We start from the raw sequence: 57671 nt of genomic DNA on the forward strand, positions 1-57671 counted from the left end.
CCAGATGCACGTGTCCCGCCTGATCAACCGCACCTGCGCCCGGCTGCACGACCAGATCGAGGCCCCGGCGGCATGACGCCCGCACACCGGCTCCGGGGCCCTACCCGCACACCGCGATGCCCCGCTCCAGCAGACTGCCCAGCACCAGGCGGGGGCCGTGTTCGCACACGCTCGTGGCCATCCGGTACGGGGAGCGGCGGCGCAGCAGATGGCGGGCCACGCTTCCGTCGGGGCGGATCGCCAGCACACGCACGGTGGGGCGCGGGTGGGGGCGGACCCTGCTGACGGCGGTCGATGCCACCCTTCTGAGGGCGGGGGAGGCGTGGTGCACGGCGTCCACGATCGGTTCCCGCGGCCCGGCCAGGGCCACCCAGAACACCCCGTCGGTGCCCCGGGAGAGGTTGTCGGGGTAGCCCGGCAGGTCGGCCACGAGGGTGTCGTCCGACCCCGTACGCGGACCGGTCAGCCAATGGCGCCCGATCCGGCGGGCGCCGCTCTCCGCCACGGCGACGAACGACTCGTCAGGGGCCAGCGCGACTCCGTTGGCGAACCGCAGCCCGTCCCGCAGCACCTCCGGCTCGCCACCCGGCCGCAGCCGCAGCAGCCGCCCGGTACCGGTGTCCTCCAGGATGTCGCTCAGCCAGTCCTCCAGGGCGTAACGGCGGCTGGAGACGGTGAAGTAGAGGGTGCCGTCCGCCGATGTGGCGACGTTGCTACAGAACCGCAGCGGGACGCCCTCCACCTCGTCGGCGAGTACACCCACCGTCCCGCCCCGCGGGTCGACCCGCAGCAGACCGCGCCGGGCGTCGCACACCAGGAGTCCGCCGTCGGGGGACGGGACCAGCCCCAGTGGTCTGCCGCCGGTTTCGGCGATGACCTCGGCGCGGGCGAGGCCCGCCGTCTCCGACAGGGTCAGCCGCCAGATCGCCCCGTCCGCGGACCCGGTGAGGATCCGGCCCGCGCCGTCGAGGGCCACGTGTTCGGGCCCTCGCACGTCGCGGGCGACGATGCGCGGGCGGGGCAGCGGCTCGACCGTGCCGTCGGCCACGGCGGTCGAGGAGCGGTGTCGTCGCGGCATGGCTCACGTCGCCTTGCGGCCCCGGGCCGCCTTGACGCACCGTGTCATCTCCTCGGCGTACGGCAGGGCGACGAAGGCCCCGATGGCCGCTCCTATCGCCGCCAGGTAGCGGGCGGGCAGCGGGTTCTCCTTGGGCAGCAGCTTCCAGTCCTCCGCCGTGTCGCCCCCGCGCAGCGTGGCGCGCACCTGCTCCCAGTGCAGGCACGAGGTGAACGCCAGCGCCGAAAGCGGCAGCACCTCAAGGAAGCTGTGGATGTGCTGTTCCACGGGGCGTACCTCACGCTTGCCGGTGGCCAGGGTGACGTCCCACAGGGCCGTCGCGCCGTGGACCACGGACGCACCGCCCATGACCGACAGCACCAGCGGATTGACCCGGGCGAGCAGCCCCATCGCGACCGGGACACCCGCCTCGGTCATCATGAGCGCGTGCAGCGCCGATTCGCGGGTGCCGGAGGTCTCCTCGATCCGGGTCCTGCGGTGCATGGCCCAGTCCGCCACGGCCGGTACGCACCACAGGGGCAGCACCCCGTACATCAGAAAGCGCCGGTTGGCGTCCTCGACGTCCATGGGTTCCCGTGGCACGTGCAGGTCGCGTGGCCGTCGCCAGCGCCGCCATGCGCGGACCACCGGACTGTGGGACAGAGCCATACCGCCTCCAAAGGAAGATCGGGCAGGCCGGGTCCCCCGTCGGCGTCCGGGGCAAACTGCGCCCTCGCCCGTTCGGTGGCTCCCGCCCGGGAGCCACCTCTCCCGGGCCCGCTTGACCTTGCCCGAAGGGGAGGGCCGACGGTGTTCCCGACCCGGAGGACCGGAGGAGAGGAACCCCCATGGACGACGACGCGCTCCTGGCGGAGCAGATGGCCTACTACAGGGCGGGCGCGGCGCAATACGACCGGCCCTACGCGGAGCGCGAGGAGCTGCGGGAGCTGCTCGCCGCCGTCGACGGCCTCCCGGTCGCCGGGGACGTGCTGGAGCTGGCCTGCGGAACGGGCCAGTGGACGCCGCGGCTCGCGGCCCGGGCGCGGTCGGTGACGGCCGTCGACGCGGCGGCGGAGGTGCTGGACCTCGCCCGGGCGCGTACCGCGTCCGTACCCTGCGCGGTCCGGTTCGTCCAGGCCGACCTGTTCGCGTGGCAGCCGCCACGGCGCTACGACACGGTGTTCTTCGCCTTCTGGCTCTCCCACGTTCCGCCGGAGCGGCTGCCCGGCTTCTGGAACACCGTCGCCGCGGCGCTCGCGCCCGGCGGCAAGGCGATCTTCATCGACGACGGCCCCGCCGCTGCCGCGGAGGAGGAGGTCCTCGCGGACCAGCCCGCCCCGGCGGCGCTGCGGCGGCTCGACGACGGCAGCCGGTACCGCATCGTGAAGGTGTTCCACGACGCCCGGACGCTCGCCGACGACCTCACGGCGCGGGGATGGTCGGCCCGCATCCGGGCCGTCGCCGCCGGGAACTACATCGGCATCGCGGAACCGCCGACTGCCGACAGCGCCTGATACTGCTGAGGTAGATGGGGTGACTGGGAGTCAAGTGGTAGATATATGCCAAGTTTATTGGCCGGAATGGGTACTTCCGCCCTTGATCCGTGCCACACTGAACGCAGGCCCTCACCGCATCCCCCGTCGGTGAGGGCCATTCTCTTTGCGGTCGGGCCCGCAGGCCAGGCTCGCAGGTCTCTTCGTGGTCAGGCCCGCATGTCTCCCCGTGGTCAGGCCCGCAGCGCCGCCAAGTGGGCCGTGCGGACCTCGGGGGTCTGGCCCTGGACGACGAGGAACAGGCCCTCCCGGGCCAGGCGCTGGGCCGGGTGGGAGAGGCCCAAGGACCGGCCGCCGCCCGCCGCGATCGCGGCCGTGGTGGCGGCGCGCATCAGGTCGTACGCCCGGGTCTTGGCCACGAGCCGGTCGTCCAGCCGTTCGGCGGGCGGCACCTCGTCCACCAGGGCGTAGGCGTCGCGGCGTACCCCGTCCAGGCGGTCGCGCAGGACGCCCGCGGTGTCCTGCGCCTCGGCGTCGCCGGACGCGTCGAGGAGGTCGAGTGCGGCGCGGGCCACGCCGAAGACGGCGGGGTTGGTGTTGGTGTTCTTGGGGCGGTCCTCCGTCGCCCAGCGCTCGTGCGGCAGCCGCACCGCCACCGCCTCGTCGGGCACCACCAGCCCGTCGAGCAGCAGTCCGACCGTGTGCGAACCGGTGAGCGCGGCGAGCTGGAGCGGGCCGGTCGCGGTGAGGCCCGGCTGCCCGTGGGCGCCGGTGACGCCGAAGACCACCTCGCCGTCCTCGGTCGCGCCGCCCAGCAGGAACAGGTCGTTCAGCCCCCAGCCGGTGTACCAGGGCACGCGCCCGTCGAAGCGCCAGCCGCCCGCCACCCGGGTGGCCCGCACCGGCAGCTTCGGGTGGGCGCGCAGATGCGAGAAGGCGATTCCGGCGAGCAGGGTGCCCTCGCTCAGCGGGCGCAGCCAGCGCTCGCGCGCCGCCTCCTCACCCGTGGCCAGGGTCCGCACCGGCGTGTGGTGCTGGGCCTGGATGAAGAACGTCGAACAGCAGGCGCCCGCCAGGATCTCGGCGATCTCCCGGCCGACGGCCGCCGGCGCCTCCGCGCCGCCGTACGCCGCCGGGGCGTTCACCCCCAGCACGCCCGACGCCTTGACGGCGTCGATGGCCTGCCGGGTGACGCCCTCCCGGTCGTGCGCCTCGGCGGCGGGGGACAGGACGTCGTCGGCCAGCCGGCGGGCCGCGGCGACGAGGGGGTGGTCGGGCGTGGCGGTCATGCGGGGTGCTCCTCTGTGGTGGAACGAGGGGAACGGGGCTCGCCCAGGGTGAGCATCAGACGGTTGGCCCAGGCGAACACGGCGACGACGTGGACGAGGTCCAGGATCTCCGTATCGTCCAGGCCCGCGTCCGTCCGCAAGCCCGCGAGGTCGAGCGGCTGGTTCGGCTCGCGGGTGAGGCGCACCGCGAAGTCGGCCACGGCGCGCCGCCGCGCCGTGCCCAGGTCCGCGCCGGGGCCCGCGTCGAGGAGCGCCCGCGCCGGTCCGGCGTCCTTGGCGAGCTGAGCGAAGCGCCGCGCGTGGACGGACGCGCAGTACACGCAGCCGTTGACGTGCGAGACGGCGAGCGCGGCGATCTCCCGGTCGCGGCGGTCGAGCCCGCGCGTCGCGTACATGATGGCGTTGTAGAGCCGCGACCGCTCGCGCAGCGCCGTCACATCGTGGACGAGGGCCAGGTAGTACGGCGAGGTCTTCGCCGTCGGCAGCGACTCCTCCAGCACGGCGAGCTGCTCGGGCGTGGCGCGGTCGACGTCCACCGTCTCCACCCAGGCGTCCCACTTCAGCGCGTCGAGCGTGAACGGGCGCCCCTCGCCCGCCACGCCGTACGCCGGGACCTCGCCGCCCTCCGCCGGGAGCCCGCCGAGCGCCCGCAGCCCGGCCGCGAGCCGCGCCTGGTACGTGACGAACGCGACGAGCTGCGAGGCCGCCACGACATCGGCGGCGCCCCAGCCCGCCTCCGTCAGGGCCGCGATGTCCTCCGGGCCCGCCGTGGACGGGGCGAGGACGAGGAGTTCGGCGTGGCGCAGCAGCGCCGTGAGGCGCGCGGTGGGGGCGGGCGCCGGGGCGAGGCCCCGGTAGTGCGCGGCGAGCGCCCGCGCGCCGTTCAGCTCGGCGGTGTGGGCGGCGAGTGCGGCGCGCTCGGCGCGGGGGAGGCTGTCGGTGCCGGTCAGCAGCGCGTCATGGGCGCCCTGGGTGTGGACGTACGCCTTCTCGCGGTACGTCCGCAACGCGGCGGGCGTACCGGCGACGGCGTCGATCACGTCGGCCGTTTCGGACATGGGGGTGCCTTTCGGGGGTTCCTGGCCTGTCGAGGTTCCTGGCCTTCGAGGGTTCCTGGGGGAGTGCTCAGCCCGTCGCGTCCTCGCTCGCCCGGTACGCGCGCAGGTACAGGCGCGCGCCCGCGACCAGGAGGATCGCCACGCACACCGCGAGCGCGGAGGCGAGGCCGAGGTCCTGGTCGGCGAAGGCCAGCTTCCTGATCTCCAGCGGGATGGTCGTCGAGGTGTCCATCGGGCCGCCGCCGGAGAGCAGATAGGGCAGGTCGAAGTCGTACGCCGTCCAGATCGTGCGCATCAGCATGGCGACGATGAGCGCGGGCGCGATCCACGGCAGCGTCACGTACCGGAAGACCCCGAACCGCCCGGCGCCGTCCAGCGCCGCCGCCTCGCGCAGCTCGCCCGGCAGGGTCTGGAGGCGGGCGAGGACGACGATGACGATGAACGGCACGTACTTCCAGCAGTTCACCGCGACCAGCGCGAACATCACGGTGGCCGGGTCGGCGAAGGGGTTCACCAGGGTGTCGCTCAGCCCGAGCGTCCGCAGCAGATAACCGGCCATGCCCGAGGTGTCGTTGAACGCGAAGCGGAACACCATCGCGGCGACCACGGCGGGCACCACGTACGGGAAGAGCACGAGCCCGCGGGCCAGGGTCTGGCCGCGCAGCCCGGCGTTGAGGAGCAGCGCGACGGCCACCCCGGCGGCGGCCTGGACCACCATGTTCCCCGCGACCCACAGCACGCTGCGCCCGAACGCGCCGCGCACCGCCGGGTCCTCCCAGAGGCGGCGGTAGTTGTCGAGGCCGAGGAAGGTGTGATCGCGGGTGAGGAAGTCGACGTGGAAGAAGCTGTCGAAGACCGAGGCGAGGAAGGGGTAGACGGCGAAGACGAGCAGCAGCAGAAGCGCGGGCACCAGCATGAGGGTGCCGAGCGCCCGGTCGGACAGGCCCCGGCGGCGCTTGGGTGACCGGGCAGCAGCACGGGTCGGTTGGGATATGGCAGTCACTTCACGGCCCCCTGTCCGATGCCGCCGACGAGGAACTTCTGCACGATCACGAACAGCACCAGCACGGGTGCCACCACGATCAGCGCGGCGGCCATCAGCACGCCCCACGAGTAGACGCTCGTCTGGTCCATGAGCAGCGAGAGCCCGGGACTCAGCGTCAGCTTGTCCGGCTCCGCCATGAGCGTGGAGGCGAAGAGGTATTCGCTCCAGGCCGCGTTGAAGGCGAACACGGCGGTCGCGATGAGCCCCGGCACCGACTGCGGCAGCACCACCCGGACGAACGCGCCGAAGCGGGTGCAGCCGTCGACCATCGCCGCGTCCTCCAGCTCGACGGTGAGCCCGTGGAAGTACGAGCGCAGGGTCCACAGCGCGAACGGCAGCAGCGTGGCCGTGTAGATCACGACCAGCGCGGCGAGGTTGTTGGCGAGCCCGAACCGCGCCACCAGCTGCGAGACCGGCACCAGCACCAGGATCGGCGGCACCAGATACGCGAACAGCGACAGCTCCCCGACCCACCGCAGCCCCGGGATCCGGAACCGGACGAGCGCGTACGCGGCGCAGGTGCCCAGGACGACGACCAGCAGCGTCGAAACGGCCGCCACGATCAGCGAGTTGGTGAGGTACGTCCCGAAGGACGAGATCTCGAAGAGGGTGCGGAAGTTGTCGAGCGTGAGCGTGTGCGGGAGGAACGTCGGGGGATAGGAGATGATCTCCTCGTCCGGTTTGACGGCCGTGAACAGGATCCACAGCAGCGGCAGATCGGCGATGAGCACGACGGCGGCCAGCGCCGCGTACTGGAGGACACGCCCGAGGCGGAGCGGTCGTCCGTGGCGGAGCGTCTTCATACCGCGGGCCTCCACTCCGGGTTGGCCGACTTCCAGTCGCGGGCCGCGAAGGCGAACTGGTCCACGGCCCGGCGCCACGCCTGCTCGGGGTCGTCGCCGCGCAGCAGGATCGACTGCACCATCGAGGCGTCGGCCGGGGGCGGCGCCCACGCCTTGCCCGCCCAGGGGCAGGGATTGGAGAGCTTTCCGTCGTACCGCCCGTTCACGACCGAGCCCATGGCCATGTCGGGGCTCAGCGCGTGCGGCACGAGGTCGAGGATGGTGCGCACCCAGTCGCCGTGCTTCTTCAGATACGGGTCGTCCGAGACGTCGATCTCCTGACGGAGCCGGGCGCCCACGGACTTCAGCGGCGGCACGAGGTGGCCGGGGACGGTGAGGGAGAACTTCAGCGCGTTCTCGCCGGTGGTCAGCTCCTTGAGGAAGGCCCTGGCCGCGCGTCTGTGCCGGGTGTGCGCGAAGACGCTGTACTGGTTCTTGCCGCCGTACGCCAGCCGCCCGGTGCGGAACGGGCCCGCGGGGACCGGGAGGACGCCGGTGACCTCGGCGATCCGCGGGTTCTGCTCGGCGAGGTTGACGCCGAGCCGGCCCGCCATGGTGGCGAAGGCGGCCTTCCCGGAGATGTAGGTGTTCATCAGGTCCGGGTAGTTGGTGTTGTACGCGCCCTTTCGCGCGTACCGCATGATGGCCACGTGCCGCTTCACGGCGTCGAGCACCTCGTCCTTGCCGAACAGCACCTCGCCGTCGGGGCCGTAGTAGTCCCAGCCCGCCTGGTAGACGTACGGGGAGAGGAACTGGGTCGTCATCCCGGGGGTGTTGCCCGCGCCGGAGGAGATGCCGTCGACGCCGTCCCTGCCGTGCAGCTCGCGCACCGCGCCGAGGAACTGGCCGTAGGTGCGCGGCGGGTCGATGCCCGCGGCGTCGAGCAGGTCCTTGCGGTAGTAGAGGACGGAGGCGTTGGCCTGGAACGGCATCGCGTAGTCCTCGCCGCGGTGCACGATGCGGGTGCCGGGCAGGAAGTCGTCCTCGCCGATGTCCTCGATCATGTCGCTGAGGGGCAGCAGATAGCCCTTGACGGCCCAGTCGAGGATGTTCGCGGCCGGAGGCGCGAAGACACCGATGTCGGTGCCGGTCTGCATGGCCGTCTGGAGGTACTGGAGCTGGTTCTCGTCCGAGTACAGCGTCATCTTCACGGTGACACCGGGGTGCTCGCGCTCGAACTTTTTGATCACGGAGCGGTAGAAGGCGAGCGATGTGGGGTCCGACTCGGTCGTGTAGAAGGGCACGACCGTGCCGCCGGACTCGGCGTCGGAGCACGCCGACAGCAGGGCGGCACCGGAGGAGGCAGCGGCCAGCGACAGCAGGCCGCGCCGCGACACGCGGGCGGAGGGCATGGTGGTCCAGGGGAGGGAGGCGCGGCGGAAGAGGGGAGGGCGGAAAGGGGCCGCTCAACATCCCGTGGTGGTGGACCTGCGAAGATCGAGATACCGGCGCCTGGTGAGAAGCAGGGTCCGCACGGCCGCTCCCCCTCGGATACTTGTGCGCTACAGGTGTGCTTGAAGCTATGCGGTGACTCGTCCGCTGTCAAAGGAAAGGTAAAAGTCATGCCGATGAACGCCGCCCCGGCGCCGTGTCGCCTGGTCGTGTGCCGGGACTGCTGCTGCGGCAGCCCCAAGATCACCCGCGTCGATCACACGGCCCAGACCGAGCGGCTGCGCGAGGCGGCACCGGTGCGGATCTCCGACTGCCTCGACGTGTGCGACCAGGCGAACGTGGTCGTCGTGCAGCCCTCCGCCGAGGGCCGGGCCGCCGGTGCGCGGCCGGTCTGGCTGGGGCTGGTCAACGACCCGGACGCGACCGAGGACATCGTCGCGTGGGTCCGCGCGGGAGGCCCCGGCGTCGCGCCCCGGCCGGAGATCCTGGACCTGTACGCCTTCGTCCCCCGTACGCGGCGTACGGAACCCTGAGGGCGCGGGCCCCCGCCGGGGACTCCCCAGCGCAGGGCGTGCTTCTGGACGTCGCCGAGTTCGGCCTTGACGAGGCCCAGCAGGACCCACAGCGGGGTCGAGGTCGGGTCCATCGGCCATGGCCTTGATCATTCCGGCGTCGGTCATGATGCCGGTGAAGATCCCGGCGGCGAGGACGAGCATCATGACGGGCACCGCGTTGGCGGCCTGCCGCTTGATCAGCTCCTGCTGTTCGTCGATCGGTCTGCGCGAACGCCACCGCATCGACCCGGAGAAGCTTAACGCCTACCGGCTGGAGGTCGCCTCCGGGGAGGCCATCCCCACCGTCCCGGCCACCTGACGCATGTGGGTCAACGCGGTGCTCGCCGTCGCCCTGATGGTCCGGGCGACGGTGTCCAGACCGCTCACGATCATGTCGCCGAGCTTGGCGCCCTGATGTCCGGCGCGGTGCAGCCCGGCGACCGCATTCCCTCGGAGTGCCGGCTCACCGAGATGCTCGGGGTCAACCGGCCCACCGTGCGCGAGGCCCTCAAGTCCCTGGGACTCCTGGGCCTGTTGGAGATCCGGCAGTCCAACGGAACGTGTTTCCGCGGCCCCGACTCCGATGTGCTCTACCGCCTGTTCGAACTCGGCCTCGTGCTGGGCGAGCGGGGTGCGAAGGACATGCTCCAGGCCCGCGCCGAGCTGGAGGTCGTCGTCGTGGGGCTCGCCGCCGAGGCCCGCGACGAGGCCGGGGTGGAGCTGCTGCGGGCCCGGCTGGCCGCGATGCGCGAGTGCCCCGACGCGGAGTTCGCCGAGGCCGACACCGCGTTCCACGCCACGCTCGCCGAACTGGCCGACAACTCGGTCCTGCGGGACGGGCACCACATCGACGGACCGCGCCCCACCAAGGAGGCATTCCTGCACGCGGCGTTCTACCGGGCCCGGCCGGGCGCCCACGCCGTCGTCCATCTGCACTCCACGCACGCGGTGGCCGTCTCCTGCCTCGCCGGTACCAACCCCGGCAACGCCCTGCCACCGCTGACCGCGTACGACGCGATGCGCATCGGCACCCTCCCGCTGCTGCCGTTCCACGCACCCGGCGACAGAGGCCTCGAACCGCTCGCGGAGGAGACTGCGCGCACCCATCACGCGATCCTGCTCGCCAACCACGGCCCGGTCGCCGCCGACACCCCCCCACCGCTTCCGCAACGCCTCCGCCACCGCGCCCATGCGGATCCTGTGGATCTACGCCTCGGTGGACGCCACCCGCACCCTCGTCGACACGGGCGTCACCGCACGCGTCGACGCCGAGCACCGCGGCCGCGTTGACGGGTCATGAGCCGGGTTCTACCGTCACTGAAAGCCCTTGCGGTCCGCTTCTGTCACAGCGTCATGCCCTGCCACATCCATCGCGCGTCACCTCGACCGACGATCGGAGTCCGAGCATGTCCCAGACCCCCTCCCGCCGCCACGCGCTGCGGCTCGCGGCCGGAGCCGCGGCCGCCGCCCCGCTCGCGTCCGCGCTTCCGCAGGCCCACGCCGCCCCGGCCGCCACCGCCCCCGCTGACCCCACGAGTTGGCCCGTACGCCCCTTCCCGCTGGGCCAAGTGGCCCTCCGCGACGGTGTCTTCCGCCGCAAGCGCGATCTGATGCTCGACTACGCCCGGTCCTACCCGGCCGACCGCATCCTGGCCGTCTTCCGCGCCAACGCCGGGCTCGACACCCGCGGCGCCCGGCCGCCCGGCGGCTGGGAGACCTCCGACGGCAATCTGCGCGGCCACTACGGCGGCCACTTCCTCACCCTCATCGCCCAGGCGTGTGCCGACACGGGGGAGCCCGCGCTCAAGGCCAAGCTCGACTACCTGGTCGGCGCGCTCGGGGAGTGTCAGCGGGCGCTGGCGGAGCACGGTTCGCCGAGACCCAGCCACCCCGGCTATCTGGCGGCGTACCCGGAGACCCAGTTCATCCTGCTGGAGAGCTACACCACGTACCCCACCATCTGGGCGCCGTACTACACCTGCCACAAGATCATGCGCGGTCTGCTCGACGCGCACACCCTGGCCGGGAACGAGCAGGCCCTCCAGATCGCCTCGCGCATGGGCGACTGGGTGCACAGTCGGCTCGGCCACCTGCCGAAGGCCCAGCTGGAGCGGATGTGGTCCATCTACATCGCGGGTGAGTACGGCGGGATGAACGAGGTGATGGCGGACCTGTACGCCCTCACCGGCCGCCCGGAACACCTCGCCGCCGCCCGCTGCTTCGACAACACCGCGCTGCTGGGCGCCTGCGCCGAGGACCGCGACACCCTGGACGGCAAACACGCCAACCAGCACATCCCCCAGTTCACCGGCTATCTGCGGCTGTTCGACCACACGGGGGAGACCGCGTACGCCGCCGCGGCCCGCAACTTCTGGGGCATGGTCGCGGGTCCCCGGATGTACAGCCTGGGCGGTACGGGGCAGGGGGAGATGTTCCGGGCCCGGAACGCCATCGCGGCCACCCTGGACGGCAAGAACGCCGAGACCTGCGCGACGTACAACATGCTCAAGCTGAGCAGGCAGCTGTTCTTCCGCGAGCCGGACGCCGCGTACATGGACTACTACGAGCGCGGCCTGACCAATCACATCCTCGCCTCCCGCCGGGACGCCCCCGGTGCGGACAGCCCGGAGGTCACCTACTTCGTCGGGATGGGCCCGGGGGTGCGGCGCGAGTACGACAACACCGGCACCTGCTGCGGCGGCACGGGCATGGAGAACCACACCAAGTACCAGGACTCGGTGTACTTCCGCTCCGCCGACAGCACCGCGCTGTACGTCAACCTCGCCCTCGCCTCGACGCTGCGGTGGCCGGAGCGGGGCTTCGTCATCGAGCAGACGGGCGACTACCCGGCCGAGGGCGTCCGTACCCTGACGTTCCGCGAGGGCAGCGGGCGGCTCGAGGTGAAACTCCGGGTTCCGGCCTGGGCCACGGGAGGCTTCACCGTCACGGTCAACGGGGTCCGGCAGCGCAGCAAGGCGGTGCCCGGCAGCTACCTCACCCTGAGCCGGGACTGGCGGCGCGGCGACCGCATCCGGATCTCCGCCCCCTACCGCCTGCGCATCGAGCGGGCCCTGGACGATCCGGCCGTCCAGTCGGTGTTCTACGGGCCGGTCCTGCTGGTCGCCCGGAGTCAGGAGACGGAGTTCCGCGCGTTCTCCTTCTACAAGGACTTCACGCTCCGCGGCGACCTCGCCGACGCGATCAAACCCGGCGACCGGCCGATGCACTTCACCACGCACGGCCTGACCCTCGCGCCGTTCCACCTCGCCGACGACGCCCCGTACCACGCCTACTTCAGGCGCGCGGAACCCGTCGTCGTGTTCGGCGCGGCCGATTCCGGCGTACCGAACCGCGCCCGCGGCGACGGCCTCACCTTCCTCGATGTGCTCTGGGAGCAGGCTCCCTTCGCGACCTCCGGCCGCTTCGTCCGGGCGGTGCGCACCCTGGCCGACGCCTGGCTGTCCGAGGGGCTGTTCAGCCGCGCGGAGCGGGACAAGGTCGTCGCGGCCGCGGTCGGGGCGGACCTCAGAGGCGGGGAATAGATCCGATGATGTGAGGTGACGGGTCTCGAAACTTTCGTAATGCGGCGCCCTCTCTCGACAGGCAGGTCGGAATGCGTATCAATTCATCCGATCACTCAACTGTCGAGAGAGGGAACGCCCCATCATGCAGAGACCTGGCTTACCCGTCCGCGCCCTGGGCATCCTGGTCGCGACCGCCGCCGCCCTCGGCGTCGTCCTGGCCACCGGAACCGAATCCTCCGCCGCCCAGTCCTCCGCCCGGTCCGCCGCCGCGCCCGCAACGCCTCCCGCCCCGCGCTCCTCCGTCGTCACCTGGGGCTCCAGCGCCTACCCGGCCGGAACCGCGACCCAGGACCTGACCTACCGGTTCGTCATCCACACCAGCGTCGGCGGCCGGGACCTGCGCATCCGCCTCTCCAACGCCTACGGCGACCAGCCGGTGACCTTCGGGCACGCCTACGCGGGCACCCGCGCGTCCGGCGCGGCGGTCGTGCCCGGCAGCAACGGGCGGCTGACCTTCCGCGGCGCCTCGTCAGTGACCGTACCGGCGGGCGGCGTCGTGTACAGCGATCCGCTGCCCGGCCGGGTCCAGCCGCAGTCGGACCTCGCGATCAGCCTCTACGTACGCAGTACGGGCACCCTGGCGACCGGCCACAAGGGGGCCCGCGCGACCCAGTACGTCGCACCGGCCGGTGACCACGCCGCGGAGGAGGGCGCCGCCGCGTACACCCAGCAGATCACCTCCTGGTACTACCTGGACGCGGCCGTCGTGCGGCCACGCCCGGGCACCGGTGCCGTCGTCGCCTTCGGCGACTCGATCACCGACGGCTCCGCCTCCTCCGCGGACACCAACCGCCGCTGGCCGGACTTCCTCGCCCGCCGCCTGCTCGCCGACCCCCGCTCCCGGCTCAAGGGCGTGGCCAACGAGGGAATCTCCGGCAACAAGATCCTCGCCGACGGCTCAGCCGAGAGCGCGCTGAAGCGGCTCGACCGGGATGTGCTCTCCCAGGCCGGAGTGCGCACGACGATCCTGCTGGAGGGCATCAACGACATCAAGGCCACGCCGGGCCCCACGGCCGGTGAACTGATCGCGGGCTACCGGCAGATCATCGCCAGGTCCCATGCGCGCGGCGTCTGCGTGGTCGGGGCGACCGTCATGCCGTACGAGGGCTGGCGGGAGTACGAGGCCGTGGACGAGACGGTCCGACAGCAGGTCAACGCCTTCATCCGCACCAGCGGCGCGTTCGACGCGGTCGTGGACTTCGACCAGGCCGTACGGGACCCCGCGGCGCCCTCCAAGATGCTCCCCGCCTACGACAGCGGCGACCACCTCCACCCCAATGACACCGGTATGCGGGTGATGGGCGACGCCATCCCGCTCCGCGCCCTGCGCTGCGGCCGCTGACCCCCGCGCCACCCCCACGGCCCCCGGCCCGCGCCGGGGGCTCCAACTCGCTTCGACACCGGGCATCTTGGCAACTCCCCGCCCGCCCCTTACCGTCACGAGCATCAGTGCAATGTCACACAGCGCCCTGTCGGTGGCCCAGCTCTCAGGCCCAGCCCCGAAAGAAGGCACAGTGAAAAGATCGCACTCTCTCCGGATCGCCACGCTGACGTCATCGCTGGCCCTGGCACTCACCGCCTGCTCCGGCGGCGGCCCGCAGGGCGCCTCCTCCGCGGCCGGTCCCGGCGGCAAGGCGGCCAAGGGCGGCACCGTGCGCGTCCTGACCAGCGTGGCGTTCTCCCACCTCGACCCGGCCCGCGGCTTCGACGGCGGCGTGAACAACTTCTACCGCCTCATCTACCGCACCCTGACGACCCAGGGAGCGGCGCCCGGCAAGGGCGGTACGACGATCCGGCCCGACCTCGCCACCGACACCGGCACCCCCTCCGACGGCGGCAAGACGTGGACGTTCACCCTGAAGAAGGGGCTCCGCTTCCAGAACGGCGACCTCATCACCAGCGCCGACGTGAAGTTCGGCGTCTCGCGGGCCTGGGACCCCGAGATCGGCATCGGCTCCCCGTACGCCAAGCAGCTCATCGACGCCCCGGACGGCTACCAGGGCCCGTACGCCTCCGGCGACCTGCCCACGATCAAGACCCCGGACGCGCGGACGATCGTCTTCCGGCTGAAGAAGCCCTACGCGGACTTCGGCAGCGTCGTGGCCCAACCCTCCTTCGTTCCCTTCCCCAAGGGCACCGGCAGCAAGGGGGAGTTCGACCGTGCGCCCATCGCCTCCGGCCCGTACCAGGTCGCCTCCTACAAGCGCGGCGCCTCGCTCAGGCTGGACCGCAACAAGCACTGGGACCCCGGCACGGACACCGTCCGCAAGGCCCTGCCCGACCACTTCGCCTGGACCTTCGGCCTGGACGGCGCCACGATCGACGAGCGCATGATCGCGGGGCAGGGCGACGACGCGAGCGCCATCGCGGGCGGGTCCGGCATCCAGCCCGCCACCGTCGCCCGGATCCAGACCCCCGCGCTGCGCAAGCGCACCCTGACCGGACTCACCGGCTGCACCACCTATCTGGGCCTGAACACCACCAAGAAGCCCCTCGACCGGGTCGCGGTGCGCCGGGCCATCGCGTACGCGGTCAACAAGGCGACCCAGGTCGACGCGGTCGGCGGCACGGCGAAGGCGCAGCAGGCCACGTCCATCCAGCCGCCGACCGTCGCCGGCCGGAAGGCTTACGACCCGTACCCCAGCGAGGGAGGCAAGGGTGACCTCGCGGCCGCGCGGCGGCTGCTGGGCGAGGCGGGGGCCAGGGGCGGCTTCACCCTCACCCTCGACATCCGCTCCCAGCCGTACATGCAGGCCCAGGGCGTGGCGATCCAGCAGGCGCTGGCCCCGCTGAAGATCAAGGTCAAGCTCAACACCATCGATACCGCCACCTATTACGAGGCCATCGGCACCCCCTCCCAGCAGCACGACGCGGCGATCACCGGCTGGTGCCCGGACTGGCCGTCCGGCGCCACCTTCCTGCCGCCGCTGTTCGACGGCCGGAACATCACCGCCAAGGGCAACTCCAACCTGGCGCAGCTGGACGACAAGGAGGTCAACGAACGGATCGACGAGATCGCCGCCATGAAGGACGTGGACGAGCAGAACGCCGCCTACGGCGAGCTGGACGAGCAGATCATGAAGCTCGCCCCCGTCGTGCCCCTGATGTACGAGAAGTACGTCGGCGTCGTCGGCAGCAACATCGCTGGGGCGTACCTCCACGCGGGCTTCTCCGGCGGCATCGACCTCGTCTCCGTCGGCCTCGCGGACCCGGGCCGTTCCTGATGAGCGTCGTCGGCACACCGCTCCCGGACGCCGAGGCCCAGGGCCTGGCCACGAGCCCGGCGGCACCGCTGACCTCGGGCCGTCGCATCGTCGGCGCGCTGCGGCGCGACCGCGCCGCGGTCGCCGCAGCCGTGTTCCTCGGGCTGCTCTGCCTGATGGCGCTGGGCGCGCCGCTGATCACCGCGCTCACCGGCTGGGGCCCGTACGCCTTCGACTCCTCCGCCGTCGACACCGGCCTCGGCGGGGTGCCCCGGGGCTCGTTCGGGGGCATCGGCTCCGAGCACCTCTTCGGCGTGGAACCGCAGAACGGCCGGGACATCCTCGCGCGCATCGTCCACGGCGCCCGCGTGTCCCTCCTGATCGCGCTGTCCTGCACCCTGCTCACCGGGGTGCTCGGCGTCGTCCTCGGCATGCTCGCCGGGTTCTACCGGGGGTGGGTGGATCAGGTGATCTCCCGGCTCATGGACTTCCTCATGGCGTTCCCCGCGCTGATCTTCATGATCGCGATCCTGTCCTCGCTTCCGGCGGGGAACCGGCCGGTGCTGCTGGTGGTCGTCATCAGCGGCTTCGGCTGGCCGTATCTCGCCCGCGTCATCCGGGGGCAGACCATGGCGCTGGCGAGCCGGGAGTTCGTGGAGGCGGCCAAGGCGTCGGGGGCCCGCGACCGCGACCTGGTGTTCCGCGAGATCCTGCCCAATCTGCGCGGCCCGATCACCGTCATGGCCACGCTCGCCGTGCCCGGCAACATCGGCACCGAGGCCGGTCTGTCCTTCCTCGGCGTCGGCATCACCCCGCCCACCCCGTCATGGGGCCAGATGATCGCGAACTCGGTGAGCTGGTACCAGGTCGACCCGATGTACTTCGTGATCCCGGGTGCGTTCCTCTTCCTCACCGTGCTGTCGCTGACCGTGCTCGGGGACCGGCTGCGGCACGCCATCGACGAGGGGGAGGCAGCCGCCTGATGATCCGCTACCTCCTCGGACGGCTCGCCGGTGTCGTCCTCATCCTCTTCGCCGTCTGCCTGTTCACCTACCTCATCTTCTTCCAGCTCTCGCCCGACCCCGCGGTGATGATCTGCGGCAAGACCTGCACCGAGGAGCGGATCGGCGCCATCCGCGAGGCGCTGGGCCTCGACCGGCCCTTCCTCAGCCAGTTCGGGGCGTTCCTCGGCGGGATCTTCGCCGGGCGCGACTACGGCTCGGGCGCCACGCTCGTCCACTGCCCGGCGCCGTGCCTCGGCTACAGCTTCCAGACCGACGAGTCCGTCTGGTCCATGATCACCGCACGGCTGCCGGTCAGCGCCACCCTGGCCGTCGGCGCCGCGGTGCTGTGGCTGCTCGTCGGGGTGGCCGCCGGGCTGCTCAGTGCCGTCCGGCAGGGGACCTGGTGGGACCGCGGGGCGATGGCCCTGGCCCTCGGCGGCATCAGCGTCCCCAACTACGTGCTGGCCCTGGTCCTTCAGTACGTGCTCGTCGTCAAGCTGGAATGGCTGCCGTTCCCCTCGGACGTCGCCTTCTCGGAGGATCCGGCGCGCTGGTTCCAGGCGTATCTGATGCCGTGGATGGTGCTCGCGGCCGGATACGCCTGTCTGTACGCGAGGCTGACGCGGACGCAGGTGATCGAGACGCTGTCGGAGAACTTCCTGCGCACCGCCCGGGCCAAGGGGCTCGGTCGACCCCTCGTCCTGTGCCGCCACGCGCTGCGGCCCGCGCTCACCCCCGTCACCACCCTCTTCGGGATGGACTTCGCGGGGCTGCTCGGCGGGGCCCTCATCACCGAGACCGTGTTCGGCCTCGGCGGCATCGGGAAGCTGGCCGCCGACTCCATCGCGAAGAACGACCAGCCGGTGATCATGGCGGTCACGCTGCTGGCGGCCTTCTTCGTGGTGGTCGGCAACGTGGTCGTGGACCTCGTCTACACCGCCCTGGACCCGAGAGTGAGGATCCGATGAGCGATCCGATGAGAGCGCGGCCGGGGCTCCTTGTCGTGGAAGACCTCACCGTCACCCTGCCCACCACCCGCGGTCCCGTCGACGTCGTCAAGGGCCTGTCCTTCACCGTCGACAGGGATGACACCCTCGGCATCGTCGGGGAGTCGGGTTCCGGCAAGTCCATGACCAGCCTCGCCATCATGGGGCTGCTGCCGCGCGGCGCCACGGCCACCGGCAGCGTCCGCCTCGACGGCGAGGAACTGCTCGGCCGCCCCGACCGCGAACTGCGCCGGATCCGGGGCGACGGGATCTCCATGGTGTTCCAGGACCCGCTGTCCTCGCTCAACCCCTATTACACGGTGGGCCTCCAGATCGAGGAGGCCTACCGGGCCCACCGCGGCGGCTCGCGGAAGGCCGCCCGGGCCGTGGCCGTCGAGGCGCTGACGCAGGTGGGCATCGCCGACGCCGAGCGGCGCGCGAGCCACTACCCGCACCAGTTCTCCGGCGGACAGCGCCAGCGCGTCATGATCGCCATGGCGCTGGTCTGCTCCCCGTCCCTGCTGATCGCGGACGAGCCGACGACCGCGCTCGACGTCACCGTTCAGGCGCAGATCCTGCGGCTGCTCGCCGGGCTCCAGGAGCGGACCGGCACCGGGATGGTCCTCATCACCCACGATCTGGCCGTCGTCAGCTCCCTCGCGCGGCGGATCCTGGTGATGCGCGAGGGCGACCCGGTCGAGTACGGGGAGGCCGAGCGGATCTTCTCCGATCCGCACCATCCGTATACGCGGGCGCTGCTGGAGAGCGTGCCGCGCATCGACGACGACACGGAGGTGCGCCTGTGAGTGCCTCGTCCGGCGAACTGCTGCTGCGCGCCCGGGAGTTGACCAAGACGTTCACCGGCCGCGGCCCCGGCGGAGTGCTCGGCCGGAGGGTCGCGTTCACCGCCGTCGACCGGGTCAGCTTCGACATCCGCGCGGGGGAGACCCTCGCCGTCGTCGGCGAGTCCGGCAGCGGGAAGTCCACCACCGCCCGGATGACCGCGAAGCTGATGGAACCGACGGGCGGCAGCCTGGAGTTCGCGGGTGAGGACGTCACCCGGGTCAAGGGGCCCGCGCTCGCCCGGTTCCGGAAGGACGTCCAGGTCGTCTTCCAGGACCCGTACTCCTCCCTCAACCCGCGGCACACCGTGGAACGCATCCTCATGGCGCCGCTGGACTACCAGGGCATCACCCCCCAGGGCGGCAGGCGCGCCCTCACCAAGGAGCTGATGGAGCGGGTCGGACTGGACCCCGACCACTCCCAGCGCTACCCCGCGCAGTTCTCCGGCGGGCAGGCCCAGCGCATCGGCATCGCCCGGGCGCTCGCCGTGGGCCCGCGGCTCGTCATCTGCGACGAGGCCGTCTCCGCCCTCGACGTGTCGGTCCGGGCGCAGGTGCTCGACCTGCTGCGGCGGCTCCAGCGCGAGAGCGGCTACGCGTACCTCTTCATCGCCCACGACCTCGCCGTGGTACGCCGCATCGCCCACCGGGTCGCGGTCATGAGCGAGGGTCGCATCGTGGAGGCGGGCCCGTGCGAGCGGGTCTTCGCCGACCCCCGGGCCCCGTACACCCGCACCCTGCTGGCCGCGATCCCGCGCATCAACCCCGCCTGGGACCGCGCCCGCCGCGCCCGGGCCACCGCGGGGCGGCCCGGCAACCAGCGCGCGAGCGACCACTCCTCAGGAGGTGCCACCCATGGCTGACCGGACCACCCCCGGCCGTTCCGGGCCCGTTCCCACCGAACCGGACCCCCGCCTGCCCCGGCTCGCCGACATCCCCGGCTTCGCCGCGTACATGGGCCAGGGCTGGGCCACTCCCGACCGCACCCCGCCCACCACCCCCGGCGCGCCCGAGGCCGCCGCCGCACACCGCGCCAGGCTGGGTGCGCTGCTCCCCGGCCGAACCGTCGTCGTGGCCGGTGGCGGCGCCCCCGTACGCAGCAACGACACCCGCTACGACTTCCGCCCGGACAGCAACTTCTCCTGGCTCACCGGCTGTACGGCCGAGGACGCCGTCCTCGTCCTGCGGCCCTCCGGCACCGGACACGACGCGACCCTGTACCTGCCGCCTCCGGCCCACCCCGGCGAGCCGGGCTTCTTCTCCGACGCCGCGTACGGCGAGCTGTGGGTCGGCGCCGCCCCCGGCCCCGGCGACTGGGCGGACGCGCTCCAGGTGGAGGTCCGCCCGTCCGGTGAGCTGGAGACCGCGCTGACGGGACTCGCCGATCCCCTCACCACCGGCCCCCTCACCACCGGCCACCACAAGCCCTCGGCCGAACTGGAACGCACCCTCGCCGAACTGCGCATGATCAAGGACGACTGGGAGATCGCCCGCCTCCGCGAGGCCGTCGACCGGACCGTGTCCGGATTCGCCGCCGTGGTCGCGGAGTTCCCCACCGCCCTCGAAGGCCCCGGCGAGCGCTGGCTGCAAGGCACCTTCGAACGCCACGCCCGCACCTACGGCAACGCCCCCGGCTACGCCACCATCGTCGGCAGCGGCGCCCACGCCCCCACCCTGCACTGGGTCCGGTGCGACGGCCCGGTGCGCCCGGACGACGTGGTCCTGCTCGACATGGGCGTCGAGACCCGCGATCTCTACACCGCCGACATCACCCGCACCTTCCCCGCCTCCGGCCGCTTCTCCGCCGCGCAGACCCAGGTCCACGACCTGGTCGAACGGGCCCACCGCGCGGCCCTCGCCCAGGTGCGCCCCGGGAAGCGCTTCACCGACTTCCACCACGCCGCCATGGAGGTCATCGCCCACGGCCTCCACGACTGGGGACTCCTCCCGGTCTCCGTCGACGAGGCCCTCTCCGACGGCGGCCAGCACCACCGCCGCTGGCTGGTCTGCGGCATCGGCCACCACCTCGGCCTCGACGTCCACGACTGCGCCCAGTCCTCGTACGACGCCTACCAGGGCGCCGAGATGGCCCCCGGCATGGTGCTCACCGTGGAACCCGGCCTGTACTTCCACGCCCACGACCTGACGGTCCCGCCGGAGTTGCGCGGCATCGGGATACGCATCGAGGACGACATCCTGGTGACCCCCGGCGGCTCCGAGGTGCTCTCGGCCGACCTGCCGCTGGACGCCGCGGGCCTGGAGCGCTGGATGAAGAAGTCCGCTCCGGACACTGGACAGGACTGAACAGGTATGGCTAGCTTCTGGACATGACTGAACAGGTCCTGAAGCACCAGCGCATCGCCGGTGTCCTGGCGCGTGAGATCCACAGCGGCGCCCTGGAGCCGGGCAGCAGGCTGCCCGGTGAGCATGCGCTGACCAGGCGCTTCGCGGTGAGCCGGAACACCGTCCGGCAGGCGCTGGACGAGCTGAGCAAGCGGGGGCTGATCTCCACGCATGCGGGCGTCGGCTCGTTCGTCACCTTCGACGGCGGCCTGCTGGACAACCGGCTGGGCTGGACCAGGGCCCTGGCCGATCAGGGGGCCCGGGTCAGCACCGAGGTGCTGCGGCTGGAGGCGGTGCGCGATGAGCGGCTGGCCGGGGAGCTGGGGATCGAGGGCGCCGAGTTCCTGGCGCTGGACCGGCTGCGGATCCTGTCCGAGGGCACGCCCGTCTCGCTGGAGCGCAGCCGGGTCCCGCTGCTTCCGGCGCTCGCCGATGTGCCGCTGCGCGGACTGGTCGACGGCTCGCTGACCAAGACCCTGGCCGCGGCGGGGGTCCGTGCCACCCACGGCGACGAGTGGGCGTCCGTGTCCGGGCTGGACGCCGATCAGGCGGCCCTGCTGCGGCGTGCCGAGGGAGACCTGTTCCTGCGGACCCGCAGGGTCAGCCGCGGGGCCGACGGCCGCGTCGTCGAGCACGTCACCAGCCTGCTGGATCCCGCCCGCTTCCAGCTGCACCTGGGCTTCGGCGAACCGCCCGGCTGACCCCCGCCGTCCGCACCCGCCACCATCCCGCACCGACAGCCCGTACCGACAGCCCGTACCGACAACAGGAAGTCTTGATGAACCACCAGCACGACCGCGCACTCGGAGCCCTGTACGGCCTGGCCATGGGCGACGCCCTCGGCATGCCGACCCAGATCATGCCCCGGCGGTCGATCGTCGCCCGGTTCGGCGCCGTGACCGGGTTCGAGCCGGGCCCGGCGGAGAACCCGGTGAGCGCGGGACTGCCCGCCGGGTCGGTCACCGACGACACCGATCAGGCCGTCATCGTGGGACGGCTGCTGGTCGACGGCAACGGACACATCGACCCGCTCCGGCTCGCCCAGGAGTTGCTGGAGTGGGAGCGCGCCATGAAGGCCAAGGGCTCGTACGATCTGCTCGGCCCCTCCACCAAGGCCGCCCTGGAGGCCGTCTCGCGCGGCGTGCCGCCGGAGGAGGCGGGCCGGTCGGGGTCCACCAACGGCGCCGCCATGCGGATCACTCCGGTCGGCGTCGCCTTCCCCGACAAGCCGCTCGAATCCTTCGTCGACCACGTAGCGGCGGCCTGCCGGGTCACCCACGACACCACCCTCGGCATCGCCTCCGCCGCGGCCGTGGGCGCGGCGGTGAGCCGTGGCGTCGGCGGCGGCGGGCTCGAGGACGCGATCGCCGCGGGCATCACCGCCGCGGCGGCCGGTGCCGAGCGCGGCCACTGGGTGTACGGCGCCGCCATCGCGGCCCGTATCGAGTGGGCCGTGGACCTGATCCGCGGCCTGCCCGAGGAGCGGGCCCTGGACCGCATCAGCGACCTCGTGGGCACCAGTGTGGCCAGCCAGGAGTCGGTGCCCGCCGCCTTCGCCGTACTCGCCCTGGCCGACGGCGAACCGTGGCGCGCCTGCCTCCTGGCGGCGAACCTCGGCGGCGACTGCGACACCATCGGTGCCATCGCCGGTGCGATCGCCGGATCCCTCAGCGGCGCCTCGGCCCTCCCCGCCGACGCGCTCACCACCCTCCGTTCCGTCAACGGCCTCGACCTGGAGCCGCTGGCCACCTCCCTCCTCGCGCTGCGGGCCGCCGCAGCCGGGTGAACCACCTGCCGCATCCGTGCCATACGCCCGGTCCCCGGGGCGGCGCGGACGGCTCGCAGTCCCCGCACAGAAAGACAGGTACGACCATGGCCGCTTCGCAGGACGACCGCGTCGGCGCGGTGGAGACACGCGGCATCGAGCCGGTGCCCGACACCGAGCGCCACGGCCACCCCGGGCAGATGTTCTGGACGTGGTTCGCGGCGAACATCAGCATTCTGGGGCTGCCGCTCGGCGCCGCCCTCGTCAGCTTCCGCGGCCTGAACATCTGGCAGGCGGTCATCGTGGCCGTCATCGGCTCGTTCGGCTCGTTCGCCCTGGTGGGCGCGTTGAGCATCGCGGGCAAACGAGGCGGCGCGCCCGCCCTCACCCTCTCCCGCGCGGTGTTCGGGGTGCGCGGCAACGCGGGCCCCACCCTCATCACCTGGCTGAGCCGTCTCGGCTGGGAGACCATCAACACCACCACGGCGGCCTTCGCCCTGCTGGCCCTGCTCAACGTGGCCTTCGGCGTGCGCCAGAACGCCGTCCTCACCGTGGTCTGCCTGCTCGTCTTCATCGGCTGCACCCTGCTGATCAGCGGTCTCGGCCATGCCACCATCATGTGGATCAACAAGTGGGCCACGTACGCCTTCGGTGTGCTCAACCTCGTCGTCATCGCCTTCCTCGCGGCCACCGTGGCGTGGGACAAGGTCTTCCAGGCCCCGGCGGGCCCGGTGAGCGCGATGGTCGTGGGCACCGGGATGATCGCCGCGGGCACCGGGATCGGCTGGGCCAACGCGGGCGCGGACTACGCCCGTTACCTGCCCCGACAGATCCCCGGCCGCAGGCTGGTGGCCGCCTCCGCGTTCGGCGCGGGCATCCCGCTGGTCGTGCTCATCTCGCTCGGCTCGCTGCTCGCGGCGGGGCAGCCGGACCTGGCCTCGGCCGCCGACCCGGTCTCGGCCATCAACGCGATGCTGCCGTCGTGGATGTCGATCCCGTATCTGATCGCGGCCTTCGGCGGTCTGCTGCTCTCCAACCACCTGTCGGTGTACTCCGCCGGGCTCACCATGATCACCCTGGGGATACGGGTCCGGCGCACCGTGGCCGTCGGGCTGGACGTGGTCGTCACCTTCGCGGGCGGCATCTACTTCATCCTCATCGCCAAGGACTTCTACGGGCCGTTCATCACCTTCCTCACCCTCCTGGCCGTGCCGATCACCGCCTGGGTCGGGGTGTTCGCGGTCGACCTGATGCTCCGTCGGTCCTACGACCGCGTGGCGCTGATGGACGTGAGCCGCACCAGCCGCTACTGGTTCCGGGGCGGTGTCCGCTGGTCCGCGCTGACCGCGTGGGTGGTGGCCATCGTGGTGGGGCTGCTCTTCACCGAGGCCGCCACCAGCTCGACCGACGTCTGGTTCGCCGGACCGCTCTCCGACACCTGGATCGGCACCAAAGGGCTGGGGTGGGTCGTGACCCTCGCCCTCGCCGCGGGCGTCTACGCGCTGCTGCGGCGGCTGGGCGGCGCCACGGCAGGTGCCGACGAGACGTCCGAGCCGCCCCTGTCCCCGCACACGCTGCCCGAGCCGACCGCACAGGAGACGGCGTGAGCGGCGCGGACAGCCGGTTGGTGCTGCTCGGCAACGCCATCGTCGACCTGGTGATGCGGGTCCCCGCGCTGCCCGAACGCGGTGGCGACGTGGTCGCCACGGACACCACCTTCGTCACCGGCGGCGGCTTCAACGTCCTCGCCGCCGCGCGCCGCCTCGGCATGCCCGCCGTCTACGCCGGAGGCCATGGCTCGGGGCCGTTCGCGGACCGGGTGCGCGCCGACCTCGCGCGGGAAGGCATCGAGGTGCTGCTGCCCCCGCTGCCGGACACCGACACCGGCTTCTGCGTCGCCCTCGTCGACGACGACGGCGAGCGGACCTTCGCCACCAGCCTCGGGGCGGAGGCCCGGCTGACCGGGGCCGACGCGGCGGCGGTGCTCGCCGCGCTGCGGCCCGGCGATCTGGTGCAGATCTCCGGGTACGGGCTCGCCCACCCGGCGGGCGGCCCGGTCCTGGCCGGGCTCATCGCGCAACTGCCCCCGGACGTACGGGCGTTCCTCGACCCGGGGCCGCTGGTCTCCGACATCCCCGAAGACCTGCTGCGCACGGCCCTGGCGCGCTGCGACTGGATCAGCTGCAACCAGCGCGAGGGGCGGCTGATGACCGGTCTGGACGACGCCCGGCGGACCGCCGCCGCGCTCGCCGCCCGGCTGGGCCCGGAGACCGGGGTGCTCGTCCGGGCCGACGCGGCCGGGTGCTGGCTCGTACCGCCCGGCGGCGAGGCCGTGCACGTCCCCGGCCGTCAGGTGACCGCGGTCGACAGCAACGGCGCGGGCGACGCCCACACCGGCGCGTTCCTGGCCCTCCTCGGTGGCGGGCTGGATCCGCTCGACGCCGTACGCGGCGCCAACGCCGCGGCCGCCTTCGCGGTCACCCGCCGCGGGCCCGCCACCGGGCCGACCCGCCGCGAGCTTCTCGGCTTCCTGGACGGCGACGCCTCCGCCGCCCCGGCGCTCCGGTCAGTCCTCGGTGCGGGGCTCGGCTCGCCCGGCCCGCTCGGCTGAGGGCAGGTGCGTGAGCACCAGGACGATCCCGGAGAGCAGGAAGACGCGCGTGGCGGCGTCCAGCCCGTTCCAGCTCTTCGACTGCCACATGGAGAACCACTCGCCGCCGATGGCGATGAACCCGGCACCGAACAGCAGCATCAGCATCAACAGGCCCACGGTGCCCGCCCGGCGGGCCCGGCGGATGCCACTTCCGTTCTCGCTCTCGCGCAGGCTCATACCCCACAGGGCCGTCGCGGCCAGGAGGACGAGGGCGGCGAGGGTTTCCCAGACGATGATGGCGACGTAGGCGGCGTCCTGGAGGGCGGTCGACTCGATCGCCCGCCACATCAGGTCCTCGTCCTTGAACGTCGTGTCCATCGCCAGGACATGCCGCACGAACTGCTGGTTGGTGCCGAAGTCGGTGATGTTGCCGAACGCGACGAGCGCGATGTACAGCGCCATCGTTCCGGTGAGCACCGCCGATACGGCGGCCAGGGTGCGGGGCGAACGCAATCCGTCTGGTCGCTCGCTCGCCACGTCTTCTCTCACCACGGCCACTTTTCCTCCCCCTGGATCCCCCTGGACCCTGCGTGATCCCGCTGATCGTGCTGGATCATCCACCATGCACGGGAGAACAGTCCAGCGGCGGTACGTGTTCCGCCGCCGCTACCACACCACCGGAACCCGCTCGAAGCCTCCCGTGAGCTGCCCCTCGCGCCGCACCAGCTCGGCCGATGGAACCGCCAGGTCGAGCCCGGGCAGCCGCTCCAGCAGGATGTCCAGGGCGGCCTGGAGTTCGGCGCGGGCCAGCGCCTGACCGACGCAGGAGTGCGCACCGGCGCCGAAGGAGATGTGCCGGTTGGGGGAGCGGCCCAGGTCCAGTGCGTCCGGCTCGGGAAACATCCGCTCGTCGCGGTTGGCCGCGTCGATGACCGAGAGCGTGGTGCTGCCCTTCGGGATCACCTCACCGCCCAGTTCGAGGTCCTCCGTGAGGTAACGCGGCATCCCCGGCCCCCGGTTGACGTCGAAACGCAGCAACTCCTCGACCGCGGTCCGCACCAGCGACCGGTCCTCCACCAACCGCCGCCACCGGGACCGGTCGTCCAGCAGGACCGGCACGAGCTTCCCGATCGCGCTGGACGTCGTCTCGTGGCCGGAGACCGTCAGCCCCCGCGCGATCTGCACCAGGACCGCATCCGGCAGAGGCCGGCCGGCGGCGTCGGTGATCCCGATGACCTGGCTGATCAGGTCGTCCCCCGGCGCGCGCCGCTTCCGGGCCACGTGGTCGCCCAGATACGCCATCAGGTCCTCGCGCGCGGCGGCGATCTCCCGCTCGCCGTAGCGGTCCGCGCCGTACAGGGTGCCCGACCAGTACGCGAACCGGTCCCAGTCCCGCTCCGGCACGCCCAGCAGGACGCCGATGACCCGCACCGGCAGCGGATCCGCGAACCCCGCCATGAGATCCGCGGGCCTCGGACCGGCCTCCATCGCGTCCACCAGGGCATGCCCGATGTCCGCGATCCGCGGCCGCAGCGCGGCCGCCTGCTTACCGGTGAGCACCCGGCCCAGCAACCGCCGCCACAGCTCGTGCTGTTCGCCGGTGCCGCCCGGATCCCGCGCGAAGCGCGGATCGGACAGCATCGCGTGCACATCCGCGTACCGCGTCAACACCCGCACCGGCGCCCTGCCCGACCGCAGCGCCACCTCCGGCACCGGACACCCCTCCGCCCGCAGCGCCGCCCACTCCTCCGGGGGCTCCAGGGGATGCTTCGACACATACGGGAAGGCCCCCACGGGACACCCTGCTCCCGCCACTTCCGCGTCCCCCACCGAACCCCTCCTGAGCTGCACGACAGTCGGCGAACACTTACGGTCGTAGCAGCGTACGCCCGCGTGCGGTCCCCGTCGCACCGGGGAACCGGGCGGTCACGGAAACATCAACAAGTCTCTCCACACACCGACTTGTTGTCGTATGTTGAGCGAATGAGCCCACGAGACCTGAAACCCGGACCCCCGTTCACCTCAGTCGGCAAGGTGGACAGCGCGCTGGCGATTCTGATCATCATCGGTATCGCCTTCGGGATGTTCTGGCTGGTCTCAAGCCTCGCCTCGTCCTACATAGGATTCTTCACCTGATGCGGACACCGCCGCCCGACCGGTGCGGTGGGCGCGGCCCCGGCAGGGCGAGGAACGCCACGGTGGCTCCGGACAGGGCGGCCACCACCCCGAGGGTCATGGTGAGGGACTGGGCGTCGACGAAGGCCGTACGGGCCGACTCGGCCAGGGCGCTCCCGCCCGCGCGGTCCTTCGCGTACGACAGCGTCGCCCCGAGCGAGGACGCCGCGTGGTCGGGCAGGCCGTCCGGCAGGGCGCCCCGGTAGGCGGTGGCGAGCAGACTGCCCAGACCGGCCACCCCCAGCGCGATGCCGAGTTGCTGGTGGGTGTCGTTGAGCGCGGAGCCCATCCCGGCCCGCTCCGGGGGCACCGCACCGAGCACGGTGCTGGTGGCCGAGGGCCCCGCGACACCGGATCCCACACCGGCCAGCGCCAGCCCGGCGCACACCGCCCCGTAGCCTTCGCTTTCCGGCAACAAGGCCAGCACCGCGAAACCGGCCGCGGTGACGGCGAATCCGGCCACGATGCAGGCCCGCGCCCCGAACCTGGCCGGTGCCCGGCCACCCACCGCCGAGCCCGCGACCACTCCCGCCGCGAGCGGCACGGCCGCGAGCCCGGTCTCGAACGCGCCGTAGTCCAGCACCAGCTGGAGATACTGGCTCAGGATGAAGAGCGTGCTGCCCGTCGCGACCGTCATCACCGCCACCGCGAAGCTGGCCCCCGAGAACCTCCGGTCCCGGTACAGCCGCAGGTCGACCATCGGCACCGGCGAGCGGGGCTGCCGTACGCCGAAGGCGACGAGCGCCGCCACCGCCACCAGCGCCCCGGTCAGCACAGCGGGGGAGGCGTACCCCTGCGCCGGGGCCTCGATCAGGGCCCACACCAGGCCGGTCATCCCCACGGTGACCAGCACGGTGCCGGGCAGGTCCAGCCCCCGCCCGTGGCGTGCCCGCGTCTCGGGCACCAGCCGTACGACCCCCACCAGGGCCAGCGCCACCACGGGGACGTTGATCAGGAAGACCCCGGCCCAGCTCCACGCGTCGACCAGCGCACCACCCAGCAGCGGCCCGGCGGCCATGCCCACGGACGCGACCGCGCTCCACACCGCGAAGGCCCGCGGGCGCTCCCGCTCGGGGAACACCGCGACGAGCACCGCGAGCGTCGCGGGCATCACCAGCGCCGCGCCCACGCCCATCAGGGCCCGCATCGCGATCAGCCACCCCACCGAGGGGGCCGCCGCGGCGAGCGCCGACGCCCCGCCGAAGACCAGCAGCCCCACGACGACGGTGCGCCGCCTGCCGTACCGGTCGGAGAGCACCCCCGCGGTGATGAGGAGCCCGGCGAAGACCACCACATAGGCGTCGATCACCGCTTGTAACTGCCCTGTTGAGGCCGCGAAGGCGTCGCCGATGGCGGGCACCGCGACATGCAGGACCGTGTTGTCGATGACGATCACGAGCAGGGCGGCGCACAGTGCCACCAGGATCGCCCACCGCCGCGCATGACCTTCTTCGTCGCTCATGGTTCTCCCTCATCCCTTTCCCCTACAGTGTTGGAGTGCCTCCAACACTGTAGGGGAAAGGGAAGGGTGGCGGCGGCGAGATAGGCTGCGGCCTCGTGAGCGGGAACCAGGGAAAGAAGACGCGCGAGGACGCACCGGGATCGGTGTGGTTCCGCGCGGAGAAGTCCTCCCGCACAGGACCCCAGCTGTCGCACGAACGGATCATCGCCACCGCCGTCGAGCTGCTGGACCGCGACGGGGTGCAGAAACTGAGCATGCGTCGGCTCGCGGAGCGGCTCGGTGCCCACGCGACCAGCCTCTACTGGCACGTGGCCACCAAGGACGACCTGCTCGATCTGGCCCTCGACGCGGTCTTCGGCGAACTCGACCTCCCCGACGAGCACAGCGCCGTCTGGCAGGACGACATCGAGGCGTTCATGACCGGGCTGCGGTCCGTGCTGCTGCGGCACCCGTGGGCCGCTGCCCTGGCGGGCTCCCGCCCCCTCATGGGCCCGAACGCCCTGCGGTCCTCGGAGTTCGCGTACACCGCGCTCACCACCGGCGGTTTCGAAGGGGTGCACCTGTCGTCCGCCGCCGCCACCCTCACCCACTATGTGCTCGGCTCCGCCTCCTCCGAAGCGGTGTGGCGCGAGCGCTCCGACGAGGCGGCCACCCGCTCGGCCGTGGACGCCCACCTCCGCGCCCACATCGACGCATACCCCACCCTCGCGGGCCACTTCCCGCTCCTCGACGAGGACGACTGGGACGCCCACTTCCACCGCGGGATGCGGCTGTTGCTGATCGGCCTCACCTCGCCCGAGGCCCGCGGCTGACGGGCTGGGCCCCGCTTCCGGATCAGCCGCCCGGCGACACGAAGCCGGACTCGTACGCGGCGATGACCGCCTGGGTGCGGTCCCGCGCCCCGAGCTTCGCCAGTACGGAACTCACATGCGACTTGACGGTCTCGGTGCCCACCACCAGGCGCGCCGCGATCTCCGCGTTCGACAGTCCGCGGGCCACCAGCCGCAGCACGTCCCCCTCCCGCTCGGTCAGCGCGGCACGCTCCAGGGCCGCCCGGCCCTCGGCGCTGCCGTCGGCCTCACCGTACGCGGCGGCCAACTGGCGTACCGCCGCCGGGAACAGCAGCGAGTCGCCCTCGGCCACCAGCCGCACGGCGTGCACGATCTCCGCCGGGCGCGCCCGCTTCAGCAGGAACCCATCGGCGCCCGCGCGCAGCGCCCCGTACACGTACTCGTCGTTCTCGAAGGTCGTCACCACGATGATCTTCGGCGGGTCCGGCACCGTGCGCAGGACGGTGCGGGTGGCCTCGATGCCGTCCATCAGCGGCATCCGTACGTCCATGGCGACGACATCGGGCCGCAGTTGCCGCACCAGGGGGATCACGGCGGCACCGTCGGCCGCCTCGCCCACCACCTCGATGTCCGGTTGCGCCTCCAGCACGGCGCGCAGGCCCGCCCTCACCAGAGGCTCGTCGTCGACCAGGAGAACGGTGAGCATCCGCCCAGCATAGGCGGTGCCTTGATCACCGCAGCGGCAGATCGACGTGGACCAGCCACTGACCGCCGTCCGGCTCGGTCCGGGCCTTCCCGCCGAGCAGCGCCGCGCGCTCACGGATCCCGCGCAGCCCGCTGCCACCGCCCGTGACGGCCAACGCCGCCGCCGCGGACAGGGGGTTGCGCACCTCCAGCCGCAGCCGCGCCTCGTCCACGGCGATGCGGACGCGGACGGGGACGGGACCCGCGTGCCGCAGCACATTGGTCAGCGCCTCCTGGAGGATCCGGTAGCCCTCGCGGGACACCGGGCCCGGCACCCGCTCCAGCGGACCGGTCACCTCGGCGTCGATCCGCGCCCCCGAGGACCGGGCGGAGTCCAGCAGGCGGCCCGCGTCGCCGAGCGCCGGGCGGGCGCCGGGCGGCCGCGCCGTCTCGCGCAAAACCATCAGAACCCGTTCCAGATCCTCCAGCGCGGCCCGCCCCGACTCCTCGATGGTCTCCAGCGCCCGATCGGTGAAGTCCGGGTCACCGGCCGCCCGGGCGGCCCCCGCCTGCACCACGGCCAGGGTGAGCGCGTGGCCGAGGGAGTCGTGCAACTCCCGTGCGATGCGGTTGCGTTCCAGCAGCCGTTCGGTACGTTCCTCCAACTCCGCCAGCCGTTCCCTGGGCGACGGGCCGAGCAGGCGCCGGGCGGCCTCCGCCATGAGGGCGCCCGCCCCGGCGGCCAGGGTGATCAGCACCAGCAGGGGAACCGGTATCAGCAGGACGTACGCCCAGCCCGTGCCGGACACCCGCAACGGCGTGTCGCCCACGGCGGGCTCCCCGGCGGCCGCCCCGGCCAACGACAGGGACAGGGCCATCAACTGTCCCGTCACCAGCGCGACGGCGAGCCCCGCCTCCAGGCGCAGCACGAGCCAGGCGCCCGTCCTGGCCCGGTCGCTCCACGAAGCGGACGGAGCGGCCGAGACCCCCGGATCCTCCTCACCGGGCACGCGCGCGTGCGGCCCGGGAAACAGCATCAGCCGCGCCTGGAGCCCCTCCGCCCGGCGCGTCTCGGGCACCACGGCCGCCGCCAGGACCAGGGGGACCGGCAGGACCGCGATCACCGCCCAGTCGGCCGCCGACGGACGGGTCAGCCCCGGATAGATCATGGCGCAGACGAACGGCACGATCGACCCCACCAGCAGATGGAGCCAGCGGGTGTAGGTGACCGCACGCGTCAGCGGCAACAGGAGGCGCGGCATGCGGTCATCGTGGCAGAGCGGGCGGGGCGGCGGCTCCCCCGCGCGGGGGAGACGGTCTGCTCCGGCGGGGGATGCCCGCCCCCGGCCGCCCGGCCAGGCTTGACGCCATGACCACCATCGACGTGCACGACCTGACGAAGGAATACGGCAGCACCCGGGCCGTCGACCGGCTCACGCTGAGCGTCGAACCGGGCCGGGTCACCGGGTTCCTCGGCCCCAACGGCGCCGGAAAGTCCAGCACCATGCGCCTCATCCTCGGCCTCGACCGCCCCACCTCCGGAACGGCCACCATCGGCGGCCGCCCGTACGCGACACTGCGCGAACCCCTGCGCACGGCCGGGGCGCTGCTCGACGCCCAGGCGGCCCACGGCTCCCGGACCGCCCGCGACCATCTGCGCTGCCTCGCCGTCAGCAACCGCCTTCCGGACCGCCGCGCGGACGAGGTGCTGGAGGAGACCGGTCTCGCCACCGTGGCGGGCCGCCGCATCAAGACCTTCTCGCTGGGCATGCGCCAGCGCCTCGGCATCGCCACCGCACTCCTCGGCGACCCGCCCGTGATCCTGCTGGACGAGCCCGCCAACGGCCTCGACCCGGAAGGCATCGTCTGGATCCGCCAGTTGCTGCGCAGACTCGCCGAGGAGGGACGCACCATCCTGGTCTCCAGCCACCTGATGAACGAGACCGCCACCTACGCCGACCACCTCGTCGTCCTCGCCCGGGGCCGGCTCCTCGCCGACGTCTCCATGTCCGACTTCATCGAGCAGCACAGCCAGGCGCGGGTACGGGTGCGCGCGGGCGACCCCGCCCGGCTGCGGGCCACGCTGCTGGGCGACGGCTACACGGTCCTGGGCGACGAGGACGGCGGCTGGGTGGTCGAGGGCGCGAGGGCCGAGCAGGTCGGGGCCGTCGCCGCCCGCGAGGGCATCCCGGTCCTCGAACTGGCCGATGAGCGCGCCTCGCTGGAGCAGGCCTACCTCGCCCTCACCGCGGACGAGGCGGAGTTCGCCGCCTCGTTCCCGACCACGTGACGTCCCTGATTTCTCCGACCACCTGAACAGGAGGCCCGACCATGTCCGTCACAGCGGTGCTGCACTCCGAGTGGCTCAAGATCAGATCCATTCGGGCGAGCTTCGGCTCCCTCATCGCGGTCTTCGCCGCCACGCTCGCCATCACCGTGCTGGTCTACGCCACCGTCGGCAAGGCAGAGCTGGACGACAGCGAGGACCACGTCTTCGACGCCTTCTACGGGATCAACTTCGCGCAGATCGCCGCCATCTCCTTCGGCGCCACCGCCGTCTCCTCCGAGTACGCGAACGGCGCCCTGCGGATCTCCCTGTCGGCCGTCCCGATCCGGGGCCTGTTCTACGCGGCCAAGACGGCGGCCGTGGCCGGTGCCGGTCTCGCCGTGGGCCTCGCCACCGCCTTCGCCACCTTCTTCGCGGGCCAGGCGTTCCTGGGCGAGGACGCCATCGGCCTCGGCGAACCGGGGGCGCTGCGGGCCTGCGTCGGCGCGGGGATCTACCTCGCCCTGATGGCCCTGTTCGCCGCGGGACTCACCTTCCTGCTGCGCAGCGCCACCGGGGTGCTGAGCCTGCTCATCCCGTTCATCCTGATCGTGGGCTTCGTGGTCGGAGACATCGCCGGGAGCGCCGCCGACTATCTGCCGGACCGCGCCGGACAGCAAGTGCTGCACCAGGTCCCGGAGGGGAGCGTCGGCCCCTGGACGGGCCTCGCGGTGACGGCGCTGTGGGCGGCGGCCGCGCTCCTGGCCGGGTGGCAGGCCGTGCGCCGACGCGATGCCTGAACGTCACGTATGAGGCGCGTTTTTCACTCCAAAGAGAATCCATGACGGGTGAATTCTCCCGGCGCCTCTCGGTAATCTTTCATGCGCTTCGGAAAATATTCGAGGCGCGGCGGACTGTCGGCACTGGAGGGTGGGGACCGCATGGGCGCACTACTGGACCAGAAGTATGAAAAGCTGTTCGCCTTGCTGGACGCTAATGGCGACGGTGTGATCGCCGAAGACGACTTCGAACTGATGGGCGGCCGTGTTCTGGCCGCCGTCGGCGAGGAGCGCACGGCGGCCAAGGGCAAGGAATACGCCGACGCGTTGATGACGTACTGGCGGGCCCTGCGCGAGACCGCCGACGCCGACGGCGACGGCCGGATCGACAAGGGCGAGTTCCGTCAGGCCCTGCACCAGGTCAGCGACCACTTCGAGTTGCTGATCGGCCCGCTCTACAGGGCGGGCTTCCACCTCGCCGACCGGGATGACGACGGCCTGGTCGGCAGGGAGGACTTCGTCGCGGTGATCTCCGCCGTCGGGGTCCCCGAGGCGGAGGCCGGGGCGGCCTTCGACCGGCTGGCCGAGCAGGGCGGTCAGCTGACGAAGGACCAGCTGATGACCGCCGCAGCGCAGTTCTACCGCGACGAGGACCCGGCCAACTCGGCCAGCCATCTGCTCTTCGGCACACTGTGAGCTGAGTCCGCGGCGGGCGGGGGAGAGGGCGGAGATGGGCACTGCCGTCATGGCGGGCCGGGCACAGGTGTCGCTGCTGACCGAGGTGCTCTTCGACGGGCGATTCGACGATGTGCACAGACCCTGGACGGAGCATTTGCGTCGGGACATTTTCCGATACCGCGACGGATTGTCGCCGTCGGAGCGTTCCGCGCTCGCTTATGAGCGTTTGCGGGTCGTCAATGAAGGAATCGCATCCGTCGAGGAGTTCGTCACGGCGACGGACCGGCTGGTGTCCCTGCACGAGTGGCTGGGAATGGTCGACGGCTCGCTGACCACTCTGGCGACCATTCACTACAACCTGTTTCTCGGCAGCCTCCTCCGCCTCGACCCCCACCGCACCGTGGACCTCGCCCCCTTCACCCGGCTGCTGCGGTACGGCACCGTCCTGATCACCGAGCTCGGCTACGGAAACAACGCCGCCGAGCTGGAGACCACGGCTGTCCACCAGCCCGAGGCCGACACCTTCGTGCTGCACACCCCGTCGGCCGGGGCCCAGAAGTTCATGCCCAACACCGGCCCCGCCGGGGGCAGCAAGAGCGGACTGGTCGCGGCCCGGCTGATCGTCCGCGGCCAGGACTGCGGGGTGTTCCTGTTCCTGGTGCCGCTGCGCGACGAGCGGGGGCCGCTGCCCGGCATCCGGATACGGCCCCTCTCGGAGACCCCCGGTTCGTCGGTCGACCACGCCATCACCTCGTTCGACCACGTCGTGCTGGAGCGTACGGCGCTGCTGGCCGGTGACCACGCGGACCTGACCGCCGAGGGTGCCTTCCGCAGTGCCATCGGCAGTCGGCGCCGCCGGTTCCTGCGGTCCATCCAGCGCGTCACCACGGGCAAGCTCTGCCTGGCCGCGGCGGCCCTGGGCGGAGCCCGGGCGGCACTCGTCATCGCCGTGCGCTACGCCCATCGGCGGCACACCTTCGCCCCGGCGAGCCGGACCGGTGTCCCGCTCTTCGCCTACCGCTGCAACCAGACCCGACTGCTCGGCGCGGCGGCCCACGCCTACGCGGCGTCCTTCCTGCTGCGCGAGGCCACCCGCCACTGCACCGGGCGGGACGACCCCGAATCGGCCGAGGCGGAGGTGCTCGTCGCGGCGGCCAAGGGCTGGATCACCTGGCAGGCCAGGGACATCGCGATCGAGTGCCGCGAACGCTGCGGTGCCCAGGGGCTGTTGTCGGCCAACCGCATCGTCGACCTGCTCACGCCGATCGAGTCCACCATCACCGCCGAAGGGGACAACCTCGTCATCTGGACGAAGGCCGCCGCCGACATGCTGACCGGGCGCGGCTACAGCCCGCCCCCGACCCCCGCCGCGCGGACCGGCCCGCCGACCGACCGCGCCCACCTGCTCGACCTGCTCGTGCGGCACGAGCTGTCCTGCCTCCAGCAGGCCCGCAACCGGCTCACCCGGTCCAGCGACGGCGCGCTGGACCGCTGGAACCAGGCGGTGAACCCGGCCCTGGACCTCGTCGACGCGTACGCCACCCGGCGCGCCGCCGAGGCGTTCCTGACCGCTGTCGACGGCGTCGCCGACGACGCCACGCACGGCCTGCTGGAGCAGGTCTTCCGGCTGTTCGCCCTGCAACGCCTCGCGCCCCACGCGGGCCTGCTGCTGGCGGACGGGCACCTCGGCGCCGACACGGTCCGCGACCTCGCCCCCGCCGTCGACCGCGTCGCCGCCGCGTTGGCCCCCCACGCTCCGGCCCTCGTGGAGGCGTTCGCCATCCCGGACGACCTCCTCCAAGCGCCCATCGCCACCGACGGTTACGCCGCCGCCTACGACGACCCGGCCGGGCCGTGGCAGCCATGAGCGACGCGTTCACCCGGGAGCCGCCCTGGGACCCCCGGCGCTTCCCACCGGCCTCCCGGGCGCCGCGGCCCGTGCAGACGGCGCGGATGCTCCGGGACCCCCAGGGCTACGCGCGCTCCCTGCGCCGCCGGTTCGGTCCGGTCTTCTCGCTCCGCACCTACCCCTACCGCGGTGCCCTCGTCTGCGCGGCCGACGCCGCGGCCAACCGGGCGGTGCTGACCGACCACGAGCGGTTCGCCGGCGGTGACGGCGCCGCCCTGCTGGCGCCCGCGGTCGGCGCCGGATCGCTGATCTGCACGCCACCGCCCCTGCATCTGACCCACCGCAAGCTCCTGCTGCCGCCCTTCCACGGGGAGCGGATCACCCGCTGGGGGCAGTGGGTGCGGGAGCTCGTGCACAGTGGCCTGCCCGAACTGCTGGGCGGCGACGGCGTTCCCGTGCGGCCGTGGGCGCAGCGGCTGACGCTCGACGTCATCCTGAGAGTCGTCTTCGGCCTGACGGACCCGGCCCGCGTCGCCACCTTCCGCCGCGCGCTGAACGCGTTCGTCGACACGGGCAACCTCGCCGTCCTGTTCCTTCCGGGGCCGCTGCGGCGCGATCTCGGGCCGCTCTCGCCGGGCGGCCGCTTCCTCCGGCTCCGCGCGGCCGTGCGGGACCTGACCCGCGAGGAGATCGCCGCGCGCCGCGCCGCGCCCGACCGCGCCCACCGCGACGACGTGCTGTCCATGCTGCTGGACGCCCGTGACGAGCACGGCGCCGGGCTGGACGACGCACAGCTGCTCGACGAGCTGACCGGCCTCGTCCTGGCCGGTTACGAGACCACGGCGACCACGATCGCCTGGACCCTGCACCTGCTCGCCCACCATCCCGCCGCCCGCGACGACCTGGTCGCCGACCTCGACGCGGGCTCGGACCGGCTGCTCAAGGCGACCGTCAAGGAGTCCTCCCGGCTGCGCCCCGCCGTCTACAACGCCATGCGCACCGCGGCACACGACACGGAGCTGGGCGGCCACCCGGTGCCCCGGCACGCGTTCGTCGCGGCGCTGTTCCCGGTCACCCACCTCGACCCCGGGCTATGGCCGCAACCCGACGCCTTCCGGCCCGGGCGCCATCTGGGCCCGGACCCGGCGCCTTACGCGCTGACCCCGTTCGGCGGCGGCCTGCGGCGCTGCATCGGGGTGTCGCTGGCGCAGCTGGAGATCGAGACCGTCCTGACGGAGATCCTCGCGACCGCCCTTCCCGAACCGTCCGGACCGCTGGAGCCTGCGCGGCTCCTCGCGGTGACGATCGTGCCCGCCCGGGGCGGACGGATCCGGCTCCGCGCGCGCCGGGCGCACCGCCCCGCCTCACGCATCTGGAACTTATAGACTTTTCACGGAAGCCGTTCCGAACCCCATCGGGGTGAGCACGGATGACCAGCAGCAAGGGACCGGCCGTCTCCCGCGAGGAGTTCGACGCGCTCTTCGAGACGGTCCGGACGTGGGGGCGCTGGACCCCGGCCGACCGCGGCGCGTGGAACCGGGTGACCCCGGAGCAGGTGCGGCGGGCCGTCACCCGCGTACGGTCCGGGGCGGTCGTCCCGCTGGCGCGGCCCTGGGACACGCGGTCCGCGCCGGACAACCCCCGGCCCGCGCTGCACCACATGACGGACCTCGGCGACGTGGAACCGCCGGAGCCCTCCGTGCACAAGGACTTCCTCGCCGCCGACTACCACGGCAAGGCCATGACCCATCTCGACGCGCTGTGCCACGCCGCCTACCGGGGGCGGCTCTACGACGGCCGGGCGGCACATGAGGTGATCGACGCCGCGGGCGCCCGCTACGGGGCGGTCGGCGCGCTCGGGCCGCTCGTCACGACGGGCGTCCTGCTCGACCTTCCCGCCGTCCTGGGGGCCGCCTGGCTGGAGCCGGGGCAGGCGGTGCACGCCGAGGACATCGTCGCCGCCGAACGGGCACTGGGGGTGACGATCGGGGAGGGGGACGCGGTGCTGCTGCGCTCCGGGAGCCTGCGCCGTCGAGCGGAGCGCGGCGCCTGGGATCCGGGCGCGGCGAGCGCGGGGCTGCACGTGGATGCCGTCCCGTTGCTGGCCGAGCGCGGTATCGCCCTGCTCGGCGGGGACGGCGACAACGACGTACGGCCCTCGCCGGTCGAGGGTGTGCACTCGCCGGTCCATGCGCTCGCCCTGGCCGCGATGGGGGTGCCGCTGCTGGACAACCTCGACCTCGAAGCGCTCTCCGCCGCCACGGCCGAGGCGGGCCGCTCCGCGTTCCTGCTGGTCGTGGCGCCATTGAACGTACCGGGCGGAACGNGCCGAGGCGGGCCGCTCCGCGTTCCTGCTGGTCGTGGCGCCATTGAACGTACCGGGCGGAACGGGTTCACCCGTCACCCCGGTCGCGGTGCTGTGAGGGGCGAGCCCCGCCCGGTCACCGTAGGTGATGCATCGAATACACCTATTTCTGCCCTCCGGGCTATTGCCCGTACCCGTTATTGTCGAAGAGTGGGCTTTTGGGGCTAATCACAGCGAATTGCTAGGAGAGGCGTGATTCAGTCCGGTGAGGAAGCGATCCTGGCGGGGCTCGTGGCAGGCGGCATCGGGCCCGCACGTTCGCGTGAGCGCTTCCTCGAGGGGGAGGCGGTTCAGGCAGGCGTACGAGGCCTGATCCTGAACTCGTGGCAGCGCTGCCGGGTCCTGGGCCTGCCGCTGGGCGGCTTCGAGCTTCCGTACCGGGATTTCGACCCCGAGGACCGGCTGGTCCGCGCCGCCACCCCGGTGCTCGACCGGCTGCGGGCCAGGTACCAGGGCAGCCCGATGAACATCGCGCTCGCCGACGGAGACGGGACCGTGCTCCAGCGCCGTTTCGGCGACGACGCGTGGGCCAGAACCCTCCCGCCGATCCAGCAGACACCGGGCTTCGTCTTCGCCGAGCAGTTCGCCGGTACCAACGGCATCGGCCTCGCCCTGGCGGAACGGCGGCTCATCCAGGTCTACGGCGCCGAGCACTTCTCCGAGCGCGGCCTGACGAACGGGTGCAGCGCGATACCCGTCCGCGACCCGCTGAGCGGGCGCATCGAGGGCATCCTGTGCCTGGCCTATCCGCGCACCTCCGGGCATCCGGTGCTGGACGGCGTGCTGCGCAGAGCGGCCCAGGCCATCGAACGGCGGCTGCTGGCGCAGAGTTCGGCGCGGGAGCGCGGGCTGCTGCGTGCGTACCTGGACGCGTCCGGTGCGGCGGGTACCGGCGAGGGCGGCGGGCACACCATGGGGGTGGACGCCTTCGTCCAGGGGCTGCCCCGCGGCGACCAGATGATGATCAAGGAGTGGGCCGCCGAGCTGCTGTCGCACGGACAGCGGGCCGCCGTCGACGTGACCCTGTCCGACGGGCGGCGGGTCACCCTCGTGAGCCGCCCGATGACGAGCACGGCCGGGGTGGAGGGCATGGCGATCGAGGCCATGTTCCCCGACCACTCACCGAGGCCGCCCCTCACCCTCCCCTCGCACCTCACCGTCCCGCCCCCCTCCGGCCGGGGCGCACCGGCCGACAGGAAGCCCGCGCCCAAGGCCCCGGCCGCCGAGGCGCGCCGCGCGGAGCGGGGCCACGTCACCGACGGGCTGGCCGGGCTGGTGCTGGTCGGCGAGCCGGAGGTGGGGAAGTACGCCCTGGCGGCGCGGCGCCGCATGGAGCTGCTGTCCGAGGCCAGCGCGAGCATCGGCACCACCCTGGACGTGCGCCGCACCGCCCAGGAACTCGCCGAGACGGCCGTCCCGGGGCTGGCCGACTTCGTCACCATCGACCTGCCCGACGCCGTGCTGCGCGGCGACGAACCCCTCGACCCCCGGCACGACCTGCGCCGCGCAGTGATCCACGGCATCCGCGACGACTGCCCCTTCTACCCGGTCGGCAAGCGGATCACGTACCACCCCACCACGCCCCAGCTGCGCTGTGTGAACACCGGGCACGCGGTCCTCGAACCGGACCTGAAGACCGCCGCGGGCTGGCTCATCCAGGACCCCGAGCACACCACGCGGCTGCTGTCCCACGTCCGCTCCCTCATCGCCGTCCCCCTGGTCGCCCGCGGCACGGTCCTGGGCATCGTCACCTTCTACCGCTCGCTCGAGCCCGAGCCGTTCGGGGACGACGACCGTTCGCTGGCCCAGGAGCTGGCGACTCGCGCCGCGCTGTCCATGGACAACGCCCGGCGCTACACCCGCGAACACACCATGGTCCTGGCCCTCCAGCGCAGCCTGCTCCCGCACGGCGTGCCCACCCAGGACGCGGTCGACGTCGCCCACCGCTATCTGCCCGCCGAGTCCCGGGTGGGCGGCGACTGGTACGACATCATCCCGTTGCCCGGCACCCGCGTCGGCCTCGTCGTCGGCGACGTCGTCGGCCACGGCATGCACTCCGCCGCCACCATGGGACGGCTGCGCACCGCCGCGCGCAGCTTCGCCGAACTCGACTTCCCCCCGGACGAGGTGCTGACCCACCTCGACAACCTGGTGCTGCGCCTGGACCGGGAGGAGAGCAGCGAAGGCTCCGGCGACGGATTCGGCATCATCGGCGCGACGTGTCTGTACGTCGTCTACGATCCGACCTCGCAGCGCTGCGCCATGGCCCGCGCCGGTCACCCTCCGCCCGCGCTGGTCCGCCCCGACGGCACCGTGTCGTTCCCCGACCTGCCCGCCGGACCCCCGCTCGGGCTGGGCGGGCTGCCCTTCGAGACCGCCGAGATCGAGGTCTCCGAGGGCAGTCAGCTGGTGCTCTACACCGACGGGCTGATCGAGGACCGGCACCGTGGCATCGACGTGGCCCTCGACCGGTTGCGCGCGGTCCTGGCCCACCCGGAGCGCACGCCCGAGGACACCTGCCGGGCGGTCCTGGACGACGTGGCGCCCGTCCATCCCTGCGACGACATCGCCGTGCTCGTCGCCCGCACCCATGCCTTCGACGCGCAGCGGGTCGCCACCTGGGAGCTGCCCGCCGACCCGGCCGTCGTCCCCGAGATCCGGGCCGCCGCCGACCGGCAGCTGGTCGACTGGGGCCGGGAAGAGGTCTCGTTCGTGGCGGAGTTGCTGCTCAGCGAGCTGGTCACCAACGCGCTACGGCACGCGAGCGGGCCCATCGGGGTGCGGCTGCTGCACGGCCGCACCCTGATCTGCGAGGTCTCCGACACCAGCAGCACCTCCCCGCATCTGCGCCGGGCGGCCACCACCGACGAGGACGGCCGCGGTCTGTTCCTCGTCGCCCAGCTGGCGCTGGCCTGGGGCACCCGCCACACCCCGGACGGCAAGGTCATCTGGGCCGAATGCCCCCTCGGCGCCCCATGAGGCCGGTCCCGACGCCTTCGTTGGCCCGTTGGGGTAACGGAGCCGCCGAGCCCGGTTCGTTTCGGTAAATGCCAAGATCATTCCCGCTAAGGTCGCGGATGTGAGGTGGGAATGCTCGCCAGGTCGGCCCGGAGACGTCCGTGGATGACACCGTCGACACCTCGGTGAACTCCCCGGCCGCGGGAGCGGAACCGCTCGTCCGCATCCGGGGCCTCAGCAAGCGGTTCGGCGGCACGCTCGCACTGGACCGCGTCGACCTCGACATCCACCGGGGGAGCGTCCTCGCGCTGCTCGGCCCCAACGGCGCCGGGAAGTCCACGCTCATCAAGGTGCTCGCGGGGTATCACCCCGCCGACGGCGGGACGGTGACGGTGGCCGGGCACCCGCTCGGGACCGAGGCCGCCTCCCGGAACATGTCCTTCACCCATCAGGACCTCGGCCTCGTGGAGTGGATGACGGTCGCCGAGAACATCGCCCTGACCACGGGCTATCCCCGCCGCGGCGGGCTGATCTCCTGGCGGCGGACCCGGGAGCGCGGCGCGGAGGTCCTGCGGACCGTCGCCGGACACCTCCCGGCCGACACCCGGATCGCCGACCTCGCGCCCGCAGAACGCTCCCTGGTCGCCATCGCCCGCGCCCTCGCGTCACGGGCGCGGCTCATCGTCCTCGACGAGCCGACCGCCAGCCTCCCCGCCGCCGACTGCGCCCGGCTCTTCGGCGTCCTGCACACCCTGCGCGACCTGGGGCACGCCATCCTCTACGTCAGCCATCGCCTGGACGAGGTGTACGAGGTCGCCGACGCCTTCGCGGTGCTGCGCGACGGCCGCCTCGTCAGCCGGGGCCCGCTGGCGGCACACGGCGCCGCCCGCCTGGTGCGGGACATCGTGGGCGACGAGCCGACCGAATACCGGCCCGGCACCGCCCCCGCCGGAGGCCCGGCCGTGCTGACCCTCGACGGCGTCCGGACGGCCCAGGCCGGACCGGTCTCCCTCGACGTGCGGGCCGGGGAGATCCTCGGCCTGGTGGGGCTCACCGGCGCCGGGCACCGGGAGCTGGGCCGTGCCCTCGCGGGCGCCCGGCCGATCGTCGCCGGGCGGGCGCTCCTCGACGGACGGCCGTACCGCCCGCGCACGGTCGCCGCCGCCGTCGCCTCCGGGGTCGGCCTGGTGACCGGCAACAGGGTGGAGGAGGGCTGCGCCGCCGAACTGACCGTACGGGAGAACCTGCTGGCCAACCCGCGTACCGGCGGTCCACCGGCGCGGCGCTGGATCAGCCCCCGCCGGGAGCGGGCCGAGGCCCTCACCCTGATCGAACGGTTCGCGGTGCGACCCCGCGACAGCGAGGCCCCGATCGCCACCCTGTCCGGCGGCAACCAGCAGAAGGTCGTGCTCGGCCGGTGGCTCCGGGGCGGGGCGCGCGTGCTGATCCTGGAGGAGCCGACCGCGAGCGTGGACATCGGGGCCAAGGCGGCGATCTACCGGCTGCTCGACGACGCGCTGGCGGCCGGTCTCGCGGCGGTGCTCATCTCCACCGACTTCGAGGAGGTCGCGGGGGTGTGCCGCCGCGCCCTGGTGTTCGTCCGGGGCGCCGTGACCGCCGAGCTGAGCGGCGCGTCGCTCACCGTCGTGGACCTCACCCGGGCGGCCTCGGCGCTGCCCGCGTCCGGGACCTGAGGCCCCGGATGACGCCCCCGCCCCCGCCCCGATCCCGCCTCTTCGCAAGGCCGGGGCGCGGCCGGGCGGGCGGGCACCTCATCGGTACGTACGGCCTGCCGGCCCTCACCGCCCTGCTGTTCCTCATCTTCTCCGTGACCCTGCCGCGCACCTTCCCGACCCTGGACAACATCTCCTCGATCCTGACCAACCAGTCGATCCCGGCCGTGCTCGCGCTCGGTGCGACGGTCCCCATCGTGACCGGCAACTTCGACCTCTCCATCGGATACGGCCTGGGCCTGGCGCATGTGATGGTGATGCAGCTCATCGTCCACGAGGGATGGCCGTGGCCGCTGGCCTGCCTGGCGGTGATCGCCGGGGGCACGGCGGTCGGGGTGTTCAACGGTGTCATCACCGAGTTCGGCCAGATCGACTCGTTCATCGCCACCCTCGGAACCGGGAGCATGCTCTACGCCGTCACCGGCTGGGTCACCGGCGGCGGCAGGATCGTCCCCGGACCGGACGGCCTGCCGGACGCCTTCACCGACCTCTACGACTCCACCTTCCTCGGCCTGCCGGTCCCCGCCTTCTACGTGCTCGCGCTGGCCGTCGCCCTGTGGCTGCTGCTGGAGCGGCTGCCGCTCGGCCGGTATCTGTACGTCATCGGCTCGAACCGCCGCGCCGCCGACCTCGTCGGCATCCCCACCCGCCGGTACTCCGTCTGCGCCTTCGCCGTATCGGGCCTGGTCGTCGGCCTGGCCGGGGTGCTCCTCGCGGCGCAGCAGCAGCTCGGCAACCCGAGCGTCGGCCTCGACTATCTGCTGCCCGCCTTCGCGGGCGCCCTGCTCGGCTCCACCGCGATCAAACCCGGCCGCGCCAACGCCCTGGGCACCGTCGTCGCCGTGGCGGTCCTCGCCATCGGGCTCTCCGGCATCGGCCAGCTCGGTGCCCAGTTCTGGGTGACGCCGCTGTTCAACGGCGGCACCCTGCTCGTCGTCGTCGGCCTGGCCGGTTACTCCGCGCGTCGCCGGCTGCGTACGGGCATCACCGCGGACCGGCGGAGGGGTTCCCGTGCGGCCCCGCCGTAGGACGGCCCTCATCGCCGCCGTGCTGCTGGCGGCGGGTGTCCTCGCCGGTTGTGAGCGCGGCTCGTCGGCCGGGGGAGGGGACTCCACCGCGGGGCCGCGCGGCTGTCCCGCGGTCCTCGCCCGGGCCAAGGCCGCCGTCGAGCGCGCCGAGCGGAGCGACGCCCCCTGGAACGGGCCGACCCGCGGCCCCCGGGCGGTGCCCGGCAAGACCATCGTCTATGTCGCGCAGACCATGACCAACCCCGGCGTCGCGGGCGCCGCGCAGGGAGTGCGGGACGCGGCGAAGGCCATCGGCTGGAGGGTCCGGGTGATCGACGGCGGAGGCACCCCGGCGGGCATCCAGGCGGCGCTGAGCGAGGCCGTCACCCTCAAACCCTCGGGCATCGTCATCGGCGGCTTCGACCCCAAGTCGACCGCGCGGCAGGTCGCGCAGGCCGATGCGGCGGGCATCCCGCTGATCGGCTGGCACGCGGTCGCGTCCCCCGGCCCCAGTACGAAGCCCAGGCTGTTCACCAACGTCACCACCAGGGTCGAGGGCACGGCCAGGATCAGCGCGGACTGGGTGATCGCGCGGTCCAACGGCAGGGCCGGGGTCGTGGTGTTCACCGATGCCTCGATCCCGTTCGCCAGGAACAAGTCCGAGCTGATCAGGAAGGGGCTGGCCAGGTGCCGGGACGTCAGGCTGCTGGCCTACGAGAACATTCCGATCCCCGACGCCGGCAGCCGCACCCCGCAGGAGGTCTCCTCCCTCCTCTCCCGCTTCCGGGACGAGTGGACCTACTCCGTCGCCATCAACGACCTGTACTTCGCGGACGCGGCCCCCGCCCTCCGCGCGGGCGGCAGACGGGGCTCCGGCCCGCCCTTCAACATCGGCGCGGGCGACGGCGACCCGTCGGCCTTCCAGCGCATCAACCACCGGCAGTACCAGGCCGCCACCGTGCCCGAGCCGCTGTCCCAGCAGGGCTGGCAGATGATCGACGAGTTCAACCGGGCGTTCTCCGGCCGGGCCCCCAGCGGGTACACCGCCCCGGTCCACATCTCCACGGCCGCCAACAGCGCGGGGGCGACCAGTTGGAACCCTCCGGGCTATCGGGCGGCGTACCGGAAGATCTGGGGCTCCTGACGCCGGGTGGTGCACGACCCTTGACAGGGGCTGTGGGGGCGCCGTTCTCTGGAACCGATTCCAGAACCGATTCCAGGAGTCAGGATGACGATCGCCGCCACCGTCAGCGTCCACGATCCGCAAGGCCCCGGCGCGTCCGGGCTGACCATCACCGGCATCGACGTCGTGGCGGTGCGCGCCCCGCTGGCCCGGGAGTTCAAGGGCAGCTTCTACCGGATGACCCACCGCGCGACCCTGATCACCCGGGTGCGCACCGAGGAGGGCATCGTCGGGGAGGCGTACGTGGGGGACGAGGACGGCGCCCTCGCCGACATCGCCGCGATCATCCTGCGCGAGATAGCCCCGCGCCTCGTCGGCGAGGACGCCTTCGCCACCGAGCGCTGCTGGGACCTCGCCTATCCGGTCACGTACGACATCCTGCGCGACCGCCGCCACGGGCTGGTGGCCCTGGCCGGGGTCGACACCGCGATCTGGGACGCGGTCGGCAAGGCGCTGCGGATGCCGCTGCACCGGCTGTGGGGCGGCTACCGCAGGGAGATCCCCCTGGTGGCGATCGGCGGCTACTACGGAGAACCGCTGGGCGCCATCGAGGACGAGATCGCGTTCTACAAGGGCCTTGGCCTGGCCGGGATGAAGATCAAGGTCGGCGGGGCCTCGCCCGAGACCGACGCCAAGCGGGTCGCCGCCGCCCGGGAGGCGGCCGGTGACGACTTCGTCATCACCGTGGACGCCAACCAGGGCTACACCGTCGCCGACGCGCTGGAGTTCGCCTGGCGCGTCGAGGACCTCGGCATCCGCTGGTTCGAGGAGCCGGTGCGCTGGCACAACGACCGCCGTTCCCTGCGCGACGTGCGCATGCGCACCCGCATCCCGGTCGCCGCGGGCCAGAGCGAGTACAGCGCCAGCGGCTGCCGGGACCTGATGGAGGCGGGCGCCGTCGACGTCTGCAACTTCGACGCCTCCTGGTCCGGGGGACCGACGGCCTGGCGCCGCACCGCCGCCATCGCCACCTCGTACGACGTCCAGATGGGCCATCACGAGGAGCCGCAGGTCTCGGCGCATCTGCTGGCCAGTCAGCCGCACGGCACCTACGCCGAGTGCTTCCACCCGGACCGGGACCCGTTCTGGTGGCATCTGATCGCCACGGAACGGCGGCTGGTGGACGGCAAGCTCCAGCTGTCCGACGAACCCGGCCTCGGCTGGGAACTGGACGAGGACTACATAGCCGAGTACCGCGTCGAGCCGGGGGCCTGAGATGGCGTCCGACCCCGGCTTCGGGACGCGCGGCGGCCGACCGCACCGGGTGGCGATCCGCGAGGTGGCCGAGCACGCCGGAGTGGCGGTGTCCTCGGTGTCCCGCGTCATCTCGGGGCATCCGGACGTCAGCGAGACGATGCGCGAAAAGGTCATGAAGGCCATCGACGAACTGGGCTTCGTCCCGGGGCTCGCGGCGCAGAGCATCCGCACCGGTGCCACGAAGACCATCGGCTTCGTCATCAGCGACATCCGCAACCCGCTGCTCGCCGAGATCGCCCACGCGGCCGAGACCCGGCTGCGGATGCGCGGCTACACGCTGCTGATGATGAGTTCCCTCCACGACCCCGAGCTGGAGGCCGACCATCTGCGCCGGCTCGCCCAGCACCGCGTGGAAGGGCTGCTGGTGTCGGTCACCGACGAGCAGAACCCGGAGACGGTCGGCCTGCTCGCCCGGGCCGGTGTCCCCGTCGTCCTGCTCGACCGCGACATCCCCGACCTGCCCACCGCCTCCGCCGCCCGATTCGACCACGCCGGGGGACTGACCGCCGCGGTGCGGCACCTGGCCGACCTCGGACACCGCTCCATCGGGCTCGTCGGCGGCTCGCCCCACACCCGCCCCTCCCGGGAGCGCGAACAGGCCCTGCACCGGGTCGTCGCCGAGCTGCCCGGAGTCACCGCCCGCGTCCACGGCGGGGACTTCGCCAAGGAACACGGGGCGAAGGCCACGTACGCGCTGCTGACCGGCGAGGACCGCCCGACGGCGCTGATCGCCGGATCCAATCAGATCCTGGTCGGTGTGCTGTCGGCGCTCGCCGAACTCCCCTACGAGATCCCCCGGGATCTGTCCCTGGTCACCTGCGACGACGCCCCGATGGCGGCCTTCCTGCGGCCACGGCTCGCGACGATCCGCAGGGATGTCGCCCGGATCGGCCGCGAAAGCGCCGATCTCCTGCTCGAGGCCCTGGCCGGTGCGCCGCCGCGGTCCATCGAGCTGCCGACCCGATTCGACCGGGCGGGGTCGTGTGCCGCCCCGCCCCCGTCCCCGCCCCCGTCCCCGTCCCCGGACCGGTGACCGCACCGGTCACCGCAACGCGTCACCGCACCACTGCGTCACCGCGCCACCGCTTCACCGAAGAAGCAGGGAGAAGCCATGTCCGCCCCCTTGTCGTCCGGCGTCACCACGGGCGCCGTCTCCCCATCCCCGACCGCCGCCGAGGACGCCGCCAATCTGCGCCGCGCCCGCTGGGGCGGCCTGGCCGGAACCGCCCTCGAACAGTACGACTTCGTCATCTACGGGACCGCGTCCGCGCTGGTCTTCAACACGGTGTTCTTCCCCGACGTCAGCCCGGCCGTGGGCTATCTCGGCAGCTTCGGGGCGTACGCCGTCGGCTTCCTCGCCCGGCCGCTGGGCGGCCTGTTCTTCTCCCGCTTCGGTGACCGGCTCGGCCGCAAGTGGGTGCTGGTCACCACGCTGTACCTGATGGGCATCGCCACGTTCCTGATCGGCCTGCTGCCGACGTACGAGACGATCGGGCTCGCCGCGCCCCTGCTGCTGGTCGTGCTGCGCTGCCTCCAGGGATTCGGCGCCGGTGCCGAAATGGCCGGTGGCACCGTGCTGCTGGCCGAGGCGGCGCGGCCCGGCAGGCGCGGCCTCACCGCCGCGCTGGTGTGGGTCGGCGCCTCGGGCGGCACGGCGCTCGGCGCCGTCGTGTGGCTGGCGGTCCAGCAGCTGCCCGACGACGCGATGATGAGCTACGGCTGGCGGCTGGTGTTCCTCAGCTCCCTCCTCGTCACGCTCCTGGCCTACCTGCTGCGGCGCAAGCTCCAGGACCCCCGCGTCTTCACCGAGGCCGCGCGGGAGCAGGCCCGGGAACACGCCGGGGAGCGGCGGCCCTCGCCCATCAAGGACGTGTGGACCAACAGCCGCCGCAACGTGCTGCGGGTGTTCGCGATGGTGGCCGGGGTCAGCCTCAACTCGTACACGTACCAGGTGTTCATGGGCAGCTACCTGGTGTCGAACGTCGGCGCCGACAAGGCCGTGTTCACCCGCGCGCTCCTGATCGGCGCCGTGTGCGGCATGGGCGCCGCGGTCTTCTTCGGCTGGCTGTCGGACCGGCTCGGCCGCCGCCCCGCGTACACCACCACCGCCCTGGCGATGATGACCCTGCCGGTCCCCGCCTTCCTGATGCTGGACACCGGCAGCCCCGTGATGATCACGGCGGTCATCATCCTGGGCTTCGTCTTCGCCGCCGAGGGCTCGGTGAGCGCCCAGGCGGCGTACCTGCCGGAGATCTTCGGCAGCCGCTACCGCTACGCCGGGGTCACCATGGGCCGCGAGCTGGCCTCCGTCGTCGGCGGCGCCGGACCGCTGGTCTGCTCGGCGCTGGTCACCTGGGCGAGCGGCAGCTGGATCCCCGTCGCGGCCCTGATGATCGTGAGCATCGCGGTCAGCCTCGCCGCCACCTGGCGCACCCCGGAGACCCGCGACCGGGACCTGTTCTCCGAGGCCGACGCGACCTGAAGGGCCCTTCATGCACACGCACACGCCCGCGTACATCGGCGGCAAGCACCTCGACGGCGCCGAGACCTACGACAACATCGACCCGGCGGACGGCCGTTCGCTCGGCACCGTGATCCGCTCCGGCCGACGCGAGATCGACCTGGCCGTCGAGGCGGCCCGGGCCGCCCAGCCCGGCTGGTACGCCACCCCGGTCGCCGACCGCGCCGTCGCCCTCACTCGCCTCGCCGACGCCATCACCGCCGAGTCCGAGACCCTGGCCCGGCTGGAGAGCGAGGACACCGGCAAGCCGATCGGGCAGGCGCGCGCCGACGCCGCCGTCTGCGCCCGCTACTTCCAGTTCTACGGCCACGCCATCGACACCTACTACGGCGACACCATCCCGGTGCGCCCCGGCATCCAGGCCTACACCACGCGCGAACCCTTCGGCGTCACCGGGCACATCGTCGCCTGGAACTACCCCATGCAGCTGTTCGCCCGGGGAGTCGCCCCGGCCATCGCCACCGGCAACTGCGCGGTCGTCAAACCGGCCGACGAAACACCCCGCACCGCGGTGCGGCTCGCCGAACTCGCCACCGCGTCCGGCATCCCCGACGGCGTGATCAACATCGTGCCCGGCATCGGAGCCGAGGCGGGCGCCGCGCTCACCGCCCACCCGGACGTCCGCCAGGTCGGCTTCGTCGGCTCCACGGCCGTCGGCGCCCAGGTCGCGCACGCCGCCGCCGAGCGGGTCGTGCCCGCCACGCTCGAACTGGGCGGCAAGTCCGCGCACGTGGTGTTCCCCGATGCCGACCTCGACGCCGCCGCCGAGGCCGTCACCAAGGGCATCCTCCAGAACGCAGGTCAGACCTGCTCGGCCGGTTCCCGGCTGATCGTGCACCGCGACGCCCACGACGCGCTGGTGCCGCGGCTGACCGCGGCGTTCTCCGCGGTACGCATCGGGCCCGGCGCCGACGATCCCGATCTGGGGCCGCTGGTGTCACGCAAACAGCAGGCCCGGGTCGCCGGTTTCCTCGACGGCCTCACCTCGGGCGAGGTGCTGGTGGGCGGCGCGGCCCCCGACGACCCGGAACTCGGCGAGGGCGCGTACTTCACCCCCACCCTCGTCGACGGGGTCGACCCGGGCAGCCGCCTCGCGCAGGAGGAGGTGTTCGGCCCGGTGCTCGCGGTGATGAGCTTCGACCGGCCCGAGGAGGCGGTACGGCTGGCCAACTCCACGCCGTACGCGCTGATGGGCGCCGTCTGGGCGTCGGACATCAGCCGCGCCCTGACCACCGCCCGCGGCATCGAGGCCGGGCAGGTGTACGTCAACGCGTTCGGCGCGGGCGGGGGCGTGGAGTTCCCGTTCGGCGGCTTCCGCGGCTCCGGCTACGGACGGGAGAAGGGGGTGGAGGCGCTGGACGCCTACACCCAGAGCAAGACCTTCATCATCAAGCTCTGAACGGCGGCCGTACGCCGGAAAGGACACCGAGGACCATGACCGCCGTCTCCTGTACGACGCCACCGGCCGACCGGCGGCGTCCGACCGACGCAGACCTCGGCCACCTGGCCACCCGCGCCCGCGAACTCATCCTGCGCACTGCCCACCAGGCCGGAGCCGGTCACGTCGGCGGCTCCCTGTCCGCCGCGGACCTGCTGGTCACGCTCTACTTCGACGAACTGCGGATCGACCCCGCACACCCCGGCGCACCGGAGCGGGACCGCTTCATCCTCTCCAAGGGCCACTGCGCCCTCGGCCTCTACGTCGCCCTCGCGATGCGCGGCTACTTCGACACCGCCGAGCTGGCCGACTTCGACCAGGGCGGTTCGCGGCTCCAGATGCATCCGGACATGACCAAGCTGCCCGGGATCGAGATGTCCACGGGGTCGCTCGGACAGGGCCTGTCCGCCGGGGTGGGCATGGCGCTGGGCGCGCGGCTGGGCGGGCCCGGTTCCCATCGGGACGCGCGGACGTACGTCCTGCTCGGCGACGGGGAGTTGCAGGAGGGCATGACCTGGGAGGCGGCGCACGTGGCGCCCCGCTACCAGCTGGGCAACCTGGTCGCGATCCTGGACCACAACGGCCTCCAGCAGTACGGCTGGCCGCGCGGTGCCGACGACCGTGGCGACCGGCGCGACCCCTGGGCGGGGGTCGACCTGCGGGCCACCTTCACCGGGCTCGGCTGGCGGGTGCTGGAGATCGACGGCAACGACATCGCCGCCATCCGGGCCGCGTTCGCCGAGGCCCGGCGGTCCGAGGTCACCGGCCCGCCCACGATGATCCTCGCCACCACCCGCAAGGGGCGCGGCGTCTCGTTCACGGAGATGACCATCCGGTGGCACACCGGCGCGCCAACCGAGGAGCAACTCGCCGCGGCCCTCGCCGAACTCGAAGGAGCCCACCGATGACCGGGACGGCCACACGGACGGCATCGATGCGCGAGGCGTGGGGCGCCACCCTGGTCGCCCTCGGCGAGGAGGACCCCCGCACCGTGGTGCTCGACGGCGACCTCGCCTCCAGCACCAAGGCCGACGCCTTCGCCGCGGCGCACCCCGACCGGTTCCTCCAGATGGGGATCGCCGAACAGAACCTGGTCGGCGTGGCGGTGGGCCTGGCCACCACCGGACTGGTGCCCTGGCTCTCCTCCTTCGGCGTGTTCTTCTCCCACCGGGCCGTGGATCCGATCCGGATGCTCGTCGCCCAGACCGACGCCAACGTCAAAATCGCGGCGGGATACACCGGGGTGTGCTTCGGCATGGCCGGAAAGTCGCACCACGACCACGCGGACCTCGCCGTGATGCGGGCGATGCCGCGCATGACCGTACTGGCGCCGGGCGATGCCGTCGAATGCGAGGCGTTCACCCGCTGGGCGCACGACCACGACGGCCCGGTGTATCTGCGGCTCGCCCGTGACCCGGGCCCTTCACTGCCCGTCGGAGTCACCTCCGGGGACACTGCCGTGGGGCCTTTGCGCGCGCTGCGCGACGGGCCGGACGGGGTGCTGGTCTCCACCGGCGCACAGACCGCCCGCACCCTGGAGGCCGCCGAGCTGCTGGCCGCCGACGGGCTCGACCTGCGCGTCCTGCACGCGCCGACCATCAAGCCCTTCGACGAACGCGGCCTGGTCGAGGGGTGCGCGGACCAGCCCTTCGTCGTCACCGTCGAGGAACACTCCACCTACGGCGGGCTCGGCGGCATGGTCGCCGAGGTCACCTCGGCCGGGCCGCGCCCGCTGCCGGTGCACCGCATCGCGCTGGAGGACACCTGGGTCGAGACCGGGTCCAATGACTATCTGCTGGAGCGGTACGGGCTGTCCGCGCGCGCCGTCGCGGCCCGCGTCGCCCGGCTGGCCGGGGTGTCGAGGTGACCGTACGGGAACCGTCCGAGGGGGAAACCACCATGTCCACCACACCCACCGCCGTGATCTCCGGCGCGGCACAGGGCATAGGCGCCGCCACGGCCGGGCACCTCGCCGGGCAGGGCTGGCGCGTCGTCGTCCTCGACCTCAACGGCCCCGGCGCGAAGGCGGTGGCGGCCGCGCTCGACGCCGCACACCCGGTGGCCGGGGGCCACCTCGGGCTCGGGTGCGACGTGTCCGACGAGAGCGCGGTCGGCGCGGCCGTGGCCCGCGCGGCTGACGCGGGCGGGCGGATCGACGCCGTGGTCGCGGGCGCCGGGAACCTCGTACGGGGTCCGGCGGCCGAACTGGACCTCGGGTCCTGGCAGCGCCATCTCGACATCCACCTCACCGGCAGCTTCCTGCTGGCCCGTGCCGCGTTCCCCCGGCTGAGCGCCGCACACGGCTCCGTGGTGACCATCGCGTCCGTCGGGTCGACCTTCGGCCTGCCGCGCCGCGTCGCCTACTCCGCCGCCAAGAGCGGCATCGTGGGGATGACGCGGACGCTGGCCGCCGAGTGGGGGCCGCACGGGGTACGGGTCAACGCCGTCGCGCCGGGTTACGTCAACACCGAGATGGTCCGCTCGGGCCTGGACGCCGGGACCCTGGACCGGGACGCCCTGCTGGCCCGCACCCCGCTGCGGCGGCTGGCCGAGCCGGAGGACATCGCCGCGGCCATCGGCTTTCTGGTCTCGCCGGGGGCCGGATTCGTGAACGGCGCGGTCCTGCCGGTCGACGGCGGCCTCACGATCGACGGCACCTTCGATCACATCGCGTTCACGCAGTGAAACGCCCCCGCCAGGTCGCGAGCCACTGGACGGCCTTGTCGTAGTGCGCCCGGTCGATGTGCAGCCCCCGGTAGCACGGGACACGGAAACTATGCTCACGTTCCCGGCGGCGCAAGACACGGCTCCGCTCACAGCTCGGTGAGCCGGCCGCGCATCCGTACCGTCTCCGCCGGGTCCCAGCCCTCGCGCGGCACCGACGACAGCAGCAGCCGGGTGTACGCGTCCGCCGGGGCGTCCAGCACCCGGGCCGTCGGGCCCGTCTCGACGGCCCGGCCGCGCCGCATCACCAGCGTGTCGTCCGTGACGTGCCCGACGACGGCCAGGTCATGGCTGACGAAGACCAGCGCCACCCCCGTCTCCCGGCGGATCTCGGCGAGGAGCAGGAGGATCTGCGCCTGGATGGACACGTCCAGCGCGGCCACCGCCTCGTCCAGCACCAGCACCTCGGGTTCCACGGCGAGCGCACGCGCGATGGCCAGCCGCTGGCACTGGCCGCCGGACAGCGCCCGCGGCCGGGCGTCGGCCTCCCGCTCGCCCAGGCCCACCTGGTCGAGGAGTTCGTCGACCCGCGTGGTGGCGGCCCGGCCCTGGTGCCGCCCGTGCAGCCGCAGCGCGCCGTGCAGACACTGGCGGGCCGTCAGGCGCGGGTCGAGTGACACGTACGGGTCCTGGAACACGATCTGGATCTCGCGGGCGCGCCGCAGCCGCTCCGCCCTGCGCCCGACCGGGCCGCGCGGCCTTCCGTCGCCGCGTCCGCCGGGGGCCCGCTCCCGCCCGTTCACGGTGATCGTGCCCGCGTCCGGCCGTACGAGGTCCACCAGCATGCGGGCGACCGTGGTCTTGCCGGAGCCGGACTCCCCGACGATGCCCAGGGAACCGCCCGCCGGGACGGTGAACGAGACCGTGTCCACGGCCGTCGTCCGGCCGCCGTCCGGGAGGGCGTAGGTCTTGCACAGGCCCTCGACGACGAGTGCGGGGGTGGTCATGTGCTGCTCCTCGATACGAGTTCCAGTCGGCGGCACGCCGCGAACTCCTGGTCGGCCAACGCCCCGCCGCCGAACGGGAGCGCCACCGGCGCCCAGGTGTCGCACTCCGGCTCGGCCTTCGGGCAGCGCGGGGCGAAGGGGCAGCCGGTGAGGGCGTCGGACAGGGACGACGGACGGCCGGGGATGGGACGCGGCTCGCGGTCCCTGCCCAGGGCGGGCGAGCACTCCAGCAGCCCGCGGGTGTAGGGGTGCCGCGGGTCGGCGAACAGCCCCCGGGCGGGCTGGTGTTCCACCACGTGGCCCGCGTACATCACGTACACGCGGTCGCAGTAGGCCGCCGCGAGCGGCATGTCGTGGGTGATGAACAGGGTCCCGAGGCCGCTGCCGGACTCCCGGCGCTCGGCCTGGATGCCGCGCAGCAGCGCCAGCACCTCCGCCTGGGTGGTGGCGTCCAGCGCGCTCGTCGCCTCGTCGGCGAGGAGCAGGTCGGGTTCGGTGCACAGCGCGGCGGCGATCACGACGCGCTGGAGCATGCCGCCGGACAGCTCGTGCGGGCGCTGCCGCATCCGGCGGTCCGGATCGGACAGGCCCACGGAGGCCAGCATTTCCGTCGCCTTCGCCACCGCCGCGCGCTTCGGCAGGCCCAGGACCCGGGTGAGCGGTTCGGTGAGGAAGTCGCCGATCCGGCGCACCGGGTTCATCGCGGAACGCGGGTCCTGGAAGATCATGGAGACGGTGCGGGACCGGTGTGCGCGCAGCCGGGCGGGGTCCATGGCGAGCACGTCCTCGCCGTCCACCCGCACGGAGCCGGTGGCGTGTGCGTGCTCGGGGAGCAGGCGCAGCACGGCCCGTGCCGTGGTGGACTTGCCGGAGCCCGACTCGCCGACCAGGCCGACCACTTCACCCCGGTCGATCCGCAGCGACACCCCGCTGAGCAGCGGCCGGGCGGCGGCACCGGCGGGCAGCCGGAGGGTGAGATCCTCGATGTCCAGCAGCATGGCCGGTTACCTCCCGTGGCCGAGGCGGTCCGAGACCCGGACCCCGACGATGTTGAAGGCCACCACGACGGCGGCGATGGCCGTGCCCGGTACGAGGGCGGGCAGCAGCGCTCCCTGCACCACGGCGTCCTGCCCCTCCTGCACCATCAGCCCCCAGTCGATCGAGGGCGATCCGGCGCCGAAGCCCAGATAGCTGAGGGTGGCCAGGCTCATCAGCCCTTCGCCGAAGAGCACCACGAGGTAGCCGATGAGCGCGCCGGACAGATTGGGCACGAGGTGCCGTACGCAGATCCGCGCCCCGCTCATGCCCTGGACCCGGTAGGCGTCGATGTACGGCTGGGAGCGCTCGGCGAGGGCGACGCTGCGGGTGTAGCGCGCGATCGTGGGCGCGTACGCGAGCCCCAGGGCGAGGATCGACGTGGTGAGCCCGTCGCCGAAGACCGCGATCACCAGGACGACGAACAGCAGGCCCGGGAAGGCGTACATCACATCGGTCACGCGCGAGAGCAGGGTGTCCACCCAGCCGCCCCGCCAGGCCGCCACCGTGCCCATCGTGACACCGAGCACCGCCGCCAGGGCGAGCAGCGCCAGCGGGGCCAGCAGGCTCGACCGGGCGCCGTACAGCACCCGGGACAGCAGATCCTGTCCCGAGGCGTCGGTGCCCAGCGGGTGTTGTGACGTCGTCCCCGCGAGCGAGGCGGACAGGTCGACCGCGTCGGGCGCGTGGGGTGCGAGCAGGGGTGCGCACACCGCCGCCACCACGACCAGGGCGAGGAAGCCGCCCGCGACGACCACCTGGAGCGGGCGGCGGGCCCGTATCGTCACCGGGACCAGGGCCCCGGCCGTCACCGTCGTCATGCGGTCTTCACCCTCTTTGCCGTGTGCCGCTTCGTGCCCCGTGAGACCCGGGGGTCGATCAGGGGATGGACCAGGTCGACCAGCGTCGTCACCACCACATAGCCGATGACCATGAGCAGCAGCACCGCCTGGGTGACCGGGAAGTCGTGCGTACTGATCGCGCTCACCAGCAACGAGCCGACCCCGCTGAGGCCGAAGGCCGTCTCGACCACGACCGTTCCGGCGAGCATGCCCGCCATGACGAGCCCGCACATGGTGACGATCGGGCCGAGCGCGTTGCGCAGCACATGCCGGACGACGATCTGCCGCTCCGCCATCCCGGAGGCCCGGGCGGCCTCCACGTGGTCGGACGCGTACGCCTCGGCCATCGCCTGCCGGGTGACCCGGCTGATCACCGCGAGCGCCCCGAGGGCGAGGGCGAACGCGGGGAGCGTCAAGTGGTGCAGCCGGCCGGTGAATCCCTCGCCCTGACCGGTCACCGGGAACCAGCCCAGCCGCACCCCGAACAGCGACACCAGCGCGATGGCCGCGACGAACGAGGGGACCGACGCGGCGAGCGTGGTGCCCCCGACGACGGCCGAGTCCACCCAGCCGCGGCGCAGCGCCGCCAGGACACCGGAGCCGACGCCCAGGATCACGAAGAACACCGTGGCGTAGGCGACGAGTTCCAGGGTGGTGGGCAGCCGCGCGCCGATCAGGTCCGCCACGTGGTCGCGGTACTGGAACGACCGGCCCAGGTCGCCCTGGGCGCTGTCCCACAGCCACCTGCCGTACTGGACGACGAGCGGCTCGTCGAGGTGGTACTGCGCGCGGACCGCCGCGAGCTTCTCCGGGGTGAGTTCCTGACGGCTGCCGGAGAGGAGGACGGCGGGGTCTCCCGGGGCGGCGTAGGCGGCGGCGAAGATGACGAACGACGCGGCGAACAGCGTGGCGAGCAGACCGGCGAGCCGGCGCGGCAGTCCGCGGAGCATGGTGTCAGCCCCTCTTCGTACCGAGGTCGGCGGCCCACGGGTAGTACAGCGACACCATGGACGCCGGGGGACCGGTGTACTTCTGGCCGAGCACCATCACCGACGGCACCTGCACCAGCGGGATCCACACCGCGTTGTCCGCGAACTTCTTCTGCGCCTCGATGATGAGGTCCGCGCGCTCGCGGTCGTCGAGCGTCTGCTGCGCCTTGGCGACGAGCGCGTCGTAGCCGCGGTCCGCGTAGCCGAGCCAGTTGTTGGCGTTGCCGGACATGCCGTTGTCGTAGAAGCCCACCGGGTCGGCCTTGGAGATGTACCAGTCGACCGGAATCAGGTCGAATCCCTTGCGCGCCTTCGGGTCGGAGAAGAACTCCCCGTACTGGCTCGGCGGAATGGTCTTGACGGTCACCTTCAGCCCGATCTTCTGGGCCGCGCCGCGCACCGCGTTGGTGATGACCGTCTGGATGTCGGTGCCGTCGTTGGACACCACCACCGGCTTCCCGGGCTCACCCGCCTGCTCGACCAGCTTCTTCGCCCGCGCGATGTCGTCCCCGGACGGCGACGCCGTGTACGCGGTGGACTTCTCCAGGTCCTTCTGAGCCTTTTGGAACGTGCCCTTCTGATAGCCCCACGCACCCGGGCCCACCGGGGTCGCCCAGGGCTCGGCGAGGCCGCTGAAGCCGGACTTGGCGATCCCCTTGCGGTCCATCGCCAGCGACAGCGCCTCGCGCAGCCGGGCGTCCTTCAGCGCACCGTTGTCGGTGGGGACCAGCGACCAGGCGGTGGTGGACTGCCCGTAGTAGGCGCGCACACCCTTCTTCTCGGCCAGCACGGCGGCGGGGCCGGTGGCCGTCAGATAGGCGCCGTCCGCGGCTCCGGTGGACAGGGCGTTGACCAGCGCGCTGCCGGAGGCCCAGCGGAAGACGACCTGCCGGGTGAGCGGGCGGATCTTGGTGTCCCAGTAGTGCGCGGCGCGCTCG

Annotated in this window: 51 protein-coding genes and 1 pseudogene (1 of these 52 running past the window's edge); 35 read left to right on the forward strand and 17 right to left on the reverse strand. The window is 72.7% G+C overall.

What is annotated here, in order from left to right; translation table 11 throughout:
• Positions 1-100: 100 nt before the first annotated feature.
• Together EEJ42_RS23300 and EEJ42_RS23305 are read right to left on the reverse strand one after the other, a co-directional pair.
• Complete coding sequence (locus tag EEJ42_RS23300; protein WP_184503220.1) at positions 101-1078, reverse strand: SMP-30/gluconolactonase/LRE family protein; 978 nt, start codon at positions 1076-1078, stop codon at positions 101-103.
• Between the two features lie 3 nt (positions 1079-1081).
• Positions 1082-1726: a diguanylate cyclase gene (locus EEJ42_RS23305; protein ID WP_184503221.1), complete on the reverse strand. Its 645-nt coding sequence runs from the start codon at positions 1724-1726 to the stop codon at positions 1082-1084.
• 179 nt (positions 1727-1905) lie between these two features.
• Between EEJ42_RS23305 and EEJ42_RS23310 the strand changes: the two genes are divergently transcribed.
• The gene (locus EEJ42_RS23310) at positions 1906-2571 is read left to right on the forward strand and encodes a class I SAM-dependent methyltransferase (RefSeq protein ID WP_123102512.1); all 666 of its coding nucleotides are present in this window, start codon (positions 1906-1908) and stop codon (positions 2569-2571) included.
• 212 nt (positions 2572-2783) lie between these two features.
• On the opposite strand, the gene EEJ42_RS23315 is transcribed toward EEJ42_RS23310, so the two are convergent.
• The 5 genes from EEJ42_RS23315 to EEJ42_RS23340 all read right to left on the reverse strand — a co-directional run bounded on the left by EEJ42_RS23315 (position 2784) and on the right by EEJ42_RS23340 (position 8136).
• Entirely contained in the window at positions 2784-3839 is a 1056-nt protein-coding gene (locus EEJ42_RS23315; RefSeq protein WP_123102514.1) for an acyl-CoA dehydrogenase family protein, read from the reverse strand.
• Entirely contained in the window at positions 3836-4897 is a 1062-nt protein-coding gene (locus tag EEJ42_RS53090) for a CMD domain-containing protein (RefSeq protein WP_246097277.1), read from the reverse strand. Before EEJ42_RS53090 ends, EEJ42_RS23315 begins: the two co-directional genes overlap by 4 nt.
• Positions 4898-4964: 67 nt before the next feature.
• Positions 4965-5900: a carbohydrate ABC transporter permease gene (locus EEJ42_RS23330; RefSeq protein ID WP_123102516.1), complete on the reverse strand. Its 936-nt coding sequence runs from the start codon at positions 5898-5900 to the stop codon at positions 4965-4967.
• Positions 5897-6745: a carbohydrate ABC transporter permease gene (locus EEJ42_RS23335; protein ID WP_123102518.1), complete on the reverse strand. Its 849-nt coding sequence runs from the start codon at positions 6743-6745 to the stop codon at positions 5897-5899. The genes EEJ42_RS23330 and EEJ42_RS23335 overlap by 4 nt, the downstream gene beginning before the upstream one ends.
• Positions 6742-8136 (reverse strand): ABC transporter substrate-binding protein, encoded by a 1395-nt coding sequence (locus EEJ42_RS23340; RefSeq protein WP_123102520.1) that lies wholly within the window; start codon positions 8134-8136, stop codon positions 6742-6744. The genes EEJ42_RS23335 and EEJ42_RS23340 overlap by 4 nt, the downstream gene beginning before the upstream one ends.
• A 216-nt stretch (positions 8137-8352) precedes the next feature.
• Here EEJ42_RS23340 and EEJ42_RS23345 point away from each other — a divergent pair, with 216 nt between their 5' ends.
• The 15 genes from EEJ42_RS23345 to EEJ42_RS23415 all read left to right on the forward strand — a co-directional run bounded on the left by EEJ42_RS23345 (position 8353) and on the right by EEJ42_RS23415 (position 25068).
• Positions 8353-8709: a (2Fe-2S) ferredoxin domain-containing protein gene (locus EEJ42_RS23345; RefSeq protein WP_123102600.1), complete on the forward strand. Its 357-nt coding sequence runs from the start codon at positions 8353-8355 to the stop codon at positions 8707-8709.
• A 184-nt stretch (positions 8710-8893) separates the two neighbouring features.
• Positions 8894-9049 carry a hypothetical protein gene (locus EEJ42_RS51080; RefSeq protein ID WP_184503222.1) on the forward strand — a complete coding sequence of 52 codons (156 nt, stop codon included), beginning with the start codon at positions 8894-8896 and terminating at the stop codon, positions 9047-9049.
• A gap of 95 nt (positions 9050-9144) precedes the next feature.
• Positions 9145-10020, forward strand: coding sequence for a class II aldolase/adducin family protein (locus EEJ42_RS53095; protein ID WP_246097279.1), 876 nt, complete (start codon positions 9145-9147; stop codon positions 10018-10020).
• 116 nt (positions 10021-10136) lie between these two features.
• Positions 10137-12272, forward strand: coding sequence for a glycoside hydrolase family 127 protein (locus tag EEJ42_RS23360; RefSeq protein WP_123102522.1), 2136 nt, complete (start codon positions 10137-10139; stop codon positions 12270-12272).
• A 124-nt stretch (positions 12273-12396) separates the two neighbouring features.
• Positions 12397-13656: an SGNH/GDSL hydrolase family protein gene (locus tag EEJ42_RS23365; RefSeq protein WP_123102524.1), complete on the forward strand. Its 1260-nt coding sequence runs from the start codon at positions 12397-12399 to the stop codon at positions 13654-13656.
• Between the two features lie 172 nt (positions 13657-13828).
• Complete coding sequence (locus EEJ42_RS23370; RefSeq protein ID WP_246097281.1) at positions 13829-15538, forward strand: ABC transporter substrate-binding protein; 1710 nt, start codon at positions 13829-13831, stop codon at positions 15536-15538.
• Positions 15538-16500 carry an ABC transporter permease gene (locus EEJ42_RS23375; protein ID WP_123102526.1) on the forward strand — a complete coding sequence of 321 codons (963 nt, stop codon included), beginning with the start codon at positions 15538-15540 and terminating at the stop codon, positions 16498-16500. Before EEJ42_RS23370 ends, EEJ42_RS23375 begins: the two co-directional genes overlap by 1 nt.
• Positions 16500-17489: an ABC transporter permease gene (locus tag EEJ42_RS23380; protein WP_123102528.1), complete on the forward strand. Its 990-nt coding sequence runs from the start codon at positions 16500-16502 to the stop codon at positions 17487-17489. Before EEJ42_RS23375 ends, EEJ42_RS23380 begins: the two co-directional genes overlap by 1 nt.
• Positions 17486-18313, forward strand: a complete 828-nt coding sequence (locus tag EEJ42_RS23385) for an ABC transporter ATP-binding protein (protein ID WP_246097283.1) — start codon at positions 17486-17488, stop codon at positions 18311-18313. The genes EEJ42_RS23380 and EEJ42_RS23385 overlap by 4 nt, the downstream gene beginning before the upstream one ends.
• Positions 18310-19212 (forward strand): ATP-binding cassette domain-containing protein, encoded by a 903-nt coding sequence (locus EEJ42_RS23390; protein ID WP_123102532.1) that lies wholly within the window; start codon positions 18310-18312, stop codon positions 19210-19212. Before EEJ42_RS23385 ends, EEJ42_RS23390 begins: the two co-directional genes overlap by 4 nt.
• Positions 19205-20653 carry an aminopeptidase P family protein gene (locus EEJ42_RS23395; protein WP_123102534.1) on the forward strand — a complete coding sequence of 483 codons (1449 nt, stop codon included), beginning with the start codon at positions 19205-19207 and terminating at the stop codon, positions 20651-20653. Before EEJ42_RS23390 ends, EEJ42_RS23395 begins: the two co-directional genes overlap by 8 nt.
• A gap of 23 nt (positions 20654-20676) precedes the next feature.
• On the forward strand, positions 20677-21393 hold the full coding sequence (locus EEJ42_RS23400) for a GntR family transcriptional regulator (protein ID WP_123102536.1): 717 nt from the start codon (positions 20677-20679) through the stop codon (positions 21391-21393).
• A gap of 77 nt (positions 21394-21470) precedes the next feature.
• Complete coding sequence (locus tag EEJ42_RS23405) at positions 21471-22478, forward strand: ADP-ribosylglycohydrolase family protein (protein ID WP_123102538.1); 1008 nt, start codon at positions 21471-21473, stop codon at positions 22476-22478.
• An 86-nt stretch (positions 22479-22564) separates the two neighbouring features.
• A complete protein-coding gene (locus EEJ42_RS23410) occupies positions 22565-24064 on the forward strand; it encodes a purine-cytosine permease family protein (protein WP_123102540.1) in 1500 nt (499 codons plus the stop codon).
• The gene (locus EEJ42_RS23415; protein WP_123102542.1) at positions 24061-25068 is read left to right on the forward strand and encodes a PfkB family carbohydrate kinase; all 1008 of its coding nucleotides are present in this window, start codon (positions 24061-24063) and stop codon (positions 25066-25068) included. The genes EEJ42_RS23410 and EEJ42_RS23415 overlap by 4 nt, the downstream gene beginning before the upstream one ends.
• Here the strand turns inward: EEJ42_RS23415 and EEJ42_RS23420 are convergent.
• Both EEJ42_RS23420 and EEJ42_RS23425 read right to left on the reverse strand, forming a co-directional pair.
• Positions 25024-25563, reverse strand: a complete 540-nt coding sequence (locus tag EEJ42_RS23420) for a DUF2165 domain-containing protein (protein ID WP_123102544.1) — start codon at positions 25561-25563, stop codon at positions 25024-25026. The two genes, EEJ42_RS23415 and EEJ42_RS23420, sit on opposite strands and share 45 nt — an antisense overlap.
• Positions 25564-25716: 153 nt before the next feature.
• A complete protein-coding gene (locus EEJ42_RS23425) occupies positions 25717-26826 on the reverse strand; it encodes a cytochrome P450 (protein ID WP_342778317.1) in 1110 nt (369 codons plus the stop codon).
• Positions 26827-27033: 207 nt separating this feature from the next.
• Between EEJ42_RS23425 and EEJ42_RS51085 the strand changes: the two genes are divergently transcribed.
• Positions 27034-27186, forward strand: a complete 153-nt coding sequence (locus tag EEJ42_RS51085) for a hypothetical protein (RefSeq protein WP_184503224.1) — start codon at positions 27034-27036, stop codon at positions 27184-27186.
• On the opposite strand, the gene EEJ42_RS23430 is transcribed toward EEJ42_RS51085, so the two are convergent.
• Positions 27179-28687 (reverse strand): MFS transporter, encoded by a 1509-nt coding sequence (locus EEJ42_RS23430; RefSeq protein ID WP_123102546.1) that lies wholly within the window; start codon positions 28685-28687, stop codon positions 27179-27181. The genes EEJ42_RS51085 and EEJ42_RS23430 overlap by 8 nt on opposite strands.
• Before the next feature lie 95 nt (positions 28688-28782).
• On the opposite strand from EEJ42_RS23430, the gene EEJ42_RS23435 reads away from it, so the two are divergent.
• Positions 28783-29499 (forward strand): TetR/AcrR family transcriptional regulator C-terminal domain-containing protein, encoded by a 717-nt coding sequence (locus EEJ42_RS23435; protein WP_123102548.1) that lies wholly within the window; start codon positions 28783-28785, stop codon positions 29497-29499.
• A gap of 22 nt (positions 29500-29521) precedes the next feature.
• Here EEJ42_RS23435 and EEJ42_RS23440 read toward each other — a convergent pair whose 3' ends face one another.
• Together EEJ42_RS23440 and EEJ42_RS23445 are read right to left on the reverse strand one after the other, a co-directional pair.
• Positions 29522-30184, reverse strand: a complete 663-nt coding sequence (locus EEJ42_RS23440; protein ID WP_123102550.1) for a response regulator transcription factor — start codon at positions 30182-30184, stop codon at positions 29522-29524.
• A gap of 25 nt (positions 30185-30209) precedes the next feature.
• The gene (locus tag EEJ42_RS23445) at positions 30210-31424 is read right to left on the reverse strand and encodes a sensor histidine kinase (protein WP_123102552.1); all 1215 of its coding nucleotides are present in this window, start codon (positions 31422-31424) and stop codon (positions 30210-30212) included.
• A 107-nt stretch (positions 31425-31531) separates the two neighbouring features.
• Between EEJ42_RS23445 and EEJ42_RS23450 the strand changes: the two genes are divergently transcribed.
• The 17 genes and pseudogenes from EEJ42_RS23450 to EEJ42_RS23530 all read left to right on the forward strand — a co-directional run bounded on the left by EEJ42_RS23450 (position 31532) and on the right by EEJ42_RS23530 (position 52881).
• Entirely contained in the window at positions 31532-32452 is a 921-nt protein-coding gene (locus tag EEJ42_RS23450) for an ABC transporter ATP-binding protein (protein ID WP_123102554.1), read from the forward strand.
• 41 nt (positions 32453-32493) lie between these two features.
• Positions 32494-33228, forward strand: a complete 735-nt coding sequence (locus EEJ42_RS23455) for an ABC transporter permease (RefSeq protein WP_123102556.1) — start codon at positions 32494-32496, stop codon at positions 33226-33228.
• A gap of 141 nt (positions 33229-33369) precedes the next feature.
• Complete coding sequence (locus EEJ42_RS23460; protein ID WP_246097285.1) at positions 33370-33903, forward strand: EF-hand domain-containing protein; 534 nt, start codon at positions 33370-33372, stop codon at positions 33901-33903.
• Between the two features lie 34 nt (positions 33904-33937).
• Complete coding sequence (locus EEJ42_RS23465; protein WP_123102560.1) at positions 33938-35752, forward strand: acyl-CoA dehydrogenase family protein; 1815 nt, start codon at positions 33938-33940, stop codon at positions 35750-35752.
• Positions 35749-37119 (forward strand): cytochrome P450, encoded by a 1371-nt coding sequence (locus tag EEJ42_RS23470; RefSeq protein ID WP_123102562.1) that lies wholly within the window; start codon positions 35749-35751, stop codon positions 37117-37119. Before EEJ42_RS23465 ends, EEJ42_RS23470 begins: the two co-directional genes overlap by 4 nt.
• Positions 37120-37163: 44 nt before the next feature.
• Positions 37164-38078, forward strand: a pseudogene (locus EEJ42_RS23475) (cyclase family protein); the annotation flags it as partial.
• A gap of 213 nt (positions 38079-38291) precedes the next feature.
• Entirely contained in the window at positions 38292-41078 is a 2787-nt protein-coding gene (locus tag EEJ42_RS23480) for a SpoIIE family protein phosphatase (protein ID WP_246097287.1), read from the forward strand.
• Between the two features lie 140 nt (positions 41079-41218).
• Positions 41219-42751, forward strand: a complete 1533-nt coding sequence (locus tag EEJ42_RS23485) for a sugar ABC transporter ATP-binding protein (protein ID WP_123102564.1) — start codon at positions 41219-41221, stop codon at positions 42749-42751.
• Between the two features lie 8 nt (positions 42752-42759).
• Positions 42760-43818 (forward strand): ABC transporter permease, encoded by a 1059-nt coding sequence (locus tag EEJ42_RS23490; protein ID WP_123102566.1) that lies wholly within the window; start codon positions 42760-42762, stop codon positions 43816-43818.
• Positions 43802-44941 carry a substrate-binding domain-containing protein gene (locus EEJ42_RS23495; RefSeq protein WP_246097289.1) on the forward strand — a complete coding sequence of 380 codons (1140 nt, stop codon included), beginning with the start codon at positions 43802-43804 and terminating at the stop codon, positions 44939-44941. Before EEJ42_RS23490 ends, EEJ42_RS23495 begins: the two co-directional genes overlap by 17 nt.
• Positions 44942-45025: 84 nt before the next feature.
• Positions 45026-46195, forward strand: a complete 1170-nt coding sequence (locus tag EEJ42_RS23500) for a mandelate racemase/muconate lactonizing enzyme family protein (RefSeq protein WP_123102568.1) — start codon at positions 45026-45028, stop codon at positions 46193-46195.
• Between the two features lies 1 nt (position 46196).
• Positions 46197-47270, forward strand: coding sequence for a LacI family DNA-binding transcriptional regulator (locus tag EEJ42_RS23505; RefSeq protein WP_123102570.1), 1074 nt, complete (start codon positions 46197-46199; stop codon positions 47268-47270).
• Positions 47271-47348: 78 nt separating this feature from the next.
• Positions 47349-48719 (forward strand): MFS transporter, encoded by a 1371-nt coding sequence (locus EEJ42_RS23510; protein WP_123102572.1) that lies wholly within the window; start codon positions 47349-47351, stop codon positions 48717-48719.
• Positions 48720-48729: 10 nt separating this feature from the next.
• Positions 48730-50157 (forward strand): aldehyde dehydrogenase family protein, encoded by a 1428-nt coding sequence (locus EEJ42_RS23515; protein ID WP_123102574.1) that lies wholly within the window; start codon positions 48730-48732, stop codon positions 50155-50157.
• A 35-nt stretch (positions 50158-50192) separates the two neighbouring features.
• Positions 50193-51104, forward strand: coding sequence for a transketolase (locus tag EEJ42_RS23520; RefSeq protein WP_123102576.1), 912 nt, complete (start codon positions 50193-50195; stop codon positions 51102-51104).
• A complete protein-coding gene (locus tag EEJ42_RS23525) occupies positions 51101-52063 on the forward strand; it encodes a transketolase family protein (RefSeq protein WP_123102578.1) in 963 nt (320 codons plus the stop codon). Before EEJ42_RS23520 ends, EEJ42_RS23525 begins: the two co-directional genes overlap by 4 nt.
• A 32-nt stretch (positions 52064-52095) precedes the next feature.
• Positions 52096-52881, forward strand: a complete 786-nt coding sequence (locus EEJ42_RS23530; RefSeq protein ID WP_123102610.1) for an SDR family NAD(P)-dependent oxidoreductase — start codon at positions 52096-52098, stop codon at positions 52879-52881.
• Between the two features lie 128 nt (positions 52882-53009).
• On the opposite strand, the gene EEJ42_RS23535 is transcribed toward EEJ42_RS23530, so the two are convergent.
• The 5 genes in view from EEJ42_RS23535 to EEJ42_RS23555 are tightly spaced (at most 6 nt apart) and all read right to left on the reverse strand, a layout consistent with a single transcriptional unit that may run on beyond the window.
• Positions 53010-53867, reverse strand: coding sequence for an ABC transporter ATP-binding protein (locus EEJ42_RS23535; protein WP_123102580.1), 858 nt, complete (start codon positions 53865-53867; stop codon positions 53010-53012).
• Entirely contained in the window at positions 53864-54865 is a 1002-nt protein-coding gene (locus tag EEJ42_RS23540) for an ABC transporter ATP-binding protein (RefSeq protein ID WP_123102582.1), read from the reverse strand. The genes EEJ42_RS23535 and EEJ42_RS23540 overlap by 4 nt, the downstream gene beginning before the upstream one ends.
• Before the next feature lie 6 nt (positions 54866-54871).
• Complete coding sequence (locus tag EEJ42_RS23545; protein ID WP_123102584.1) at positions 54872-55723, reverse strand: ABC transporter permease; 852 nt, start codon at positions 55721-55723, stop codon at positions 54872-54874.
• Positions 55720-56694: an ABC transporter permease gene (locus EEJ42_RS23550; RefSeq protein WP_123102586.1), complete on the reverse strand. Its 975-nt coding sequence runs from the start codon at positions 56692-56694 to the stop codon at positions 55720-55722. Before EEJ42_RS23550 ends, EEJ42_RS23545 begins: the two co-directional genes overlap by 4 nt.
• 4 nt (positions 56695-56698) lie before the next feature.
• Positions 56699-57671 carry the 3' portion of an ABC transporter substrate-binding protein gene (locus tag EEJ42_RS23555; protein ID WP_123102588.1) on the reverse strand. Its footprint extends 677 nt past the window's final position, so only the last 973 of its 1650 coding nucleotides appear in the window; its start codon lies off the right edge, out of view; the stop codon is at positions 56699-56701.

It is taken from the genome of Streptomyces botrytidirepellens, assembly GCF_003721215.1.
Lineage (GTDB): Bacteria > Actinomycetota > Actinomycetes > Streptomycetales > Streptomycetaceae > Streptomyces > Streptomyces himastatinicus.

Coding starts and splice junctions, on each gene's coding strand:
- EEJ42_RS23300 (WP_184503220.1), bottom strand. CDS start 1,078: ATGCCGCGACGACACCGCTCCTCGACCGCCGTGGCCGACGGCACGGTC.
- EEJ42_RS23305 (WP_184503221.1), bottom strand. CDS start 1,726: ATGGCTCTGTCCCACAGTCCGGTGGTCCGCGCATGGCGGCGCTGGCGA.
- EEJ42_RS23310 (WP_123102512.1), top strand. CDS start 1,906: ATGGACGACGACGCGCTCCTGGCGGAGCAGATGGCCTACTACAGGGCG.
- EEJ42_RS23315 (WP_123102514.1), bottom strand. CDS start 3,839: ATGACCGCCACGCCCGACCACCCCCTCGTCGCCGCGGCCCGCCGGCTG.
- EEJ42_RS53090 (WP_246097277.1), bottom strand. CDS start 4,897: ATGTCCGAAACGGCCGACGTGATCGACGCCGTCGCCGGTACGCCCGCC.
- EEJ42_RS23335 (WP_123102518.1), bottom strand. CDS start 6,745: ATGAAGACGCTCCGCCACGGACGACCGCTCCGCCTCGGGCGTGTCCTC.
- EEJ42_RS23340 (WP_123102520.1), bottom strand. CDS start 8,136: ATGCCCTCCGCCCGCGTGTCGCGGCGCGGCCTGCTGTCGCTGGCCGCT.
- EEJ42_RS23345 (WP_123102600.1), top strand. CDS start 8,353: ATGAACGCCGCCCCGGCGCCGTGTCGCCTGGTCGTGTGCCGGGACTGC.
- EEJ42_RS51080 (WP_184503222.1), top strand. CDS start 8,894: ATGACGGGCACCGCGTTGGCGGCCTGCCGCTTGATCAGCTCCTGCTGT.
- EEJ42_RS53095 (WP_246097279.1), top strand. CDS start 9,145: ATGTCCGGCGCGGTGCAGCCCGGCGACCGCATTCCCTCGGAGTGCCGG.
- EEJ42_RS23360 (WP_123102522.1), top strand. CDS start 10,137: ATGTCCCAGACCCCCTCCCGCCGCCACGCGCTGCGGCTCGCGGCCGGA.
- EEJ42_RS23365 (WP_123102524.1), top strand. CDS start 12,397: ATGCAGAGACCTGGCTTACCCGTCCGCGCCCTGGGCATCCTGGTCGCG.
- EEJ42_RS23375 (WP_123102526.1), top strand. CDS start 15,538: ATGAGCGTCGTCGGCACACCGCTCCCGGACGCCGAGGCCCAGGGCCTG.
- EEJ42_RS23380 (WP_123102528.1), top strand. CDS start 16,500: ATGATCCGCTACCTCCTCGGACGGCTCGCCGGTGTCGTCCTCATCCTC.
- EEJ42_RS23385 (WP_246097283.1), top strand. CDS start 17,486: ATGAGCGATCCGATGAGAGCGCGGCCGGGGCTCCTTGTCGTGGAAGAC.
- EEJ42_RS23395 (WP_123102534.1), top strand. CDS start 19,205: ATGGCTGACCGGACCACCCCCGGCCGTTCCGGGCCCGTTCCCACCGAA.
- EEJ42_RS23400 (WP_123102536.1), top strand. CDS start 20,677: ATGACTGAACAGGTCCTGAAGCACCAGCGCATCGCCGGTGTCCTGGCG.
- EEJ42_RS23405 (WP_123102538.1), top strand. CDS start 21,471: ATGAACCACCAGCACGACCGCGCACTCGGAGCCCTGTACGGCCTGGCC.
- EEJ42_RS23410 (WP_123102540.1), top strand. CDS start 22,565: ATGGCCGCTTCGCAGGACGACCGCGTCGGCGCGGTGGAGACACGCGGC.
- EEJ42_RS51085 (WP_184503224.1), top strand. CDS start 27,034: ATGAGCCCACGAGACCTGAAACCCGGACCCCCGTTCACCTCAGTCGGC.
- EEJ42_RS23430 (WP_123102546.1), bottom strand. CDS start 28,687: ATGAGCGACGAAGAAGGTCATGCGCGGCGGTGGGCGATCCTGGTGGCA.
- EEJ42_RS23440 (WP_123102550.1), bottom strand. CDS start 30,184: ATGCTCACCGTTCTCCTGGTCGACGACGAGCCTCTGGTGAGGGCGGGC.
- EEJ42_RS23445 (WP_123102552.1), bottom strand. CDS start 31,424: ATGCCGCGCCTCCTGTTGCCGCTGACGCGTGCGGTCACCTACACCCGC.
- EEJ42_RS23450 (WP_123102554.1), top strand. CDS start 31,532: ATGACCACCATCGACGTGCACGACCTGACGAAGGAATACGGCAGCACC.
- EEJ42_RS23455 (WP_123102556.1), top strand. CDS start 32,494: ATGTCCGTCACAGCGGTGCTGCACTCCGAGTGGCTCAAGATCAGATCC.
- EEJ42_RS23460 (WP_246097285.1), top strand. CDS start 33,370: ATGGGCGCACTACTGGACCAGAAGTATGAAAAGCTGTTCGCCTTGCTG.
- EEJ42_RS23465 (WP_123102560.1), top strand. CDS start 33,938: ATGGGCACTGCCGTCATGGCGGGCCGGGCACAGGTGTCGCTGCTGACC.
- EEJ42_RS23470 (WP_123102562.1), top strand. CDS start 35,749: ATGAGCGACGCGTTCACCCGGGAGCCGCCCTGGGACCCCCGGCGCTTC.
- EEJ42_RS23490 (WP_123102566.1), top strand. CDS start 42,760: ATGACGCCCCCGCCCCCGCCCCGATCCCGCCTCTTCGCAAGGCCGGGG.
- EEJ42_RS23500 (WP_123102568.1), top strand. CDS start 45,026: ATGACGATCGCCGCCACCGTCAGCGTCCACGATCCGCAAGGCCCCGGC.
- EEJ42_RS23505 (WP_123102570.1), top strand. CDS start 46,197: ATGGCGTCCGACCCCGGCTTCGGGACGCGCGGCGGCCGACCGCACCGG.
- EEJ42_RS23510 (WP_123102572.1), top strand. CDS start 47,349: ATGTCCGCCCCCTTGTCGTCCGGCGTCACCACGGGCGCCGTCTCCCCA.
- EEJ42_RS23515 (WP_123102574.1), top strand. CDS start 48,730: ATGCACACGCACACGCCCGCGTACATCGGCGGCAAGCACCTCGACGGC.
- EEJ42_RS23520 (WP_123102576.1), top strand. CDS start 50,193: ATGACCGCCGTCTCCTGTACGACGCCACCGGCCGACCGGCGGCGTCCG.
- EEJ42_RS23525 (WP_123102578.1), top strand. CDS start 51,101: ATGACCGGGACGGCCACACGGACGGCATCGATGCGCGAGGCGTGGGGC.
- EEJ42_RS23530 (WP_123102610.1), top strand. CDS start 52,096: ATGTCCACCACACCCACCGCCGTGATCTCCGGCGCGGCACAGGGCATA.
- EEJ42_RS23535 (WP_123102580.1), bottom strand. CDS start 53,867: ATGACCACCCCCGCACTCGTCGTCGAGGGCCTGTGCAAGACCTACGCC.
- EEJ42_RS23540 (WP_123102582.1), bottom strand. CDS start 54,865: ATGCTGCTGGACATCGAGGATCTCACCCTCCGGCTGCCCGCCGGTGCC.
- EEJ42_RS23545 (WP_123102584.1), bottom strand. CDS start 55,723: ATGACGACGGTGACGGCCGGGGCCCTGGTCCCGGTGACGATACGGGCC.
- EEJ42_RS23550 (WP_123102586.1), bottom strand. CDS start 56,694: ATGCTCCGCGGACTGCCGCGCCGGCTCGCCGGTCTGCTCGCCACGCTG.